The organism is Pigmentiphaga humi, assembly GCF_900606115.1.
In the GTDB taxonomy this organism is placed as follows: domain Bacteria; phylum Pseudomonadota; class Gammaproteobacteria; order Burkholderiales; family Burkholderiaceae_B; genus Pigmentiphaga; species Pigmentiphaga humi.
The window spans coordinates 170,297-223,268 of sequence record NZ_UWPJ01000023.1 but is presented as its reverse complement, the minus strand read 5'-3'; the positions used below and the strand labels follow the sequence as shown (position 1 = coordinate 223,268).

62 protein-coding genes, 2 tRNA genes and 2 pseudogenes are annotated in these 52,972 nt (G+C 64.9%); 32 read left to right on the top strand and 34 right to left on the bottom strand.

Annotated elements, in window-relative coordinates; all coding sequences use genetic code 11:
* Positions 1-82: 82 nt before the first annotated feature.
* From PIGHUM_RS24480 to PIGHUM_RS14900, 7 genes and pseudogenes are all read right to left on the bottom strand, one after another.
* Positions 83-316 (bottom strand): annotated as a pseudogene (locus tag PIGHUM_RS24480) (Rieske 2Fe-2S domain-containing protein); the annotation flags it as partial.
* A gap of 85 nt (positions 317-401) precedes the next feature.
* The gene (locus tag PIGHUM_RS14925; RefSeq protein ID WP_124080354.1) at positions 402-1,388 is read right to left on the bottom strand and encodes a substrate-binding domain-containing protein; all 987 of its coding nucleotides are present in this window, start codon (positions 1,386-1,388) and stop codon (positions 402-404) included.
* 303 nt (positions 1,389-1,691) lie between these two features.
* Positions 1,692-2,600 (bottom strand): LysR family transcriptional regulator, encoded by a 909-nt coding sequence (locus tag PIGHUM_RS14920; RefSeq protein ID WP_124080353.1) that lies wholly within the window; start codon positions 2,598-2,600, stop codon positions 1,692-1,694.
* A gap of 207 nt (positions 2,601-2,807) precedes the next feature.
* Positions 2,808-2,892: transfer RNA gene (locus PIGHUM_RS14915), tRNA-Leu, on the bottom strand.
* A 52-nt stretch (positions 2,893-2,944) separates the two neighbouring features.
* Positions 2,945-3,346 (bottom strand): preprotein translocase subunit SecG, encoded by a 402-nt coding sequence (gene secG / locus PIGHUM_RS14910; RefSeq protein WP_124080352.1) that lies wholly within the window; start codon positions 3,344-3,346, stop codon positions 2,945-2,947.
* A complete protein-coding gene (gene tpiA, locus PIGHUM_RS14905; protein WP_124080351.1) occupies positions 3,347-4,126 on the bottom strand; it encodes a triose-phosphate isomerase in 780 nt (259 codons plus the stop codon). It lies immediately after the preceding gene.
* Between the two features lie 219 nt (positions 4,127-4,345).
* Positions 4,346-5,323: an NAD(P)H-quinone oxidoreductase gene (locus PIGHUM_RS14900; protein ID WP_124080350.1), complete on the bottom strand. Its 978-nt coding sequence runs from the start codon at positions 5,321-5,323 to the stop codon at positions 4,346-4,348.
* Positions 5,324-5,580: 257 nt separating this feature from the next.
* On the opposite strand from PIGHUM_RS14900, the gene PIGHUM_RS14895 reads away from it, so the two are divergent.
* The 5 genes from PIGHUM_RS14895 to PIGHUM_RS14875 all read left to right on the top strand — a co-directional run bounded on the left by PIGHUM_RS14895 (position 5,581) and on the right by PIGHUM_RS14875 (position 9,854).
* Positions 5,581-5,997, top strand: coding sequence for a RidA family protein (locus PIGHUM_RS14895; protein WP_124080349.1), 417 nt, complete (start codon positions 5,581-5,583; stop codon positions 5,995-5,997).
* 23 nt (positions 5,998-6,020) lie between these two features.
* Positions 6,021-7,028: an amidohydrolase family protein gene (locus tag PIGHUM_RS14890; protein WP_187697794.1), complete on the top strand. Its 1,008-nt coding sequence runs from the start codon at positions 6,021-6,023 to the stop codon at positions 7,026-7,028.
* A gap of 32 nt (positions 7,029-7,060) precedes the next feature.
* Complete coding sequence (locus PIGHUM_RS14885) at positions 7,061-8,050, top strand: Bug family tripartite tricarboxylate transporter substrate binding protein (protein WP_124080348.1); 990 nt, start codon at positions 7,061-7,063, stop codon at positions 8,048-8,050.
* A gap of 131 nt (positions 8,051-8,181) precedes the next feature.
* Complete coding sequence (locus PIGHUM_RS14880) at positions 8,182-8,625, top strand: GNAT family N-acetyltransferase (RefSeq protein ID WP_124080347.1); 444 nt, start codon at positions 8,182-8,184, stop codon at positions 8,623-8,625.
* Entirely contained in the window at positions 8,622-9,854 is a 1,233-nt protein-coding gene (locus tag PIGHUM_RS14875) for an MFS transporter (RefSeq protein ID WP_124080346.1), read from the top strand. Before PIGHUM_RS14880 ends, PIGHUM_RS14875 begins: the two co-directional genes overlap by 4 nt.
* A 39-nt stretch (positions 9,855-9,893) precedes the next feature.
* On the opposite strand, the gene PIGHUM_RS14870 is transcribed toward PIGHUM_RS14875, so the two are convergent.
* A complete protein-coding gene (locus PIGHUM_RS14870) occupies positions 9,894-10,418 on the bottom strand; it encodes a response regulator (RefSeq protein WP_160142286.1) in 525 nt (174 codons plus the stop codon).
* Between the two features lie 40 nt (positions 10,419-10,458).
* On the opposite strand from PIGHUM_RS14870, the gene PIGHUM_RS14865 reads away from it, so the two are divergent.
* The 4 genes from PIGHUM_RS14865 (at position 10,459) to PIGHUM_RS14850 (ending at position 13,093) form a co-directional block, all read left to right on the top strand.
* A complete protein-coding gene (locus tag PIGHUM_RS14865) occupies positions 10,459-10,809 on the top strand; it encodes a hypothetical protein (RefSeq protein WP_124080344.1) in 351 nt (116 codons plus the stop codon).
* Between the two features lie 143 nt (positions 10,810-10,952).
* Positions 10,953-11,243: a hypothetical protein gene (locus tag PIGHUM_RS14860; RefSeq protein ID WP_124080343.1), complete on the top strand. Its 291-nt coding sequence runs from the start codon at positions 10,953-10,955 to the stop codon at positions 11,241-11,243.
* Between the two features lie 165 nt (positions 11,244-11,408).
* Entirely contained in the window at positions 11,409-11,660 is a 252-nt protein-coding gene (locus tag PIGHUM_RS14855) for a GlsB/YeaQ/YmgE family stress response membrane protein (RefSeq protein WP_124080342.1), read from the top strand.
* A 2-nt stretch (positions 11,661-11,662) separates the two neighbouring features.
* Positions 11,663-13,093: an MFS transporter gene (locus PIGHUM_RS14850; protein ID WP_246013201.1), complete on the top strand. Its 1,431-nt coding sequence runs from the start codon at positions 11,663-11,665 to the stop codon at positions 13,091-13,093.
* Here PIGHUM_RS14850 and PIGHUM_RS14845 read toward each other — a convergent pair.
* The gene (locus PIGHUM_RS14845) at positions 13,063-13,395 is read right to left on the bottom strand and encodes a non-heme iron oxygenase ferredoxin subunit (RefSeq protein WP_124080341.1); all 333 of its coding nucleotides are present in this window, start codon (positions 13,393-13,395) and stop codon (positions 13,063-13,065) included. The two genes, PIGHUM_RS14850 and PIGHUM_RS14845, sit on opposite strands and share 31 nt — an antisense overlap.
* A complete protein-coding gene (locus PIGHUM_RS14840; RefSeq protein WP_124080340.1) occupies positions 13,392-14,534 on the bottom strand; it encodes an aromatic ring-hydroxylating oxygenase subunit alpha in 1,143 nt (380 codons plus the stop codon). Before PIGHUM_RS14840 ends, PIGHUM_RS14845 begins: the two co-directional genes overlap by 4 nt.
* 117 nt (positions 14,535-14,651) lie before the next feature.
* Between PIGHUM_RS14840 and PIGHUM_RS14835 the strand changes: the two genes are divergently transcribed.
* A complete protein-coding gene (locus PIGHUM_RS14835; RefSeq protein ID WP_160142285.1) occupies positions 14,652-15,968 on the top strand; it encodes a citrate/2-methylcitrate synthase in 1,317 nt (438 codons plus the stop codon).
* On the opposite strand, the gene PIGHUM_RS14830 is transcribed toward PIGHUM_RS14835, so the two are convergent.
* Positions 15,963-16,850, bottom strand: coding sequence for a LysR family transcriptional regulator (locus tag PIGHUM_RS14830; RefSeq protein ID WP_124080338.1), 888 nt, complete (start codon positions 16,848-16,850; stop codon positions 15,963-15,965). The two genes, PIGHUM_RS14835 and PIGHUM_RS14830, sit on opposite strands and share 6 nt — an antisense overlap.
* A 98-nt stretch (positions 16,851-16,948) precedes the next feature.
* On the opposite strand from PIGHUM_RS14830, the gene PIGHUM_RS14825 reads away from it, so the two are divergent.
* Positions 16,949-18,589, top strand: a complete 1,641-nt coding sequence (locus PIGHUM_RS14825; RefSeq protein ID WP_124080337.1) for an FAD-dependent monooxygenase — start codon at positions 16,949-16,951, stop codon at positions 18,587-18,589.
* 38 nt (positions 18,590-18,627) lie between these two features.
* Positions 18,628-19,617, top strand: coding sequence for a Bug family tripartite tricarboxylate transporter substrate binding protein (locus PIGHUM_RS14820; RefSeq protein WP_124080336.1), 990 nt, complete (start codon positions 18,628-18,630; stop codon positions 19,615-19,617).
* A 62-nt stretch (positions 19,618-19,679) separates the two neighbouring features.
* On the opposite strand, the gene PIGHUM_RS14815 is transcribed toward PIGHUM_RS14820, so the two are convergent.
* The 8 genes from PIGHUM_RS14815 to PIGHUM_RS14780 form a co-directional block, all read right to left on the bottom strand.
* Positions 19,680-21,134, bottom strand: coding sequence for an NAD-dependent succinate-semialdehyde dehydrogenase (locus PIGHUM_RS14815; protein ID WP_246013215.1), 1,455 nt, complete (start codon positions 21,132-21,134; stop codon positions 19,680-19,682).
* A 103-nt stretch (positions 21,135-21,237) separates the two neighbouring features.
* The gene (locus tag PIGHUM_RS14810) at positions 21,238-22,971 is read right to left on the bottom strand and encodes a thiamine pyrophosphate-requiring protein (RefSeq protein ID WP_124080334.1); all 1,734 of its coding nucleotides are present in this window, start codon (positions 22,969-22,971) and stop codon (positions 21,238-21,240) included.
* 21 nt (positions 22,972-22,992) lie between these two features.
* Positions 22,993-24,156: a CaiB/BaiF CoA transferase family protein gene (locus PIGHUM_RS14805; RefSeq protein ID WP_246013199.1), complete on the bottom strand. Its 1,164-nt coding sequence runs from the start codon at positions 24,154-24,156 to the stop codon at positions 22,993-22,995.
* Between the two features lie 123 nt (positions 24,157-24,279).
* Positions 24,280-25,248 (bottom strand): Bug family tripartite tricarboxylate transporter substrate binding protein, encoded by a 969-nt coding sequence (locus tag PIGHUM_RS14800; RefSeq protein WP_124080332.1) that lies wholly within the window; start codon positions 25,246-25,248, stop codon positions 24,280-24,282.
* A 98-nt stretch (positions 25,249-25,346) separates the two neighbouring features.
* A complete protein-coding gene (locus PIGHUM_RS14795) occupies positions 25,347-26,504 on the bottom strand; it encodes an FAD-dependent monooxygenase (RefSeq protein ID WP_124080331.1) in 1,158 nt (385 codons plus the stop codon).
* Positions 26,505-26,506: 2 nt separating this feature from the next.
* A complete protein-coding gene (locus PIGHUM_RS14790; RefSeq protein WP_124080330.1) occupies positions 26,507-26,959 on the bottom strand; it encodes a MaoC family dehydratase in 453 nt (150 codons plus the stop codon).
* Positions 26,956-27,441 (bottom strand): RidA family protein, encoded by a 486-nt coding sequence (locus PIGHUM_RS14785; RefSeq protein ID WP_246013197.1) that lies wholly within the window; start codon positions 27,439-27,441, stop codon positions 26,956-26,958. Before PIGHUM_RS14785 ends, PIGHUM_RS14790 begins: the two co-directional genes overlap by 4 nt.
* The gene (locus tag PIGHUM_RS14780) at positions 27,438-27,920 is read right to left on the bottom strand and encodes a MaoC/PaaZ C-terminal domain-containing protein (protein WP_160142284.1); all 483 of its coding nucleotides are present in this window, start codon (positions 27,918-27,920) and stop codon (positions 27,438-27,440) included. Before PIGHUM_RS14780 ends, PIGHUM_RS14785 begins: the two co-directional genes overlap by 4 nt.
* A 119-nt stretch (positions 27,921-28,039) precedes the next feature.
* On the opposite strand from PIGHUM_RS14780, the gene PIGHUM_RS14775 reads away from it, so the two are divergent.
* Complete coding sequence (locus tag PIGHUM_RS14775; RefSeq protein ID WP_160142283.1) at positions 28,040-28,798, top strand: TetR/AcrR family transcriptional regulator; 759 nt, start codon at positions 28,040-28,042, stop codon at positions 28,796-28,798.
* Positions 28,795-30,207, top strand: a complete 1,413-nt coding sequence (locus PIGHUM_RS14770; protein WP_160142282.1) for an FAD-binding oxidoreductase — start codon at positions 28,795-28,797, stop codon at positions 30,205-30,207. Before PIGHUM_RS14775 ends, PIGHUM_RS14770 begins: the two co-directional genes overlap by 4 nt.
* 90 nt (positions 30,208-30,297) lie before the next feature.
* Here the strand turns inward: PIGHUM_RS14770 and PIGHUM_RS14765 are convergent, their stop codons facing one another.
* From PIGHUM_RS14765 to PIGHUM_RS14755, 3 genes are all read right to left on the bottom strand, one after another.
* Positions 30,298-30,633, bottom strand: a complete 336-nt coding sequence (locus PIGHUM_RS14765) for an SMR family transporter (RefSeq protein WP_124080326.1) — start codon at positions 30,631-30,633, stop codon at positions 30,298-30,300.
* 83 nt (positions 30,634-30,716) lie between these two features.
* Positions 30,717-31,685 carry a Bug family tripartite tricarboxylate transporter substrate binding protein gene (locus PIGHUM_RS14760; protein WP_124080325.1) on the bottom strand — a complete coding sequence of 323 codons (969 nt, stop codon included), beginning with the start codon at positions 31,683-31,685 and terminating at the stop codon, positions 30,717-30,719.
* 68 nt (positions 31,686-31,753) lie between these two features.
* Positions 31,754-32,890, bottom strand: coding sequence for a Rieske 2Fe-2S domain-containing protein (locus PIGHUM_RS14755; RefSeq protein WP_124080324.1), 1,137 nt, complete (start codon positions 32,888-32,890; stop codon positions 31,754-31,756).
* A gap of 136 nt (positions 32,891-33,026) precedes the next feature.
* Here PIGHUM_RS14755 and PIGHUM_RS14750 point away from each other — a divergent pair, with 136 nt between their 5' ends.
* Complete coding sequence (locus PIGHUM_RS14750) at positions 33,027-33,551, top strand: MarR family winged helix-turn-helix transcriptional regulator (RefSeq protein ID WP_160142281.1); 525 nt, start codon at positions 33,027-33,029, stop codon at positions 33,549-33,551.
* 38 nt (positions 33,552-33,589) lie between these two features.
* On the opposite strand, the gene PIGHUM_RS14745 is transcribed toward PIGHUM_RS14750, so the two are convergent.
* Positions 33,590-34,078: a MarR family winged helix-turn-helix transcriptional regulator gene (locus PIGHUM_RS14745; protein WP_124080322.1), complete on the bottom strand. Its 489-nt coding sequence runs from the start codon at positions 34,076-34,078 to the stop codon at positions 33,590-33,592.
* 273 nt (positions 34,079-34,351) lie between these two features.
* Between PIGHUM_RS14745 and PIGHUM_RS14740 the strand changes: the two genes are divergently transcribed.
* From PIGHUM_RS14740 to PIGHUM_RS14725, 4 genes are all read left to right on the top strand, one after another.
* On the top strand, positions 34,352-35,479 hold the full coding sequence (locus PIGHUM_RS14740; RefSeq protein WP_124080321.1) for a cupin domain-containing protein: 1,128 nt from the start codon (positions 34,352-34,354) through the stop codon (positions 35,477-35,479).
* 121 nt (positions 35,480-35,600) lie between these two features.
* Complete coding sequence (locus tag PIGHUM_RS14735) at positions 35,601-36,917, top strand: MFS transporter (RefSeq protein ID WP_124080320.1); 1,317 nt, start codon at positions 35,601-35,603, stop codon at positions 36,915-36,917.
* 209 nt (positions 36,918-37,126) lie between these two features.
* Positions 37,127-39,580 (top strand): AMP-binding protein, encoded by a 2,454-nt coding sequence (locus PIGHUM_RS14730; RefSeq protein ID WP_124080319.1) that lies wholly within the window; start codon positions 37,127-37,129, stop codon positions 39,578-39,580.
* A gap of 21 nt (positions 39,581-39,601) precedes the next feature.
* Positions 39,602-40,702: a CaiB/BaiF CoA transferase family protein gene (locus PIGHUM_RS14725; RefSeq protein ID WP_124080318.1), complete on the top strand. Its 1,101-nt coding sequence runs from the start codon at positions 39,602-39,604 to the stop codon at positions 40,700-40,702.
* On the opposite strand, the gene PIGHUM_RS14720 is transcribed toward PIGHUM_RS14725, so the two are convergent.
* Positions 40,699-40,884, bottom strand: a complete 186-nt coding sequence (locus PIGHUM_RS14720; protein ID WP_124080317.1) for a DUF3008 family protein — start codon at positions 40,882-40,884, stop codon at positions 40,699-40,701. The two genes, PIGHUM_RS14725 and PIGHUM_RS14720, sit on opposite strands and share 4 nt — an antisense overlap.
* Before the next feature lie 231 nt (positions 40,885-41,115).
* Between PIGHUM_RS14720 and PIGHUM_RS14715 the strand changes: the two genes are divergently transcribed.
* Entirely contained in the window at positions 41,116-41,436 is a 321-nt protein-coding gene (locus PIGHUM_RS14715; protein WP_124080316.1) for a hypothetical protein, read from the top strand.
* A 43-nt stretch (positions 41,437-41,479) separates the two neighbouring features.
* Here the strand turns inward: PIGHUM_RS14715 and PIGHUM_RS14710 are convergent, their stop codons facing one another.
* The 3 genes from PIGHUM_RS14710 to PIGHUM_RS23925 all read right to left on the bottom strand — a co-directional run bounded on the left by PIGHUM_RS14710 (position 41,480) and on the right by PIGHUM_RS23925 (position 42,595).
* Complete coding sequence (locus PIGHUM_RS14710; RefSeq protein ID WP_124080315.1) at positions 41,480-41,992, bottom strand: DUF1697 domain-containing protein; 513 nt, start codon at positions 41,990-41,992, stop codon at positions 41,480-41,482.
* A 295-nt stretch (positions 41,993-42,287) separates the two neighbouring features.
* A complete protein-coding gene (locus tag PIGHUM_RS14705) occupies positions 42,288-42,437 on the bottom strand; it encodes a helix-turn-helix transcriptional regulator (RefSeq protein WP_124080314.1) in 150 nt (49 codons plus the stop codon).
* The gene (locus PIGHUM_RS23925) at positions 42,434-42,595 is read right to left on the bottom strand and encodes a hypothetical protein (RefSeq protein WP_160142280.1); all 162 of its coding nucleotides are present in this window, start codon (positions 42,593-42,595) and stop codon (positions 42,434-42,436) included. The genes PIGHUM_RS14705 and PIGHUM_RS23925 overlap by 4 nt, the downstream gene beginning before the upstream one ends.
* Positions 42,596-43,025: 430 nt before the next feature.
* Between PIGHUM_RS23925 and PIGHUM_RS24440 the strand changes: the two genes are divergently transcribed.
* Entirely contained in the window at positions 43,026-43,196 is a 171-nt protein-coding gene (locus tag PIGHUM_RS24440; RefSeq protein ID WP_124080439.1) for a YdaS family helix-turn-helix protein, read from the top strand.
* Positions 43,197-43,829: 633 nt separating this feature from the next.
* Here PIGHUM_RS24440 and PIGHUM_RS14695 read toward each other — a convergent pair.
* Positions 43,830-44,105, bottom strand: a complete 276-nt coding sequence (locus PIGHUM_RS14695; protein WP_124080313.1) for a hypothetical protein — start codon at positions 44,103-44,105, stop codon at positions 43,830-43,832.
* A gap of 421 nt (positions 44,106-44,526) precedes the next feature.
* Between PIGHUM_RS14695 and PIGHUM_RS14690 the strand changes: the two genes are divergently transcribed.
* Both PIGHUM_RS14690 and PIGHUM_RS14685 read left to right on the top strand, forming a co-directional pair.
* Positions 44,527-44,832, top strand: a complete 306-nt coding sequence (locus PIGHUM_RS14690; RefSeq protein ID WP_124080312.1) for a CII family transcriptional regulator — start codon at positions 44,527-44,529, stop codon at positions 44,830-44,832.
* 8 nt (positions 44,833-44,840) lie between these two features.
* Positions 44,841-45,050, top strand: a complete 210-nt coding sequence (locus PIGHUM_RS14685) for a hypothetical protein (protein ID WP_124080311.1) — start codon at positions 44,841-44,843, stop codon at positions 45,048-45,050.
* 10 nt (positions 45,051-45,060) lie between these two features.
* On the opposite strand, the gene PIGHUM_RS14680 is transcribed toward PIGHUM_RS14685, so the two are convergent.
* A complete protein-coding gene (locus tag PIGHUM_RS14680; RefSeq protein ID WP_124080310.1) occupies positions 45,061-45,510 on the bottom strand; it encodes a hypothetical protein in 450 nt (149 codons plus the stop codon).
* Positions 45,511-45,585: 75 nt separating this feature from the next.
* Here PIGHUM_RS14680 and PIGHUM_RS14675 point away from each other — a divergent pair, with 75 nt between their 5' ends.
* The 5 genes from PIGHUM_RS14675 to PIGHUM_RS14655 all read left to right on the top strand — a co-directional run bounded on the left by PIGHUM_RS14675 (position 45,586) and on the right by PIGHUM_RS14655 (position 47,623).
* Positions 45,586-46,062, top strand: a complete 477-nt coding sequence (locus tag PIGHUM_RS14675; protein ID WP_124080309.1) for a YdaU family protein — start codon at positions 45,586-45,588, stop codon at positions 46,060-46,062.
* A gap of 139 nt (positions 46,063-46,201) precedes the next feature.
* Entirely contained in the window at positions 46,202-46,555 is a 354-nt protein-coding gene (locus PIGHUM_RS14670) for a BRO-N domain-containing protein (protein ID WP_124080308.1), read from the top strand.
* 36 nt (positions 46,556-46,591) lie between these two features.
* On the top strand, positions 46,592-46,780 hold the full coding sequence (locus PIGHUM_RS14665) for a hypothetical protein (RefSeq protein ID WP_124080307.1): 189 nt from the start codon (positions 46,592-46,594) through the stop codon (positions 46,778-46,780).
* The gene (locus PIGHUM_RS14660) at positions 46,777-47,052 is read left to right on the top strand and encodes an Arc family DNA-binding protein (RefSeq protein WP_124080306.1); all 276 of its coding nucleotides are present in this window, start codon (positions 46,777-46,779) and stop codon (positions 47,050-47,052) included. Before PIGHUM_RS14665 ends, PIGHUM_RS14660 begins: the two co-directional genes overlap by 4 nt.
* A gap of 175 nt (positions 47,053-47,227) precedes the next feature.
* Positions 47,228-47,623: a hypothetical protein gene (locus PIGHUM_RS14655; protein ID WP_124080305.1), complete on the top strand. Its 396-nt coding sequence runs from the start codon at positions 47,228-47,230 to the stop codon at positions 47,621-47,623.
* Between the two features lie 32 nt (positions 47,624-47,655).
* Here the strand turns inward: PIGHUM_RS14655 and PIGHUM_RS14650 are convergent, their stop codons facing one another.
* Positions 47,656-48,495, bottom strand: coding sequence for a hypothetical protein (locus tag PIGHUM_RS14650; protein ID WP_124080304.1), 840 nt, complete (start codon positions 48,493-48,495; stop codon positions 47,656-47,658).
* Positions 48,496-48,596: 101 nt separating this feature from the next.
* Here PIGHUM_RS14650 and PIGHUM_RS14645 point away from each other — a divergent pair, with 101 nt between their 5' ends.
* Together PIGHUM_RS14645 and PIGHUM_RS24225 are read left to right on the top strand one after the other, a co-directional pair.
* Positions 48,597-48,824 carry a hypothetical protein gene (locus PIGHUM_RS14645; RefSeq protein WP_124080303.1) on the top strand — a complete coding sequence of 76 codons (228 nt, stop codon included), beginning with the start codon at positions 48,597-48,599 and terminating at the stop codon, positions 48,822-48,824.
* Positions 48,793-49,308, top strand: coding sequence for a hypothetical protein (locus PIGHUM_RS24225; RefSeq protein WP_246013195.1), 516 nt, complete (start codon positions 48,793-48,795; stop codon positions 49,306-49,308). The genes PIGHUM_RS14645 and PIGHUM_RS24225 overlap by 32 nt, the downstream gene beginning before the upstream one ends.
* A gap of 309 nt (positions 49,309-49,617) precedes the next feature.
* On the opposite strand, the pseudogene PIGHUM_RS24435 reads toward PIGHUM_RS24225, so the two are convergent.
* The 4 genes and pseudogenes from PIGHUM_RS24435 to PIGHUM_RS14630 all read right to left on the bottom strand — a co-directional run.
* Positions 49,618-49,713, bottom strand: a pseudogene (locus PIGHUM_RS24435) (hypothetical protein); the annotation flags it as partial.
* Positions 49,714-49,736: 23 nt separating this feature from the next.
* The gene (locus PIGHUM_RS24220; protein WP_246013193.1) at positions 49,737-50,015 is read right to left on the bottom strand and encodes an integrase arm-type DNA-binding domain-containing protein; all 279 of its coding nucleotides are present in this window, start codon (positions 50,013-50,015) and stop codon (positions 49,737-49,739) included.
* A gap of 281 nt (positions 50,016-50,296) precedes the next feature.
* Positions 50,297-50,384: transfer RNA gene (locus PIGHUM_RS14635), tRNA-Ser, on the bottom strand.
* 111 nt (positions 50,385-50,495) lie between these two features.
* A complete protein-coding gene (locus PIGHUM_RS14630; RefSeq protein WP_160142278.1) occupies positions 50,496-50,999 on the bottom strand; it encodes a MarR family winged helix-turn-helix transcriptional regulator in 504 nt (167 codons plus the stop codon).
* Between the two features lie 141 nt (positions 51,000-51,140).
* Between PIGHUM_RS14630 and PIGHUM_RS14625 the strand changes: the two genes are divergently transcribed.
* Together PIGHUM_RS14625 and PIGHUM_RS14620 are read left to right on the top strand one after the other, a co-directional pair.
* The gene (locus PIGHUM_RS14625; protein ID WP_124080301.1) at positions 51,141-52,376 is read left to right on the top strand and encodes a flavin-dependent oxidoreductase; all 1,236 of its coding nucleotides are present in this window, start codon (positions 51,141-51,143) and stop codon (positions 52,374-52,376) included.
* Positions 52,377-52,532: 156 nt separating this feature from the next.
* Positions 52,533-52,946 carry a RidA family protein gene (locus PIGHUM_RS14620; protein ID WP_124080300.1) on the top strand — a complete coding sequence of 138 codons (414 nt, stop codon included), beginning with the start codon at positions 52,533-52,535 and terminating at the stop codon, positions 52,944-52,946.
* The last annotated feature ends 26 nt before the right edge of the window (positions 52,947-52,972 follow it).

Genomic DNA, 52,972 nt, shown 5'->3' with positions numbered 1-52,972 from the left:
TCTCGATTACCGGATAGGCCTTGACAGAGATTCTTTGCGTACTGCCTTCGGGTTCGTTCGGCCGATCGATGCATTTCCCGTCCGCATCGTATTGCCACCCGTGGTAGGCGCAGCGGATGCCCTCATGCTCGATGATCCCGTACTCCAATGAAGCTCCGCGATGCGCACATTTCTTGTCGACCAGGCCGAGCGTGCCGGCTCTGTCGCGATACAGCACCAGTTCTTCGCCCAGGATCCTTACTTTCTTGACGCATTCGTTCTTGAATTCGGAACTCAGGCCAACCGGATGCCAATATCTCCTCAACAATTCGCCCATGGGTGTGCCTTTGCCAACGCTGGTCAAGGTCCTGTTCTGCTCTGGCGTCATTCGACTCAACTCCTCACTCTTCTCAAAACACGGATCAACACAGCTCTTCATTCAAATCCGAAACAAAGGCTCGCTCCAATGACAGATCGGACTGGATCAAACCCTGCTCACGGCAGTATCGGATCAATGTTTCGATCTCAAGCCTGTTGTTGGAAACGCCATAGATCCAGGGGTCCCTGTCGAATACCTCTTGCGTCTCTTCCACATAGGCATGCAAGAGCGGAAGGGAATATTTCAAATGCCCGTCGAGCGCCATGCTGGACAGGGTGGCCTTCTGCTTGGCGCGGCAAAAGGCGTCATACAGGCTCTGGGCCACCCACGGGTGCTCGTGGTGAATGTCCCGTTTGAGCACGACCGTGTGTATGATCGGAAATATCTTGAACTTCTCGTAGAAACGAAGCTCTTCCCGATGAAAATCATCGAATAAAGGCGCTATCCTGGAATCGCCAGCCTGGAATAATTGCGGCGGCTGCCCTGCATTGATCAGGGCATCGATCTTTCCTTCAACCAGCAATTTCTCCAGGGAGTCTTTGCGCGACAGGTAGTGGATCTCCAGATTCCCGGGAAGGTCGATTTCCATGCCTTTCAAGGAAATTTCGTACAAATGCCACTTCAGCTCGCCGGGGGAGATTCCATATTGATGCTGCAGAAAGCCTCTTACCCATACGGGTGTAGTCGGATCGTAGAAAGACAGGCCGACCCTTTTCCCTTTCAGGTCTTCGGGCCTGCTGATGCCCGAGGCGGGATTGACATAGAGATTGGCATGGCGAAATCCTCTCGAGAGAAAAACGGGAAGAGCGATCAAATCGGCGCTGCCCCGGTCGATCTGGATCAGATAATTCGAGATGGACATCTCCGAAACATCGAAGAGGTTATTGCGCGCCTTCCTCCACGACCAATAGATGTCGTCGTCGCCGAACGGCAGCACATTCAAATCGATCCCGAACGGCTTGACTTCCCCGTAATAAAGAGGATATGTGCGGTCGGATGGCAAACAGGACAGGGATAGATCAAGGTTCATACGCACCTTTTTCCTCCGACATCGAGGGAATCTCTTGGTCAGGTCAGGCAACAGACTTGGAGAATCGGGAAGAAGTCCTCCCGCTCATGCGAGTGCAGCCGTGAAGCCGGATTCTGGATCGGGCGCGAAGGCCGGTCCAATATCGATTGACCAATCTCTTAGTCGAGGCACGTATAACGCATGCGCGCACGGGCTGGCCGCGAACCGGGCCTTTCCCGGGTGCGGATGCGTGGGCTATGGCGAGAAGGGAGTTTCCAGGTTCCGTGTGGCAGCGGAGGGGGAGACAGCGCAGGGCCGGGCGGCTCAGCCCCCGGCAGACCCGCCCGCAGCGACGTCGGCGGCGACTTCGGCGGCAACGTCGACGAACAACTGCGTAACGGAAGAGGCATTCGCACGTCGCCAGACCACTCCCACCATCGACCTCGGCGAGTCCAGCAGGGTCTTGTAGACGACGTTCTTGTGGTCGGCGTAGCGAACCGCTTCGGGCACCAGCGTGATCCCCATGCCGGCGCCGACCAGCGCAACCGCCGAATTCGCGGACGAACTGATGTCCAGGAGCTTGGGCGTAAAGCCCGCGTGCTCACAGATCGCCTCCATCGAATCGAACAGCCCCACGGGGCGGCGGCTCGAACTCAGGAACGTCTCGTCCTTCAGGTCGCGCAGCCTGAGCCTGCTCTTGGCCGCGAACCGGTGCCGCTGCGGCAGCACGACGACCAGCGGCTCCTCGTACAGCTCTTTGAAGACGAGTTCGGAATGCGACACCGGCAACCGGATGATCGCCACGTCGACGAACCCGCGGACCAGCGCCTCCACCTGCCGGTCGAAAGGCGACTCCAGCAGCTTGATCGTGACCGCCGGGAAACGCTCGGCGAAGATGCGCACCACGCCAGGCACGATATGGTGGCTGGTCGTATAACTGCAGCCCACGCTGATACTGCCCCGCTCCCCCTCCGAGATGAGGCGGGCACGCGCGACCATTTCGTTCAGTTCGTCGATCCACGGGGAGAGATGCTCATACAGGTCGCGGCCCGCGTTCGTCAGCGAGACCGACCGCTTGTTGCGCACGAACAGCTGCGCGCCGACCATCTCCTCCAACTGCCGGATCTGCTGGCTGAGAGGCGGCTGGGACATGTTGAGGCGGAGGGCGGCGCGGCTGAAGTGAAGCTCCTCCGCCACGGCGATGAAATACCTGAGATGACGCAACTCGATCATGAGCTTGGAGATCCGCGTGTCGGTGGTGCGATTCCGCCCCAGGCCACCAAGGCTTCCGTTCCAAGCAACGGCATGGTGCCGGGGGAGACACGGTCGACCAAGTCGGCGCAGGGCGCGAAGCGCCGAACTGGAATCATCGTAAAACAAAAAACCCGCGTCCTCCTGGGAGAATCGCGGGTTTTTCCGACTTCTTGGACTGCATGTTCTTGGTGCCGTCGGCGAGACTCGAACTCGCACAGCTTTCGCCACTACCCCCTCAAGATAGCGTGTCTACCAATTTCACCACGACGGCTTGCGTGAGCCCGCTAGTATACAACACTTGCGTGCTCACGTGTGGAACGGACTCAGTTCTTCGGCGCTTCGGCGGGAGCGGCAGGCTCGGGCGCGCTGGGCACCGACGCGTCCGGCTGGCCGGCCGAGGGAGCCGGCGCGGCGGCGCCCGGGACGACCGGGATGGAGGCGTCGTCGCGATGATTTTCCATCACGCCGCCTTGGGACACGGCCGGGGCCGGGCGGCCCAGGTAGGCCAGCGCGGCGGTGGCGACGAAAAAGACCACGGCCGCCCATTTGGTGATGCGCGACAGGAAGTTGGCCGCGCCGGCGGCGCCGAACAGGCTGCCGGCGGAGCCGCCGCCGAAGGCGGAGCCCATGTCGGCGCCCTTGCCTTGCTGGAGCAGGACCAGCACGATGATGGTCAGGGCGGAAATGACCTGCACGATGAGCAGGACGGTCATAAGGACAGACATTCAAACACTCCGGGTTGTGGCGCCCGCCTCGGCGATGCGCAGGAATTCTTCGGCTTGCAGCGCGGCGCCGCCGATCAGGCCGCCATCGATGTCCTGCATGGCGAACAGGGAAGCCGCGTTGGCGGCCTTGACGCTGCCGCCGTACAGGACGCGCACGCCGGGGCTGCCGGCCTGGGCGAGCCGGGCGCGGATGGCGGCGTGGACTTCCTGGGCCTGTTCGGGGCTGGCGGTCTTGCCGGTGCCGATGGCCCAGACCGGCTCATAGGCCAGGACCATGGCGCCGACGGCCTGGCTGCCCAGGGCGAGCACCGGGGCGAGCTGCTCGGCGATGACGTCCAGGGTCCGGCCGGCGTCGCGCTCGGCCAGGGTCTCGCCCACGCAGACGACGGGGGTGATACCCACGGCCAGCGCGGCCTGGGCCTTGGCGGCGACCAGCTCGCTGGTTTCGCCGTGCATGGCCCGGCGCTCCGAGTGGCCGACCAGGACGTAGCGGCAGCCGAATTCGGCCAGCATGGGGCCGGCGACTTCGCCGGTGTAGGCGCCCTGCGCATGGACGCTGATATCTTGCGCGCCCCAGGCGATGTCGGAATCCGTCAGGGCGGATTCGGTCTGGCTCAGGTAGGGAAACGGCACGCAAACGCCGACGTCGCACGCGGCGGCGCCGGAAGACTGGTTCCAGGCGCTGCGGATGGCCGACAGCAACTGGCCGTTGCCGGCCAGGCTGCCGTGCATTTTCCAGTTGCCGAGCACCAGGGGGCGGATGTTCTGTGTAGTTGTCATCGACAAGAAGCGGGTATCGGTCGCGCTGAGCCCAAAAACCAATAAAACGCGCGCGGGCAAAATGTCGATTGTATCGGCTTCCGGGCCTGGTCTGCAGCGGTGTCGTAAAAAATGCCGCTGCGCAGCGGGGCTGCCCCCCCGAGGAGGCGTTTTGCCTTGGGTCGGCCCGGCGGCAAAAAAGCTGCCGCGGATCTTATCCTCACCCGGGGGAACGAACTTTCAAACGGTCAGCACGATCTTGCCGACGTGCTCGCCCGCTTCCATCATCGCGTGCGCCTTGGCGGCATCCTTGAGCGGGAAGGTCGCGTGCACGACGGGTTTGAGGCGCCCCGCCTCGATCAGCGGCCAGACGTGCTGCTTCAGCTGCTGCGCGACTTCGCCCTTGAATTCGGCCGAGCGCGGGCGCAGGGTGGACCCGGTGATGGTCTGGCGGCGGCGCAGGACGCGGTTGAAGTCGATCTGGCCCTTGGCCCCGCCCAGCAGCGCGATGATGACGATGCGGCCGTCGTCGGCCATGCATTGCAGGTCGCGGTTGACGTAGTCGCCGGCCACCATGTCCAGCACGACGTCGACGCCGCGCTTGTCGGTCAGGCGGGCCACTTCTTCGACGAAGTCCTGGCTCTTGTAGTTGATGCCGGCGGTGGCGCCCAGCTGCTCGACGGCGGCGACGCGGTCGTCGCTGCCCACCGTCGCGTAGACGGGGTTGCCCAGGGCCTTGGCGAGCTGGATGGCCGTGGTGCCGATGCCGCTGGCGCCGCCGTGCACGAGCAGGGATTCGCCCTGGGCCAGCCTGCCGCGCATGAAGACATTGCTCCAGACGGTGAAATAGGTTTCCGGAATGCCGGCGGCCTCGACCATGCTCAGGCCCTTGGGAATGGGCAGGGCCTGGGTGGCGGGCACCGCGCAGTATTCGGCGTAGCCGCCGCCGTTGACCAGCGCGCAGACCTCGTCGCCCACGGCAAAGCCCTGCGCGCCCTCGCCCACCGCCGCCACCGTGCCGGCCACTTCCAGGCCGGGCAGGTCGGAGGCCCCCGGGGGAGGCGGATAGGTGCCCTGGCGCTGCGCGACGTCGGGGCGGTTGACGCCGGCCGCGGCGACCTTGATCAGGATCTCGCCCTTGCCGGCCGAGGGCATGGGACGTTCGGCGGGCTTGAGCACTTCGGGGCCGCCCGGCTGGGTGATTTCGATGGCGATCATGGCGTGGCTTCCAAACTTGCTGGTTGCGAAGGCGGTCATCATATACGGCTATGCCTCCCCTATTCCTATCAGGGTTTTACGGCCGTGGCAGGCGCATGGCGCCGAGGCGGAAGCTGCCATAGCCAAACGGAATAACCGCAACGAATAAATTCATTCTTATTTCATGGGCGGATTGCCTAGACTTGCACGGGTCGACATTCCGGCCCCGGCGCGCCTGGGCCGTCCAGCATTCCCGATCACGCAGAGAACAGCAAACCATGAGCACTCAAGCCAAGGTCGTCGAGGGCAAGGCTACGCCCCGCGGCAAATACCCCCACATCAAGCGCGCCGGCGATTTCCTGTTCGTCTCGGGCACCAGTTCGCGCCGCGCCGACAACAGCCTGGCCGGCGTGGAAGTGGACGCCATGGGCACGGCCAAATTCGACATCCGCGCGCAGACCCGTGCCGTGCTGGAGAACATCAGCGACATCCTGGGTACGCAGGGCGCCTCGCTCGAGGACGTGGTCGAGATCGGCACCTTCCTGGTCGATATGAGCGATTTCGGCGGCTACAACGAGGTCTACGGCGAGTTCTTCGACTTCGACGGCCCGGCCCGCACCACGGTCGCCGTGCACCAGCTGCCGCACCCCCACCTGCGCATCGAGATCAAGGCCGTGGCCTACAAGCCGCTCTGAGCCGGGCCGGACGAGGAAACATCATGAAAATCGACATGCACGCCCACCACTTCCCGCGCATCACGCGCGAGGAAGCCGCCGCCCTGAGCGCCGATCGCGGTCCCTGGCTGCGCGTGGACGAAGGCGGCAAGACCGGCCAGATCATGCGCGCCGACCGGCCTTTCCGCCCGGTCTACGATTCGCTCTGGGACCCGCACGCGCGCCTGGCCGAGATGGACGCGCAAGGCGTGGACATCCAGATCACCTGCGCCACCCCCATCATGTTCGGCTACGAGTTCGCGCCCGAGAAGGTCCTGCCCTGGGCTCAGCGCATGAACGACCTGGCGCTCGAGTTCTGTGCCGCCGCGCCCAAGCGCCTGGTGGCGCTGGCCCAGGTGCCGCTGCAGGACATCGACGCCGCCTGCCGCGAGGCCTCGCGCGCCAAGGCCACCGGCCACCACGGCGTGCAGATCGGCAACCACCTGGGCGACCGCGACCTCGACGACGAGGGCCTGGTCACCTTCCTGCAGCACTGCGCCAACGAAAACATCCCGCTGCTGGTCCACCCCTGGGACATGATGGGCGGCAACCGCATGAAGCAGTGGATGCTGCCCTGGCTGGTGGCGATGCCCGCGGAAACGCAGCTGGGCATCCTGTCGCTGATCCTGTCGGGCGCCTTCGAGCGCATTCCCGAATCGCTGAAGATCTGTTTCGCGCACGGCGGCGGCTCGTTCGCCTTCATGCTGGGCCGGGTCGACAACGCCTGGAAGCACCGCGACATCATCCGCAAGGACTGCCCGCGCCTGCCCTCCGAATACTGCAAGCGCTTCTACGTGGACTCGGCGGTGTTCGACCATGGCGCGCTGCGCCTGCTGGCCGAGGTGATGGGCACGGACCGCATCATGCTCGGTTCGGACTATCCCTTCCCGCTGGGCGAGCAGTCCATAGGCAAGCTGGTGGCCGAGCAGCCCGGCTTTACCGACGCGGACAAGCGCGCGATCTACGCGGGCAATGCCGTCGAGTTCTTCGGTCTCCAGTCGCTGGTCGGCTGAGCTTCCGTTTTCCACCCCCACGAGGAATCACCATGAGTTTCTTCACCACGCTGCGCCGCACGTCCGTCGCGATGACCGTTGGCCTGGCCCTGGCCGGCGCGGGAGTACAGAGTGTCCATGCCGCCTACCCCGACCGGCCGATCCGCCTGATCGTTCCCTCGCCTCCGGGAGACGGTTCGGACACGCTGGCCCGCAATATGAGCAAGGCCATGAGCGAGTTCCTGGGCCAGAGCCTGGTGATCGAGAACAAGCCGGGCGCGGGCGGCAGCATCGCGTCGGACCTGGCCGCCAAGGCCGCGCCCGACGGCTACACGGTGCTGCTGGGCAATGCCAGCACGCACGCAGTGACCCCGGGCCTGTACAGCAAGCTGCCCTACGATGCGGACAAGGCCTTCGCCGCCGTGTCGCTGCTGGCCAGCGCGCCCAACGTGCTGGTAGTCACGCCGACGCTGCCGGTCAAGACCGTCGGCGATTTCATCGCCTATGCCAAGGCCAATCCCGGCAAGCTCAACGTGGGTTCGGCGGGTAACGGCAGCCTGTCGCATCTGTCGGGCATCCTGTTCAACTCGATGGCCGGCGTGGACATCGCGCACGTGCCCTACAAGGGCGCGGCGCCGGCCGTCACCGGCGTGATGGGCGGCGAGATCTCGGCGCTGATGATCAACATCCCCACGGTGTCGCAGCAGATCCAGTCCGGCAAGCTGCGCGCGCTGGCGGTGAGCAGCCTGCAGCGCTCGCCGGCGCTGCCCGACGTGCCGACGCTGGACGAGTCCGGCCTGAAGGGCTACAACACCGAGGCCTGGTTCGGCCTGTTCGTGCCCGCCGGCACGCCGGAGGCCGTGATCGCCAAGCTGCAGTCGGCCGCCGACGCCGCGCTCAAGAACGAAGCCGTGCTGACCAACATCCGGAACATGGGCGCCGTGCCCAAGGACCTGAAAGGCAAGGCGTTCGCGGATTTCGTCAAACAGGAAGCCGCCAAATACGACGCGATCATCAAGCAGGCCAACGTGCGAATCGACTAAGCTAGAGGCTTCGCGATCCGTACCGGCCGCGGCGCCCTGCGCCGCGGCCGTTTCACCAGCATGAACCCACACCGTCCCCCCCTGCTCGTTCCATCCGCCGCGATCCGGCCGCGCCACGCCGGAACGCCGGCATGAGCGGAGCCGCGCCGCGCCTGGTTACCGGCAGCTGGGACGAACTGCAAACCGACGCATCCTCGATACGGCAGGCCGTGTTCGTGGATGAGCAATCCGTTCCACTGGAACTGGAATACGACGATGCCGATGCGGTATCGCTGCACGTGGTGGCCTACGACGGCCGCGGCCGACCGGTAGGAACCGGGCGGCTGCTGCCCGACGGACACGTCGGCCGCATGGCGGTCCATCGGCATGCGCGCGGCCTGGGCGTGGGCGGCGCGGTGCTCGATGCGTTGATCGAACAGGCGCGCCAGCGCGGCCATACGCAATTGCTGCTGCACGCCCAGACCCGCGCCCAGGCCTTCTACGAAACGCGCGGTTTCCACGCCGAGGGCGACGAATTCCTGGAGGCCGGCATCGTGCACGTCTTGATGGTGCGCGCCCTGGAAATGCGGGCATGAGCACGTCCGCCCGGACGGCCGGAGGCGGCGCGCCCTCCGCCGCGCTCTCTCCTGCTCTGGCGCTGCTCGGCATCCTGCTGGTCGCCGCCACGCTGCGTTCCCCGCTGACCGGCGTCGGCCCGCTGCTGGGCGACATCCGCGCCGACACCGGCCTGGACGGCGGCACGGCCGGGCTGCTCAACACCCTGCCGTTATTGGCTTTCGGGATTTTTTCCCTGCTGGCGCCCACGCTGGGCCGCCGCCTCGGGCTGGACCGCACGCTGTTCCTCGCCATGGCGCTGCTGTCGCTGGGCATCGTGCTGCGTTCGATGCCCGGCGTGCCGCTGCTGTTCATCGGCACGCTGATAGCCGGCATCACGATAGCCGTCGGCAACGTCATGATGCCGGTGCTGGTCAAGCGCGAGTTCCCTACGCGGGTCGGCCCCATGACGGGCGCCTACTCCGTCTTCATGACCATGACCGCGGGCCTGGCGGCCGGCGTCGCGGTGCCGGTGGCCAACCTCCTGCCGGGCGGCTGGCGCACGTCGCTGGCTTGCGTACTGGTGTTCACCGTACCGGCCGCGCTGGTCTGGCTGCATCGCAGCAGGCGGGCGCCGCCGGCCTCGGCGGCGCCCGGCGGACAGTCCGCGGCCCGCACCAATGTCTGGCGCTCGCCGCTGGCCTGGCAGGTCACCCTCTTCAACGGCATCCAGGCCTTCAATTTCTACATCCTGATGTCCTGGCTGCCGTCGATGCTGCACGACCAGGGGATGACGGCGGTCCAGGCAGGCTGGATGGTCTCGATGATGCAAGTGGCGGCCTTGCTCAGCAACATCATGGTTTCGACGATCTCGACGCGCGTGCGCGACCAGAAGCTGCTGGGGCTGGCCGTATCGCTGCTGTGCCTGGCGGGCTTTGCCGGCATCGCGTTCTACCCGCCCTGGATCATGCTGTGGATCTGCGTGGCCGGCGCCGGGCTGGGAGGCAGCCTGCTGCTGTCGCTGGCCTGCGTGAGCCTGCGCTCGGCTACGGCGCAGCAGGCAATATCGTTGTCGGGCATGGCCCAGAGCGTGGGCTATCTGATCGGCGCAGCCGGCCCGGTGGTATGCGGCCTGCTGCGGGACTGGTCCGGCAGCTGGCTGCCGGCGCTGGTGCTCATCATGGCCATGGCCGCCGTGCAATGCTGGTTCGGCTACCGCGCGGGCCGGCCGCTGACGATAGGCGAGCACGCCCCGGCGCCGCAGCGCTGACCGCGGCTCGGCCCGCTCCCCCGCGTCGGCCGTGCGAAGTCAAGCCTGCAGGGGCGCGTCCGGCGCGCTGGCGGCGATCAGCTGCAGCAGCCGGTCCAGGTCCACCGGCTTGGTGAGGTAGTCGTCGAACCCGTGCGCCAGGGCCTCTTCCTGGTCGAACGCCGCGCTGCGCCCGGTTACGGCGATCAGCGTAATGGGCTGCAAATAGGCGATTTCGCGGATCATGCTGGCCACTTCCAGGCCATTCGGCGAGGGCATGTCGATATCCAGCACCATGACCTGCGGCCGCCATGACAACGCCACTTCCATCGCGGCCGATCCGCCGCCCACGAAGCGCACGTCGTGGAACCTGCTGCACGCCTCGGCCAATGCCTCCGCGGCGCTGACGTAGTTGTCCACGACCAGGACCCGGCAAGACCTGCTCTGCTCCATGATGCCTTCCTCCTGACCATCGTCGCGCATGCTGTGCCGTGCACCGGCGCCGGCGAGCGGTCCTGGCAGTCCCCCGCGCCCTTCCTCCACGACCTGGCCGGCGGACTGGCGCAGCCACGTACGTTCATTCAACGGATAACGAAACATTCCAATACTCTCCCAGCGGTAGTACGTGGCCCAGCAAGCCTCATTCCCGGTACTGCTTACATCTGCCGGGCTGGCCGGCGCAGCGGAAAGCGTCTATAACAGGTCGAAAAAGCCGGACGCATCGCCGATGCCGCGGCACCATAACGTGCGGCAACTGCCTGCCGCAATCCTTGTTGCCATGAAAAACATTCTTCAGTACATGCGCCAATTGCGCCAGCGGCGGCTCGCCGCCTTCGAACTCTCCCTGTTCCAGGAAGCGGAGGAACAAGAGAGCGCCGGGGCCGGCCGGCTGGCCAAGGCCTATGGCCATACCGAGGTCGACGCCCGCGTGCTGCGCCGCCGGCTGGCGGAACTCGAATACGACGACGAAAACTAGTGTGTTTCGTCCATGCGCGGCCAGGCGGCAAAAAGCTTGAATAGCGTGCGCGAGCCGCGTGCGTTTGAATACAATCTGCGTATTCCCCGGCTCTGCCGGGCCGGCCTGCGGGCCTCATGCAAAAACCAGAACCGGAACCCGTCATGAACAAGCTATCCGCCGCGCTGTCGAGCCTGCTGGCGCTGTCCGCATGCGCCATCGGCCCGGGCTCGAGCTCCTGGCACAAGGAAAGCGCTTCCGCCGAGCAGGCCGAGCACGACCGCCTGCAATGCGAGCGCCAGGCCCGCCTGAGCGCGCCGTCCGCCAGCGCTCCCTCGTACCGCGGCATCAATGCCGGCAGCGGCTCGGGCGTCAGCGACGGCCTGGCCAATGCCGAGCGCCAGTCCGGCATCGCAAACGACTGCATGCGCTCGCGGGGCTATAGCATTAGGTAAACCCCCTGCGCGCTTACGCGCGCCCCCAGGGGGCGGTGCAGGCGGACCGGCGGAGCCGGATCCGCTGCACCCTGGATCTCACCTCAACGTGCTTCATCGGGTAGGGATCGAGGCAGGGTAGCGCTGGAATTGGGATGCGACAGTTTTTTCACACGGAGAACCACCATGCTGTCTCTGCTCGGAACTTTGCTCGTCGGCCTGGTCGTCGGCCTTATTGCGCGTGCCATCAAACCCGGTAGCGACAACATGGGCTGGATCATGACCATCGTCCTGGGCGTGGCCGGCTCGCTGCTGGCGGGCTATGCGGGCCGCGGCCTGGGCTGGTACGAGCCCGGCGAGCCCGCGGGCTGGATCGCCTCGGTCGTGGGAGCCATCGTCCTGCTGGTGATCGTCGGGATGCTGCGCAAGAAATCCTGACGGTGCCGCCTCACGCCAGCGGGGAACAGCCGGCTCCCCAAGCTTTCGACCGGCGCACGCTGATGGCCCTGCTGGTCGCCGGCACCTTCTTCATGGAGAACCTCGACGCCACGGTCATCGCGCCCGCGCTGCCCGCCATGGCCCGCAGCTTCTCCGTCCAGCCGGTCGAACTCAACACCGGCATTTCCGCATACATGCTGACGCTCGGCGTGTTCATCCCCGTCAGCGGATGGATCGCCGAGCGTTTCGGCGCGCGGCGGGTGTTCGCCCTCGCCATCGCGCTGTTCACGCTGGCCTCGCTGCTGTGCGGGCTGGCCGCCACCCTGCCCCAGTTCGTCGCCGCCCGCATCCTGCAAGGCATGGGCGGCGCGCTGATGGTGCCGGTGGGCCGGCTCGTCGTCTTGCGCGCCACGCCCAAGGAACGCCTGATCGCCGCCATCGCCACCCTGACCTGGCCGGCGCTGGTCGCGCCGGTATTAGGGCCGCCGCTGGGCGGACTGATCGTCGATCACCTGGACTGGCGCTGGATCTTCTACCTGAACCTGCCGCTGGGCGTGATCGCGTGCTGGCTCGCGCTGCGGCTGGTGCCCGAAACGCCCGGCCAGCGGGACCGCGCCTTCGACTGGCCTGGCTTCCTGCTGACCGGGGCGGCGCTGTTCTGCCTGATGCTTGCGGCCGAATGGCTGGCCCAGCCCGAAGCCGGCTGGAACGGCGCCGCCGCGGCCGGCCTGCTCGGCGCGGCGCTGCTGGCGCTGGGCCTGCGCCACCTCAAGCGCGCGCCGCAGCCCATGCTGCACCTGGCCCCGCTGCGCGTACGCACTTTCGCCGTCACGATCTGGGGCGGCTCGCTGTTCCGCATGGGCGTCAGCGCCATTCCCTTCCTGCTGCCGCTGATGCTGCAGATCGGTTTCGGCTACGACTCCTTCCACGCCGGCCTGATGCTGATGGCGGTGTTCGCCGGCAACCTGGCGATGAAGCCGATGACCACGCGGGTTCTGCGCCGCTGGGGCTTTCGCCGGGTGCTGGTGGTCAACGGCCTGATCAACGCCGCAGCCATCGCCGCCTGCGCCAGCTTCACCGCCGACATGTCCATCGCCTACGCGTGCGCGGTGCTGTTCATCAGCGGCCTGTCGCGCTCCATGCAGTTCACCGCGCTGAACACCATCGCCTTCGCCGACGTCGAGCAGCGCCTGATGCCCAGCGCCAACACGCTGTTTTCGACCGGCTTCCAGCTCGCCATCGGCCTGGGCATCACCGTGGGCGCGATCGCCTGGCGCTTGGGCGAAGCCGTCTCCGGCGCCGCCGACCCGGCCGCGCCCTTCCGCATCGCTTTCGTCATCGTGGCCGGCGTCGCGCTGCTGGGCGTGCTCGACTGCATGAGGCTGGCCCGCGATGCGGGAGATCACGTCGCGCGGGCGGATGTGCGCAGGTAGATGACGGCCCCTTCCACCTTGGCCTCGTAGCTGCGGATATCCCGCGTGCAGGGCGGCGAAACCGCCTTTCCCGTCCGGATGTCGAACATGCCCTCGTGCAGCGGGCATTCGATCAGGCAGCCGTCCTGGATGAGTCCCTCCGACAGCTCTGCATCGCCATGCGTACATTGGTTGTCGGTGGCATAGATCTCCCCCTCGACCTTGTACAGACAGACCGAGACATCCTCCATCCGGGACGCGAGCGTCCCGTCCTCGGGCACCTCCTCGTAGCCCGCAACCGCGATCCAGCCGGCGCCGCTCATGCTTCCCTCGTCATCAGATCGATGTAGTGCTGCTCCATGTGGTGAAGCGCGCCTTCGAGCGGGGACATCGGGCCCGGCTTCAGGAACTTCGATGCGGCGGCATTCTGAAGCGACTCCACCATGACCGCGTCTTCGGCAATGATCTGCTTGACGAACTCTCGATATTTGCCGAGTTCCGCCTCGTAATCGGGGATCGAGAAGGCGTTGTCCGGGAACAGCAGGTAGCAAATGATGCGCGTTTCATTCGGCGATACGGGCCACACATGCCACATGCGCAGGCTGTCTGCGCGCATGGACAGGTTCAGGTTCGGATAAATGCCTGCCTTGCAGGCGATACCCGGCGACTTGTCCTGGGCCCAGGGAAGCGTGGGAAATACCTGCTGCCCTCCCTTCGAATGGGGGCGAGCCTCGTACTGCGTGTGCCAGCCTCCGTCCCGCTCCAGTTGGAAGCCGATTTTTTCTCCCTTGACGAAGCCGCCGAACGTGCTGCGGTGAATGACCCCCACGTGATAGATGTCGATCAGGTTCTCGACCAGGAATTTCCAGTTGCATTTGACGTCGATCACGACTTTGTCGGCAAGCCGGCACTCGCCGGACTGGAACCACCAGAGTTTCTCTTCGTAGGGTTCGATGAACTCCTCGAAAGGCTGCGGGCTCTCCGAGAAATTCGTGAAGATCCAGCCGCGCCAGATCTTCACCGGCAATTGCGTGAGGCTCGCGCCGGTCATATCGACTTCCGACTCCTTCATGCCCGGCGCGGCAATGAGTCGTCCACCCACATCGAACAGCCACGCATGATAGGGACAGCTGAAGTCCTTCGCGTTGCCGCATCCGCTGGCCACGGCGACGCCGCGGTGCAGGCACATGTTCATGCACACCCGGATCTCGTCCGGCGCCGGGCGCGAAATGATGATCGGCTCGTTCATGACAGAGAACGTCATGTAATCGCCCACGTTCGGGATTTCCTCGACGCGCCCGACGGAAAGCCAGTGCGTCATGAAGATGCGCTCTTTCTCCAGCGCATAGATGTCCTCCGAGCTGTAGACCATGCCGGGCAAATGCCTGGCGCGGGGGAGGCTCTCTTTGGTCAATTGGAATTTCGGCGCGAGTTCGCGCATCTGTGCGATGGCAGCGTTCATTCGGTTCTCCTTTCCGGGTCGCCCTATCAACGCCGGAAGTTTATTTCTATAGTCGATCGATTGATAGATCGACTTATAAATCGACCTATAATGAAGCGTGCATCAAAGGAGCTCGCGATGTCCGATACAGCACAGGAAAAAGACCGGCGCGCCCCGGGTCCCGACAAGACGCGCCAGGTCAATGACGTGGAGTACGTCCGGCGGGAAGAGGCGTTGGCCATGCTTGGCGTGAAAAAGGAATCCCTCTACACCTACGTCAGCCGCGGCCTGATCAAGACTCTGCCGGAACCCGGCAGGAAAACCAGCCTCTATCGAAAAGCCGACCTGGAGAAACTGCGCACCCGGTCCAGCGCGAAGAAGGCATCGAAGCCTGTCGCGCACGTCCTGCGGTATGGCGAGCCCATCATCCAGAGCTGGATATGCGACATCGGCGCAGACGGTCCACGCTACCGGGGACACCCGGCCCTGGATCTCGCCAGGGAAGGACGCTCGTTCGAGTACACCGCCGACCTTATCTGGAACGGCATGCCGCCGCCCCGCGACAAACCATGGCCGCCGTCGCGCCACGATGGCCTGCGGGATTTCTGCGACGGCCTGGTCGCGGATTCCGGCGGTTCGGCCGTCATGAGATCGCCGATCCGGCTGCTGAGTTCGATCGGCATGCGGTTCAGCGCGCTGGAAGAACAGGGAGCGGGCTCGCCGTACAACGACATGCATGTGACAGGCATCCGGCTGCTGAGCGCGTTCGCGGGCGTCTCTGGTTATTTCGGCCCCAGGCCGCAGTACCGAACGGCACGCGCCAACGAGTTCATCGCGCACCGCGTGACGTCCGGATTCGGTCTGGGCAGCCGTCCGGATGCCGACGCCATCGCCGGCCTGATCGCGGCGGCGCTGGTATTGAGCGTGGACCACGAGCTGTCCGCGCCCACTTTTTGCGCCCGCATCAGCGCTTCCACCGGCGTCGATGCCTACGCGTGTGTCGCAGCGGCCTTGATGGCCCAGGCTGGTCCCATGCAGGCGGGCGGCATGATGGATGTAGAAGATTTCCTGCAAGAACAACTCCAGGCGCCGCCTTCGGCGATGCCTATGGCGGCAGACGCGCCCTGCTTCGGCCACCCCCTCTACGACAAGGATCCCCGAGCCGAGCTGCTGCTGCGGCTCGTCGGCGAACTCCCAGGCTCCTGCGCCACGGCGGCCCGGCTGTTTGCCTTCATCGAGCAATACCATCGCGCCAGCGGCAAGTTCCCCAACCTGTTTGCCGCGCTGACCGTCCTGACGATGGTACTGGGCCTGCCCAAAGGAACGGCGATCTACCTGCACACGCTCGGGCGCACCGCGGGGTGGCTCGCCCACATCGCAGAGCAGCGGCTGTCCGGAGGCATGCTGCGCCCGCGCGCCCGCTATATGGGCACGTCGCCTGACAGGTTCCTATAAGTCCAGGCCGGCGATCACACTCCTCATCCATTTGTGGGAAGCCTCGGTGTGCGAACGCCGATGCCAGAACTGCCGGACCCTGGCGGCGGGCATGCGCACCGGCAGTTCCATCATCGTCAGCCCAGGCATGCCGAGGACGGCGTTCGCCGGCACGGAGGCGATCAAGTCGGATTGCGAGGCAATGACCGCGCAGCGATGGTAGTGCGTCACCGTGAGCTTGACGCGCCGGTGCTTGCGGTGAGCGGACAGCGCCTCCTCGATCAGCACATCGGTGCTGCCCGAGGTCGCCACAACGTGGTCCCACGCCAGATAGTTGGCAAGCGTCATCCGCTTCTCCAGGCAGGGATGTTCCGCGCGGGCGATGCACACATAGCGGTCGTCGAACAGATGCTGCTGGTAGAAACCGGTGCGCAGGACACCGATATTGCCGATTGCCAGATCGGCCTCGCCGCTGCGCAAGGCATGGGGATAGTCGGCCAGCGGCATGCGCATGGATTCGATCCGCACGCCGGGCGCCATGCGGGCCAGCGCACCCAGCAGCTTTGGCAGCACCACCATCTCGCCCACGTCCGACATCAATAGCTTGAACACCCGGTCGCTGGCCTCCGGCTCGAACCCTCCCACCCGGGCAAAACACGCTTCTATGCCTCCGAGCGCAGCTTCCACCGGCTCGAACAGACGATGCGCCAGCATCGTCGGCTCCATGGCGCGTCCGGCCCGGGTGAACAAAGGATCGGCGCACTGTTCCCTGAGGCGCTTGAGCGCGTTGCTCATCGCCGGCTGCGTCAGGCCGATGGCGAGCGCGGCGCGCGATACGTTGCGCAGCCGATAGATGGCGACGAATACCCTGAGCAGATTGAGATCGAAATTCTTGATATTCATATGATGAATTCAATAAAAATCAATTATTGATTAGACACCTATTGTCCCGGACTTCACCATGAGCGCTTCGTACACCATGGAAAGTAAGGATTGTCAGCATGTCCGAGGACGTAAGAGAAATACCCGTGCTGATCGTGGGAGGAGGTCCGGTCGGCCTGGCCATGTCCCTCGACCTGAGCCGGCGCGGGATACGCTCCGTACTGCTCGAGCAGAGCGATGGAACCATCGAACATCCGCGAACCGGCCTGATCGCCGTGCGTACGATGGAGGCATTCCGCCAATGGGGCATCGCCCAGGAGGTGCGCGCCTGCGGCTTTCCCGAGGACTACGAGCTTTCCATGGTGTTCTGCACCGCCCTCAACGGGCTATTGCTGGATCGCGAGTTCTACCCGGGCATGCGGGACACGCCCACGCCGCCGGAAACCCCGGAGAAAAAACAGCGATGCCCGCAGCTCTGGCTGCAGCCGATCCTGGCGCGCGCCGCGCTCGGCCATGCCGAAACGCAGATCTTGTTCAAGCACCGCTACGAGGCACTGGCCCAGGCCGACGATCACGTCGCCGTGCAGGCGCTGGATCTGGCGACGGGCGCCCGCAAGGACTTCAAGGCACAGTACGTCCTGGCCTGCGACGGCGCCGCGAGCCAGGTGAGAACAGACGTCGGCATCGCCATGCAGGGCCGGCCGCTTGGCTACTCCGTGAACATCCTGATCCGTTCGCCCGGACTGGCCCGCAGGCACCTGATGGGCGAGGCCGAGCGCTACATGTTCGTCGGTCCCGAAGGCATGTGGGGCAACCTGACGGTCGTCGACGGCTCGGACATCTGGCGCCTGACGGTCATGGGATCGCAGGAAAAAATGGACTTGGAATCATTCGACGCATCGTCGTGGGTCCGCCGGGCGATCGGGGAACAGGACGGAGAAGCCCGGACGGATTTCGAAGTGCTCTCGGTCACTCCCTGGCGGCGCAGCGAGACCCTGGCGGACCATTATGCAAGGGGGCGCGTGGTACTGGTGGGCGATTCCGCCCACACCATGTCGCCCACCGGCGGCATGGGCATGAATACGGGCATCCAGGAAGTCCTCGATCTCGGCTGGAAGCTCCAGGGGCTGCTCGAAGGCTGGGGAGGCGACGGCCTGCTGGCCAGCTACGAAATGGAGCGCAGGCCGATCGCCCGGCGGAACATCGGATTCTCGACGCAGAACTTCAAGGCGTGGCAGGATACGCCGGACCCCGCGCGCGTCTGCGACGCCACGCCCGAAGGCGAGCAAATCCGAAAGAGCCTGGGCAAGCGCCTGCGAGAGGCCACCCGCGTGGAATGGGAGTCCATGGGGCTGCAGATCGGCCACCGCTACGAAGATTCGCCGATCTGCGTGCCCGACGGTACGCCGCCCACGCCCGACGACTTCAGGGTGTACCTGCCCACCGCCCGGCCGGGCTCTCGCGCCCCTCACGTCTGGCTGGATGACGGCCGCTCCACGCTGGACCTCTTCGGCCGCTCTTTCGTATTGATGGTGCTGGACAGCGGCGTGGATAGCCAGGCCGAGGCGCTCGCCGCCGCATGCTCCGAACGGCGGGTGCCGCTGGAAATCGTCCGGCTGACCGAGCAGCGCGTACGCGAATCGTATGGCGCCGCGCTCGTTCTGGTGCGGCCGGATGGACACGTGGCATGGCGCGGCCAAGCCATCGCGAACCCGCTGCACCTCACGGACCTTGTCCGCGGAGCCCTGCATCCCCAATGACCCGGCCTCAAAACTACGATCCTTTCCCAGGAGACACCATGATCCGCATCCATCGACGCACGGCATTGCGCAGCGCCCTCGCCTTCGGCCTGGCATGTGCTGCGGCCGGCCATGCCCAGGCAGCCGAAACCGGCTATCCCAATCGCCCTATCAAGCTCGTCGTTCCCTATACCGCCGGCGGCAGCAACGACGTCGTCGCCCGGGTTCTCGGCCAGAAGCTGTCCAGTTACTGGAGCCAGCCCGTCGTCGTGGAGAACCGGCCCGGCGCAGGAGGCAACCTCGGCGCCGCCCACGTAGCGCGCGCCGAGCCCGACGGCTATACCTTGCTCATTACTCCCAACAACCTGCTCACCATGAACCCGGCGCTTTATCGCAAGACGGGAGCCGGCTACGACCCGGTCAAGGATTTCACGCCTATATCCCTGGTTGCCAGCGGCCCCATCATGCTTGCGACGAACGCCGGGTTGCCGGTGAAATCGGTGCGGGAACTGATCGCCTACGCCAAAGCGAATCCGGACAAGCTGAGCTATGCCTCGGCAGGCAGCGGCACGCCGCACCACCTCACGGCCGAGCTCTTCAAGTCGATGACCGGGATACAAATGGTGCACGTGCCGTATCGCGGCGCGGCGCCGGCCGTCACGGACCTTTCCGCAGGACGCGTGCAAGTCATGTTCGGCATTCCGAACTCCCTGATGCCTTTCGTGAAGACCGGGCAATTGCGGGCTCTGGCCGTGAGCGGAAAACGCGAGATGATCGGGCTGCCTACCGTTGCCGATTCAGGCGTTCCGGGCTTCGACTCGGAACTCTGGATAGGATTGACCGCGCCGGCAGGCACGCCGGCGCCGGTCATTCAGAAATTGAACGAGGCGATAGAAAAGGCGATGCGGGATCCCGAAGTGGCCAGCGCGCTCGACGCGCAGGGATTGGCCCCGGCCTGGTCATCCACCGGCGAGTTTGCAGCCCTGGTCAGGAAGGACTCTCAGCGCTGGACGCAGTTGATCGACGAATTGGGCCTCTCGGCCGATTGATCGGGATTGGCGGCAGGCACCATGCCTGCCGCCAATCCCGGCAAAGCGGAAAGGCGGCGAACTCAAACCGGCTTGAAAGGCGTGGCCTGGGAGACCGTCTTGACGTGCATGTATCCCTCCAGCCCCTCGATCCCGCCCTCCCTGCCGTAGCCGCTGTCGCCCACGCCGCCCCACGGCGTTTCCGGCCCGCTCAGGGTGAAGGTGTTGATGCCCACCAGCCCGGCATGCAGTGCATGCGAAACGCGCGTGGCCCGGTCCAGGTCCGACGTGAACACGTAGGATGCCAGTCCGTAGGCGAGCGAATTCGACCTGGCCAGCACTTCGGATTCCCCGCCGAACGGGATCAGCGACGCGACCGGACCGAAGGGCTCTTCATGCAGCAGGCGGGCATCCGGCGGAATGTCGGCCAGCACGGTGGGCTCCCAGAAATAACCCTTCCCTGCCCGCCGGCTTCCTCCCGCCAGCACCCGGGCGCCGCACGCCGCCGCGTCGTCCAGATAGGTTTCCATGGCTTGCAGGCGCCGCGGATTCGCCAGCGGGCCCATGGCGTTGCCTTCGTCCAGCCCGCTGCCGACCCGCAGATCTGCGGCCAGGCTGGCGAATCGCTCCGCGAAGCGCGACATGATCCGTTCATGCACGAAGATCCGGCTGGGCGACACGCAGACCTGCCCGGCGTTGCGGAATTTCGAGCCCACTGCCAGCCGGACCACGCGCTCGACGTCGACGTCGTCGAATACGATGACCGGCGCATGGCCGCCCAGCTCCATGGTCAGCGACTTGAGTCCCTGCGCGGACAGCGCGGCCAGGTGTTTGCCTACCGCGGTCGAGCCGGTGAAAGTGACCTTGCGCACGATAGGCGATGCGATGAGGTACTGCGAAACTTCAGCCGGCACGCCGAACACCAGGTTGAAGACGCCCGCGGGCAGCCCCGCGTCGTGCAAGGCGCGCGTCAGTTCGATGGCGGTGCCGGGGGTTTCTTCCGACGCCTTGAGTATGCAGCAGCACCCCGCCGCCAACGGGCCGGCCATCTTGCGCGAAGGCGTGGTGCCGGGGAAATTCCAGGGCGAGAATGCCGCGACCACGCCCACCGGCTCCTTGAACACGCTCCAGTGCAAGTCCGGATCGCGCGAGGGGATGATTCGTCCGTAGGCCCGGCGGCCTTCTTCCGCCATCCATTCGAAAATGTCGGCGGTCAGCGCGACCTCGATCCGCGACTCCCGTATCGACTTGCCCTGTTCGCGGGTCAGGACGGCGGCGATGGACTCCAGCCTTTCGCGAATCAGGTCGGCCGCCTTCTTCAGGATGCGGCCGCGCTGATAGGCGGGCAGCGCGGACCAGGCCGGCAGGGCGCGCTCGGCGGCGGCCAGCGCGTGGTCCAGGTCGGCCGTGCCGGCCAGCGGCAGCATGCCCAGCACTTCTTCCGTAGCGGGGTCGAGGACGGGCTCGCATGCCCGGCCGCCGCCGCTGATCCATTGTCCGTCGATGTACAACTCGAGTTTCGTGTAGCTCACCGCGATTCTCCAGCAAAATATGGCAATGACAGGCCGCGCCCGGGGATTGTCCGCATGCCCGGCCCCGGCGGCAATTAACTTTGGTTGATGGGGGATATCACGCCAGGCCTCATATCCTGGTGATGGCGACATGCAGCAGCGCGGACCTGCCGTTGCGGACGGCGGCGACGCAGCGCTGGATGGCCTCGGGCAAGGCGGCGGGGTCGGCCACCGTCTCGCCCAGCGCGCCGAAAGCCTCGGCGATCTTGGCATACTCAACCCCTTCCGGCAGCTCGGCCTCGAACCAATCCTGCCCCTGGGCATCGCCGTCCGGATAAACCCGCAGCGTCGATTGCTTGACCGCCGACCAGCCGCCATTGTCCAGGACGACGGTGAGAATGGGCAGCTTCTGCTGGCGCGACACCGCGAATACCGAGTTCGGATTGTTGAAATAGAAACTGCCGTCGCCCACGACCTGGACCACCATGGCGTCCGGCGCCGCCAGCTTGGCGCCCAGCGCCATGCCGCCCGAGGCGCCCAGCCCGCCGCCGCCCACCCGCACCATGGTTCCCGGAATGGGACGCGGGATGTGCATGGCCATGATGCCGGCGTTGCGGACCGCCTCGTTCATGATGATGTCCCGGTCGTCCAGATGCCTGGCCAGTTGCGCGAACAGGTAATGGGTGTTGATCTGGCCGATCTCCCCAGGCATCTCCGCCTTGCTGCGGGCGGCGCGGATGCGCGCTTCCCGCTCCTGGGCGATGGCGGCATTGCGCGCCTGCGCCCGGCGCGCCAGTCCGCCGTCCGCGCGCCGCTGCAGTTCCCGCAGCACCTGCTCGAGCACCCTGGCGCTGCGCGCCTGCACCCGCTCGTTCGCGGGAAACGACCACATGGGCGAATCCTGCTTGAGCACATCGACGTCGATCTGCACCCAGTGCGTATCCGGATTGAAGGCCACGTCCCGCGGGAACCAGGGCACGTCCACGTCGACCATGAAGGCGACGTCGGCGCGGGCGAGGTGCCGGTCCGGCGCGGCGCCGCAGAAATTCGGCCCTTCATGGGAAATGTTGTTGACCATGTTGGGCTCGAAGACCCGAATGCCCGCATAGGCCGCCAGCGCTTCGATCGCCTCCGAGGCGCCGCTGCAGCGGCCGGCATACGCGGTCACCAGGATGGGATGCTCGGCCTGCTCCAGGCGGTCCGCGATGCGGGCGACGACCTCGGGGTCGGCGCCGCTCTCCCGGGCTGGCCCGAACTGGTTCACGCCGTACGCGCGCACCTGCGCCGGCTCCCAGCGCTCGGTCAGGGTCTCGCGCGGCAGCATGAGGTAGGCCGGCCCTTGCGGAGCGGAATGCATGACGGCATGCGCCCGCCTGAGCGTTTCCTTGACGACGGCGCCCGAAGGCAGCGTCCACTCCCATTTCACATAGGGCCTGACCAGGCTGCCCTGGTCGAACGGCTCCTGGACGAAGTGCACGTAGGTGTCGCGCGAGCCGAGCAGCTCGCCCGCGCTGGTGAACGGCGCCTTGCCGGCCATCAGCAGCACGGGTATGCGGCTGCGCAGCAGGTTGTGCATCGCCATCGAGGCGTTCGCCGTGCCCACGTCCACGTGCACCAGCACGCCCTGGCCGCGCCCCGTCACCAGGGCATAGCCGCCCGCCATGTGCGCGGCCGTGCTCTCGTGCGGGCAACGGATGACGGTCGGCGATTTCACGCCCAGCCTGCGCCGCGCCGCCAGCTCCTCGATGATGGGGGCATGGTCGGTCCCCATGTTGCAGAACAGGTAGTCGATGCCGACTTCCAGCAACCCATCCAGGAAATGGCTCGCCGTGGTCTGGGGTCCGGATCCTTGGTCGTGTTTCATGTGTCTTTCCGTAGAGGGATGTCAGTTCATGGCCATGGCGACCGCCTCGGCGCTCAGGCCGAACTCGGCCAGGACCTCCTCGGTATGCTGGCCCAGCGAAGGCGGCGCCAGGCGTATCGAGGCGGGCGTGCGCGAGAACGAGGTGGATACGGCGGTCGTCAGCATGGCGCCGGCGGCCTGCTGTTCGTAGCGGTGGAAGAAACCGGTTTGGGAGAGATACTCGTCCTCCAGCAGGTCTTCCAGTGTGTTGACGGCGCCTGCCGGCACGTCGCCCGCGTCCAGCCGCCTGCGCAGTTCCGCCGTGTCGAACAGCCTGATGCGATCGGCGATGTAGCCGTAGATGGCATCGAAATTCCTGGCCCGGGCTTCCAGCGTGGAGAAACGCGGATCGTCGAAAGCCTCCGGACTGTCGAGCGCGGCCAGCAGCGCCCGCCAATGCGCGTCGGTGTTCGCCATGATGCTGATGTAGCCGTCCCGCGTGGCGTAGGGCCGGCGATGCCGCGACATCAGCCTGGGATAGCCGATCTCGCCGCCCTCCCTGCCGTCGAAGGCCTTGGACCACAAGTGCTCGACCATCAGGAAAGACAGCATGGTTTCGAACATGGGCACGTGCACTTCCTGCCCCAGCCCCGTGCGCTCGCGGTCGAACAGCGCCATGCCGATGGCCGAGGCCAGCATCTGCCCGGTGTATTTGTCGGCGATGACCGTGGGGATGTATCCCGGCGCGGATGTGGTCCTTCCCACCAGGCCCGCCAGGCCGCACTCGCCCTGGATGATGTCGTCGTAGGCAGGCAGGTGCGCGCGCGGGCCGTCGGCCCGATAGCCGGACGACCAGCCGTAGACGATGCGCGGGTTCAAGGCCGAGATCGAGGCGTAGTCGATGCCCAGGCGGGCCGCGGCCTGCGGGCGCATGCCGTGCATGAACACGTCGGCGCGCTTGACCATGTGCATCAGCGCCTCGAGCGCGGCCGGCTTCTTCAGGTCGAGCACCACGCTGCGCTTGTTGCGGTTCACGTTGGCGAAGAAGGCCGCCATGCCGGGCGCCGGAGCCGGGCCGATCTGGCGGTTCAAGTCTCCTATCGGCGGCTCGATCTTGATGACGTCCGCGCCGAGGTCGCCGAGCGTCTGGGAAGCCAGCGGCCCGAGAATGGTGGTGGTGAGGTCGAGCACGCGGATGCCGTGCAAGGGGCCGGATCCCCCCCGCGGTGACACAGATCCGGACGAACGGTCGGACATGGACAATCCTCTGCAATCATGCGCTGCGCCGAGGCAGCCGCGCGAACCGCGCCGGGGCGGTCCGCGTTCGGTTCATTGAATGGAAATCTGGTTGTCGCGGATGATCTTGCCCCACTTCTGGATATCCGCTTCGATCTGGGCGGCGAATTCGGCCGGGGTGTTGCCGACCGGAATGCCGGAGTACTCGCCCAGGCGCGCCTTGACCTCGGGCATGCGCGCGACCTTGATGACGGCCTTGGCCAGTTTGTCGACGATCTCCGGCGGCGTCCCGGCCGGCGCCACCAGGCCGTTCCACACGCTTCCTTCGAAACCGGGCAGTCCCTGCTCGGCGACCGTCGGCAGGTCCGGCATTTCCTCGGAGCGCTTGGCGCCCGTATAGCCCAGCGCGCGCACCCGTCCGGCCTTGATGCCCGGCAGCGCGCCGCTCTCGAAGGCGAACTGCACGCGTCCGGCGGCCATGTCCACCTGGGCATTGCTGCTTCCCTTGTAGGGCACGTGCACCACGTCGATCCCGGCCAGATTGGCGAACATGGCGCCGATCAACTGCGGCGAGGTTCCCGTGCCGGGGGAGGAATAGTTGACCTTGCCGGGATGGGCCTTGGCATAGCGGATCAGCTCCTGCACGTTCCTGGCCGGCAGGTCGGGCGCGGACACCAGGTAGTACGGCAGATTGCTCATGACCGAGACCGGAGCGAAATCCTTGACCGGGTCATAGGGCATCTTGGCGAACAGGCCGGGGTTGATGGCGAGCGTCGTCACCGAGGCGGTGAGCAGCGTATAGCCGTCGGGGGGCGACTTGGCCACGAAATCGGCGCCTATCATCGTGCTGGCGCCGACCTTGTTCTCGACCACCACCGGCTGGCCCAGTTCGACGGCGAGCTTCTCCGCGAACAGGCGGGAAACCATGTCCGCCGCGCCTCCCGCCGCCTGCGGGCAGACCAGCCGGATCGGACGGGTGGGATAAGCGATGTCCGCGGCATGCGCCGCCGTCGTGCCCAAACCCAAGGAGGCAACGACTACACGAACGAGTATCGGGTTCATCTTTGATCACCTTGCTCCAGGTTGACAATCGTCAGGAAAAACATGCGTCGGGGAAAACATGCTCTTGCCGCCGTCTCCGCGCGCCGGCGGCAGCGCGTCTAGCCGGCCGCGGCGAGCGGCACGCTCCAGGCGTCGTAGCCGTATACCCAGCCCGGATCGGTGTCGTGGCGCATCCAGTTGTTCGCCTTGGCGGCGGTCTGCAACTGCGAGGTCCGCGGTCTTCTCGTGGCCTCGTAGCACAGCAGCGCAGCCGGGATCCCTTCTGCCGGGACGCCTTCCAGGCAGCGCGCCAGCACGGCGGCGTCCTCGAGCGCCGCGCTGGCGCCCTGGGCCATGTAAGGCGGCATGGGATGGCAGGCGTCGCCGAGCAGCGTCACGCGCCCCCGGGTCCATGCCGGCATGGGATCGCGCGCCAGCAGGGCCCACTTGAAGACGTCGGGACACGCATCCAGGACGGCCCGCACCTGCGGGTGGAAGCTCGCGAACGCCGCGCGCAGTTCGCCCAGGTCGCCCTTGGTGGACCACGACTCGGTGGTCGCCCATTTGCCGTCGTCGGGCACGCTGGTGGTGAAATAGATCTCGTCGGCCGCGGACGTCGTGTAGTACATGACGATGTGGCGGTCCGGCCCCCACCATTTGATGCGCGAGCGCTCCAGCGGCTGCCCCTGCAGCAGATGCGCGGGAAAGGTCGCCCGGTAGGCGATGCGGCCGGTGAACGTGGGCTGCTCTTCGCCGAACAGGCACTCGCGGACCTGCGAATGCACCCCGTCCGCGCCGATGACCGCATCGGCCCGCGCGGTCGATCCGTCCGCGAACTTCAGCGCGACGCCTTGTCCATCCTGCTCGACATCCACCAGGTGGCGCTCCAGCTCGACGATGTCATGCGGCACCAGCGATTCCAGCGCCGCGTGCAGGTCGCCGCGATGCAGGCACAGGAACGAGGCGCCGTAGCGCTCCTCGACTGCGCCGGCAATCGGATATTCGTTGCTGATGGCCCCCGTATCGAAATCCCGGTTCAGGCTGGACTCCGGAACCAGGGCAACGGCCTTGAGCCGGTCTTCCACGCCCAGGCGCCGCAGCACTTTGCAGGCGTTGGGCGCCATCTGGATGCCCGCCCCCACCCGGGCGAACCGGGATGCCTGTTCATAGATGCGCACGTCGCAGCCGACTTGCCGCAGCGTGGCCGCGGCGGCCAGCCCGCCGATGCCTGCGCCGATGATCGCGATGCGCGGTTTGCTCCGCTGTTGAGCTTCCATGGTCATGACCTCGCCGCGGCCGGTTGCCGCCTGATAAGGACGATCTTGTCGATCTCGAACACCGATTCGCCATGCTGGTTGAGCACGCGGTCGCGGAACGTCACGACGCCGCGGTCCGCCTTGGCGCTGGGCCGCATCGCGATGACCTCGACTTCGGTGTGGATGGTGTCGCCGATCCGCACCGGCAGCAGGAACTTGCCGTTCTCGATGCCCAGAGACGCGAGGATGGAGTCGCGGAACAGGCTTTCCGTCATCGCCGTCGAGATCGACATCACCAGCGCGCTGGGGCAGATCCGCCCGCCGAATTGCGTCTTCCTGGCGTATTCCTCGTCGATGAACAGCGGTACGTGATAGCCCACCAGCGCGCAGAACAGCGAGTGGTCGCTCTCGGTGATCGTGCGGGCGTAGGTCTCGTGCCGGTAGCCCACGTGGTAGTCGTCGTAGAAATGGCTCATGGCCGGCCCCCGAGCACGGCGATCGCGGAGATCTCGATCAATGCGTGGCGGCGGATGAGCCCCTGCACCTGCACGCCGGTGGCGGCCGGACGATGGGTGCCGAAGAATTCCCTGCGGACTTCCGCGGTGTGCCTGTAGTCCGTGGGGTCCACGTAGTAGTCGGTGGTCATCACGATGTCGGCGAAGGATCCGCCCAGCGATCCCAGCAGCCGTTCGAACTTGCGGAATATCTGCCGGGCCTGCTCGGCGATGTCGCCGGGAGCCAGGATCCTGCCCTGATCGTCGGTGCCGGTCGTGCCGGAGATGTATACGGTGTTCCCAGTGCGGATGGCCGGCACGTAGGTGTAGGCCTCCGGCCACGGCTTCGCTCCGGGCATCAATACGGGTTCGTGGCGGTGCACTGGCGTGCCCTCCTGTCGCTGCGCGACATCCTCCCCAAGGAAGGGAGCGCCGCCTTCGGGCGGCCGTGCGGCGTCGCTCATGCCTGGTCCTCCTGGCTCGGTGGAATGATCCGGTAGCAGTGGAATCCCTCCAGGACGGTCTCGCCGCGGTGGTTCACCAGGCGGGTCCCGATCCGGCAGAACTTTCTGTGCGCCTCTTCCCATATCCGTTCGACGACGAATTCCGAGTGGATGGTGTCTCCCACCGAAACGGGATTGAGGAAGCGGCACCCCTGCTCCACGAGCACGAACCCCTCCAGGTGATCGCGTACTTCGGACGCGCCCGCGGCGGTCAGGGATGCCAGCAGCAGGCCGTGGACCAGCGGTTTGCCGAAGCGGGTGGTCTTGGCGTACTCCACGTCATAGTGACTGCGGTGCGTGTCGCCGGTCAGGCCCGAGAAAAGCAGGGAATGCGCGTCGGTCAGCGTTTTCGAAGGCCCGGCGAAACGCAGGCCTTCCGGAACGACGCCGCCGGGCCAACTGCTGGCTGCCAGTCCCGGCTGTGGAATGGAAGATGACATCGAACAATCTCCAGTCATTGCCGTTGACGCCCACGCGTCCAGGCAATATAGTTTTTGAACCGATGGTCAAAACACAGACCGGACTCTACATCCAATTTGAACGAACGGTCAAATTATTTATGACGACAAGAAAGAGCGAGACAGGCGAAGCCAGGTGGGACGGGCGCAAAGTGGGGCGCGACAGCCGCAGGGACGCCATCCTGAGCAGCGTCGGAAGCGTGCTGAGCAACGGCCGCCTGTCTTCGCTGACGATGCAGGACATCGCGGCCGAACTGGGCATCACCAAAGGCAATCTCTACTACTACTTCACCGATAAACAGGACATCATCTACCAGTGCCACATGCGCGCCATGGAGGCCAGCATGCTCGCGCTGGCGCGGGCGCAGCAGTCGGCCGAGCGGCCCGGCCCCAGGCTTCGGCAGCTGTTGTCGGAACATGTGAGCGGCATACTGAAAGACGGGCTGGGCAGCGTGCTGCTGACCGACCTGGAAAGCCTCCATCCCGACCAGCGCAAGTCGTATGTCGCGCTGCGCGACACCTTCGAACGCGGCGTCAGGGCCATCATCGAAGAAGGCGTCGCTGCGGGCGACTTCCACTGCTCGGACACCCGGCTCGCCGGCTTCGTCCTGCTGGGCGCCATCAACTGGATACCGAAATGGTTCCGTCCCGAGGGCGCGCTGTCGGCCGACAGCATCGCCCAGGGCGTATCCGAACTCCTGATGGGCACGCTGTGCTGCCCTCCCGGCGCACGTCCGGCGGCACAGCCCGCCCCTGGCGCCGATGCCGCTGCCCCGCAGAAGTCCGTGCCGAAACGAGCGGCCAGGAAGGTCGCTGCAAGAAAGACGCCGGCCCGCCGGACCACTGCGGCGAAAACATGATGCCCCTGCTTCCGCATGCCCTACTGGACACGCTGCGCGCCATCGTCGGCCCGCAACACGTATCGACCACCGCGGATGATCTCGCGAATGCGTCCATCGATCTCATAGACTGGCCGGGCCAGATGCCCGCGGCGTGCATCGTTCGCCCTGCGGACCGCGCGCAAGTGGCCGGGGTCGTGCGCGCCCTGCCGCAAGACGTCCCCGTCATTCCCCGGGGAGCGGGATTGTCCTATTCCGGCGGCGCGGTCCCGCACGGCCCCGCCGTCCTGCTGGACCTGCGCCGCCTGGATGAGATCGAGATCCACCCGCAGGACCTCGTTGCGCGCGTGGGCGCCGGAACGACCTGGGAGCAGTTGGCCCGGCAACTCGCCGAACATGGCCTGCGCACCGTGCAGCATCCGCCGATCTCGGGCGTCCATACGACAGTGGGCGGCGCAGCCGCCCAGGGCATGCCGGGCGGACTGGACGGCGTCGCCGGCCTGGTAGTCGTGCTGGCCAACGGCGCTATCCTGCCCGCCGGCGCGGCCGCGCAGCCGGGCTCGCCGCCGTTCCAGCGCTATTGGGGACCGGACCTGACGGGCCTGTTCCTGGGCGACTGCGGCGCCCTCGGCATCAAGACCGACATCGTGCTGCGCCTGGCGCCGCTACGCCCGGTCCGGTTCGCCTCGTTCGCCTGCGACGGCGACGCGGCCTGCGTCGCGCTCATGACGGAATTGCTGCGCCAAGGCATGGTTTACCGCGCATTCGCCAACAGCTCTTCCCGCCAGCCGGGCCAGGAGCCCGCCTGGCAACTGCACGCGGTGGTCGAAGGCGTCAACGATGCCGCGGCCGAGGCCGCTCTCGACGCCGTGCGCGCGCTGTGCCGCAACCGGGCCCGGGAAATCGACGCCACCATCCCCGGGAAACTCCATGCCAAGCCGTTCTCGGTGCGGGGATTCCTCGGCATCGAGGGGCAACGCTGGCTGCCCGTGCACGGCGTGCTGCCCTTTTCAGCCACCCTGGCATGCGTGCGGCAATTGCGCACGCTGCTCGACGCCAGGCAGCGCAGCCTGGCGGACAATGGCATCTTCCATACCCTGGCGCTGTCTTCGGTCGGGCCCTACGTGACCGTGGAACCGATGCTCTATTGGCATGACGCCCTGACTTCCCTGCACGAGGAATACCTGAACGAGACAAACCGCGCGCGCTTCGCCGGCCGCATGGACAACCAAGCCGCGCGCACCCTGGTCAAGACCGTGCGGGAAGAACTGCGCGACGCCATGGATGCCCATGGCGCCGTCCATGCCCAGATCGGCAGATATTTTTCTTATCTCGACCGGCTGGCGCCGGAGTCGGCCGACATGATGCGGCAGGTCAAGCTGCTGCTGGATCCGGAGCGCCGGCTCAACCCTGGCGTCCTGGGCCTCTAGGCCATCCGCGCACCGCAGCACGACGACGTTCCGTGCCTGCGTGCCGGATTCCGGCGCTTGACGAAAACGCGAGGAAAGACCCGCTCGGGATCAGTGCCCGGCCGTGCGCGAGAATAGATTGATCACCAGCACGCCAGCCAGAATCAGGCCGATGCCGATCAGGGCGGCGGCATCCAGCCGCTGCCCCAGCGCCAGCCAGCCGATGGCGGACACCAGCACGATGCCCGCGCCGGACCAGATGGCATAGGCCACGCCGGTCGGGATGGTGCGCAAGGTGAGCGATAGGAAAAAGAAGGCCAGCCCGTAGCCGACCACCACGACCAGGCTGGGCCACAGGCGCGTGAATCCCTCGGCCTGCTTGAGCAGGGAAGTGGCGGCCACTTCGGCGACGATGGCCAGGCCCAGATAGAGGTAATTGGAAGTCATGGTTCGCAGCAGGAAATCCGCATCGCGCCGGCGCGGCCCCGGGGGACCGGCCGGCGCGACGCAGCGGAACAGGGCCGCAAATGCTACTCCAGCTTGGCGCCCGACGTCTTCACCATCCGTTCGACCACGGGCGCCAGCAGTTCGTACTCCTTGCGGGCGTCCTCAGCCGAGTTGCCGATCGCATCCATGCCGTAGGCCTGGATGCGCGCCTGCATCTCCGGGGTCGCGATCGCCGCGCGCGCCTCCTTCTCCAGCCGCTTGGACACGGCCTCGGGCATGCCCGCCGGCGCCAGGACCGCGAACCATCCCATCGGCTTGAACTCGGGATCCTTCATGCCGGCTTCCGCCATGGTGGGCACGTCGGGAAGCTCTTTGGGCCGCTGGTCGGCAATCACGGCAAGCGCGCGCAGGCGCCCGGTCTGCAAGTGCGGCACGACCGGGCCGAGCGTCGTGAATCCCCACGATATCCTGCCCCCGACCAGTTCCTGGATCAGCGGCACCTCGCCCTTGAAAGGCACGTGCGTCATGTCGAGATTGCGCGAATGGCTCAGGTAGGAGGCGACCAGGTGGCCCGAGGTGCCCACGCCGAACGAGCCGTAGTTGACCTTGCCGCGGTTGCGCGCGGCCCACTCCATGAACTCCTTCATGTTGTGCGCCGGGATTTCGTGGTTGACCACGAGCACCAGTTGGCCGCTGGAAATCTGCGTGACGAAGCGCAAGTCCCGGTTCACGTCGTAGGGAACCTTGTCGAACATATAGGGCAGCGTCAGGACGGGTGTCGAGTTCGTGACCAGCAGGGTATGGCCGTCGGGCCTGGCGCGCGCCACCACGTTGGTGCCGAGCATGCCGGATGCGCCCGGCTTGTTCTCGACGATGAAGGTCGTGCCCAGCCGACGTCCCATTTCTTCGCCCAGCGAGCGCGCCAGCGCATCGGCGGCGCCGCCCGCCGGCTGCGGCACGACGAGGGTGATCGGCCGGCCGGGAAAGGGTTCGGCGGCTTGCAATGGTCCGCACGCCAGCGCTGCCGCCAGCAAGAGAAGGGGTTTGATCATGCGAATGTCTCCTGGTTCTGGACGGGGCCGGCGCCGGCACCGCCGGACCGCCCCGCCGGTTCGTTCATTCAGTGGGTGACGGCCGGCAGTTCGGCTCCGGCGATCTCCTTGCCGAATTCGAAATCGCCGGGCCGATGCCATGTCTTCAGCGGTTTGCCGTCGCGCAGCGCGCGCATTTCGCGTGCCCACATGCGGCGCAGTACCGCGATGGCCTTGTCCGACTGCCCGAGGTGCTCGGCGTCGCGGTCCGCGATCGCGCCCTGCCCGCCCAGCGCGACCGTATCCTGGATGATGGGCAGCAAAGGATGGTTCTGGTCCACCTCGTCCAGCGTCATTTCGCAGCGCATGACGCGCGCGGCGATCTCGGCCGGATCCTCCACGTCGCCCAGGTCGGGCAGGGCTTCGTTGAAGGTGCCGACGCGGTTGACCATGGCACTGAAGGTCGTCGTGTCGTCCATCGGCACGCGCCAGGCGAGCAGGATGGACATCTTCGTGCGGTCCTGGGGAATGGGGACTTCGCGCAGCAGGATATTCGGCATGAAGCCGTAGCCGACGCGCTGCCTGCCGTCCTGGCGCGTAGAGACCACCACCAGCCCATGCTCGGTTTCTTCCGCCGCGACCTTGGGAATCTGGTCCAGCCCGTACTTCGCCATGAGGTGCTTGTGGGTGAAGAACACGTGCGCTTCGTCGTGGTCGTTCTCCACGCGCTGGAAAAAGTTGTAGTCGAGCACGACCGCCTGGGTGAGCAGCGTGCCGCGGCTGTCGTCTTCCAGTTCGGGGAAGCGGGGAAACTCCGGCGGCTCGCCTTCTCCGACATAACAGAAAATCAGGCCCAGATACTCGCGGACCGGATAGGTGCGCAGCGACAGGCTGCGCGCATAGGCCGCGCTCTCGGCGGGAAACTCCTCTCCCCTGCCGTCCGCGTCGAACTTCCAGCCATGGTAGCGGCAGCGCACGCCGTTGTTCTCGACCCAGCCATAGGCCAGGCTCGTTCCCCGGTGGGGGCAGCGATCCTGCGTCATGCGCGGCTGGCCGTCCTGGCCGCGGTAAAGCGTGTAGTGCGCGCCCAGCAGCTTGACGCGCATCGCACGGCCGGCCACGCACTTCTCTGCCAGCGCGACCGGCTGCCAGAAGCGCGCGACCAGGCGGCCGGCGAGCGCGCCGTTCTCGACCCGGGCGAAGTCGACATCGGAATAAAGACTCATGATGGAGTTCCTCGGAAAAGGCGGATTCTTTATCGGAAAATACTATGCTTCCATAGCAATGGTAAATTTGGCGCAAAGAATCCACAATGCCTGTTTCATCCGACACACACTGGTATTTCCCCCAACCCGCCCAGCCATGACCAAATCGACGAGCAACAAGCCCTCCCCCGGGAAAATCGCCACCCAGTCTTCGGAAGACAGTGTCGGCTACCAGCTCAGCGCCACCTACCGGGTGCTCAACCGCGCGCTGCAGGCGCAGGTAGCCCGGCTCGACGTGCCTGCGGGAACCTGGATATTCCTGCGCACGATCTGGGAAGAAGACGGGCTGACGCAGCGGGAGATCGGCCGGCGGGTGGGCATCATGGAAGCGGCGGCGGGCTCGGCCCTGAACAAGCTGGAAAGCCGCGGCCTGATCCGGCGCGTCCGCAACGCCGGCGACCGGCGCAAGATCAACGTCTACCTGACCGATCGCGGCCGTGCCCTGGGACACGAGCTGATGCCCAGGGCGGACGAGTTGACCGCCCGCATGGTCGAGGGATTCGAACACTTCGAGGTGGCGCAGCTGTGCAGCTACCTGATGCGCGTCCGGCAGAACCTCCGCGCAGCCGAATCGTCGGCCGGCCTCAAGACTGAAGACGCGGAAAATACTATTGATTCGTAGTATTTAGGCATGATCCGGCACGCCGAGCCGACGGGAACCTAGATCGCCTTGTCGGGACAAGCCAGGCCTGCCGAACTGGCGGCGCGGGCAAGCCTGTCGTTCTCTCTGGTGAGGAATACCAGCAGTTCCATGAATTGGGCCCGCTTGTCCGCGGGCAGCGGATCGAGCATCCGTTCCTGCGCGCGCAGCACGGCCGGCTCGGCATCCTCTAGCAACTGCCTCCCCTCGGGCGTGGCATGCAGCAGGCGCACGCGCCGGTCCTTGGGGCTGCTGCTGCGGGTCATCAGGCCGCGGGCCTGCAGCCGATCGATGACGCTGCCTATCGTCGAGGCGTCGAAACCGATGAGCCGGGCGAGCGTGCGCTGGTCGATGCCGGGCCGGCGCAACACGGCGGAAAGCGCGGCGTATTGCACAGGCGTGACGTTCCAGGGCTGCGTGTCCTCGATGAACACCGCCACGGCGATCTGCTGGAGCCGGCGGATGTGATAGCCGGCGTACTGTTCGAGCTCTGCGGGGCTGAAATCCATGAGGCGTGGGATGGGCCGGCTGAAGACAGGTGGATGATCATAGCGTGCGCATGGGCGCTTGCCGGCCCCGTGCGGACGGACGAACACAGTAGAAACCCTAGGTTTGGAATTCCGTTGCGCCACCAACTAATAAGTGTACTTATAATAAGTGTACTTTCATGATTGCCGAAGTCCCGCAAGCCGGGTACTGCCGCCGCATAATGGGCGCGTGATAACACTGGCCAAGCGAGCCGCGGACCGATCCTCGCCCGATCATCAACCAAGGAGCCTGCCATGAACGTCGTCGATGCCACCCCCAGCGCCGTGAAACAGACGGCGCACGGCCAGCCGGACGCAAGCCCGGAGCTCGACCGCCTGTACCAGAATTTCGAGAAAGAACTGCTCGTTCCGCTGTGGACCCAGATCGGCGACCTGATGCCGATGCACCCGCGCAGCAAGGCGACTCCGCACCTGTGGCGCTGGGACCGGCTCAATGAACTGGCCGCCGAAGCAGGACACCTGGTGCCGGTGGGCCGCGGCGGCGAACGCCGCGCCATCGCGCTGGCCAATCCCTCGCTGGGCGGACGGCCCTTCGCCACGCCGACGCTCTGGGCCGCCATCCAGTACCTGATGCCCGGCGAGAACGCGCCCGAGCACCGCCATACCCAGCATGCCTTCCGCTTCATCGTCGAAGGCGAAGGGGTGTGGACGGTCGTCAACGGCGATTCGGTGCGCATGTCGCGCGGAGACTTCCTGCCTCAAGGCGGCTGGAACTGGCACGCCCACTACAACGCCGCGCGCGCCCCCATGGCCTGGATCGACGGGCTGGACATCCCCTTCGCGTACTACACCGAATCCCAGTTCTTCGAAGTCGGCCGCGACGCCTTGAGTCCCGCAGAACACACCTGCCCCGAGTTCTCCGACTCCGAACGCCTGTGGGCCCATCCCGGCCTGCTGCCGGTTTCCCAGCTCGGACAGCAGCATCCGACCACGCCGCTGCTGGCCTACCGCTGGGTCGACACCGACCGCGCCCTGAACCAGCAGCTCGCGCTCGAAGACGAGGGCCATGCGGTCACCGTCAGTCCCGGCCACGCCGCCGTGCGCTATACCAACCCGGCCAACGGCCGCGACGTGCTGCCGACCATCCGCACCGAAATGCACCGCATCCGCCGCGGCGCCGCCACGCTGGCGCGGCGCGAAGTCGGCTCGTCGGTGTTCCAGGTCTTCGAAGGGCAAGGCACGGTCACGGTGGACGACAAGCAATGGCAGGTCCGCCGCGGCGACATGTTCGTCGTGCCCTCCTGGGCGCAATTCACCGCGCGCTGCGACGCCGGCCAGGCGACGCTCGACCTGTTCCGCTTCAGCGACACCCCCATCTTCGAAGCCGTGAACGCCTATCGCACCCAAACCCTCCCCGCCTGACCGCTACCGGCCCCGCCGCATTCCCTTCTCTCCCTGACGCCCGGGCAGACGCTGCCCGGGCCTGCTCCGCAAAGCCTTCCGACCTATCCGGTCGGACCAGGCCGGCGCTCGAGAATCATCCATGACCGACACACGCTCCCTCAACGTCCAGCAGTTCATCAACACCCATCGTTTTTCTTCCACGCAGATCGTCACGCTGCTGCTGTGCTTTCTGATCGTCGCCGTAGACGGTTTCGACACCGCCTCGATCGGCTTCATCGCTCCCGCCATCCGCGATCAATGGAACCTGGACCCCGCCCATCTGGCGCCGGTCTTCGGCGCCGGGCTGTTCGGCCTGATGATAGGCGCGCTGGCCTTCGGGCCCATGGCCGACCGTGTCGGCCGCAAGACGACGCTGCTCGTCTGCACCGGCGTCTTCGGCCTGGCCTCGCTGGTCTCCGCGTGGTCCCCCTCGCTCGAATTCCTTACCGTCCTGCGCTTCCTGACCGGCCTGGGCCTGGGCGGCGCCATGCCGAATGCCATCACCCTCAGTTCGGAATATGCGCCGGACAAGCACCGCAGCGTGCTGGTCACGACCATGTTCTGCGGCTTCACCATGGGTTCGGCGCTGGGCGGCATCCTGGCGGCCTACCTCGTCGACCACCTCGGCTGGCACGCCGTGCTGCTGGTGGGCGGCATCGTCCCGTTGGCGCTGCTGCCGCTGCTGGCATGGCGCCTGCCCGAATCGGTTCGCTACATGGTGGTGCGCGGCCACGATCCGCAACGCATCAGCCGCATCCTGCAACGCATCGCGCCCGATGCGGACCTGCGCGACGTGCGCTACGACGCCGAAGCCGCTCCCGCCGGCTCGCCGGTGCGGCAGCTGTTCGACCCGCAACTGCGCCGCGGCACGCTGCTGCTGTGGGTGATGTTCTTCATGTGCATGCTGATCATCTATTTGCTCTCGAGCTGGCTGCCGACCCTGATCAAGAACACCGGCCGCTCGCTGCAGGACGCCTCCCTCGTCACCGCCATGTTCCAGGTGGGCGGCACCGTCGGCGCCATCACGCTGGGCCGGCTGATGGACAGCTTCAACCCGCAGCGCGTGCTGGCCATCGCCTATGTCGTAGGCGCGGCCTTCATCGCCATGATCGGCCATGGCGCAGCCTCGACCGTCCTGCTGGTCCTGGCCGTCACCGTCGCGGGCTTCTGCGCCTCGGGCGGACAAGTCGGCGCCAACGCGCTGGCGGCAGGCTTCTACCCCACGCCCAATCGCGCCACCGGCGTCGCCTGGGCATTGGGAATCGGCCGGATCGGCTCCATCGTGGGGTCGATGTCGGGCGGGTGGATGCTGACGGCAGGCTGGGGGATGGAAGCGGTATTCGAGGCCGTGGCCGTGCCGGCGGTGGTCGCTGCGGTCGCCGTCGTGCTGATGGGCCGCGGCAGGCAGGCCGCGTAGCCGGCGGACCGTCCGGGCGCGGCAGACGGATGGCGTCCGCCGCGCCCGGACGGATCGAACCGCACCGCAAGCCGCACCGAAACAGGATTGATCGGCTTCCGTTATCAAGACTAAAAAAATTTTTGCTTATCGTTATATACCACCGTATATAACAATCTCGCTGTCACGACGCGGAGTGAAATCCGCCTGAAAGCAAGGAGACAGCAAGAATGAAAAACCTGCGTATCAGCGATCTGGTCGCTCGCAATGCGCTGCACCGGCCGGACTCGCCCGCACTCATAGAAAGCGGCGGGCAAGTAACCTGGCGCGAACTGGACCGGAACTCCACACGCTACGCCAGCGGCCTCGGGGCGCTCGGCTTCGAACCGGGGGACCGGGTTGCGACGATTCTGCGCAACGGCCCGGCGGCGGTGGAATCGTTCTTCGTGCTGGCCAAGCTGGGACTGGTCGGCATCCCCATCAACTACAACCTGACGCCAGCCGAAATCCACACGCTGCTCGCCGATTCCCGGCCCCGGGGAATCATCGTCGATGCCGAGTTCCTCGATCAGCTGGCCCCCGTGCTCGCGGAAACCACGGCGACGGTCGCCGTTCGCAAGCCCGTCTCGCCGCTGGCCGCGGGATGGCTCGACTACGACGATGTCGCGGCGCGAGGTTCCGACTACATCGACACCCGTTCGATCGATCCGGACAGCATACGGACCATACGCTACACGAGCGGCACGACCGCCGCCCCCAAGGGCTGCCTGGGCACACACGGGCAAATCCTCTCCAGCATAGAAAACTTCCTCGCGCAGATACACATACCGCCTCGCCCCTACCTGCAAATGCTTCCGCTTTTCTCCGGGGCGGGAATCTGGATGGCGCTGGCGGCCGCCTACCAGGGCGTGGCCAACGTATTGCTGCCGGGATTCAGTTCGACCAAGGCGCTGGAAGCGATCGCCACCCACGGGGTGGGCCATGCCTGCGGCGTTCCGACCATGCTGAGCCGCATCTGCGACGAGTACGACCCGTGCAGGCACGATTTATCCAGCTTCGAGGTTTTCGGCTACACCGGCGCGAAAATGCCTCCGGCCTTGCTGCAGCGCGCCCTCGACAAATTGCCCTGCGCGTTCTACCAGGGGTTCGGCGGCGGCGAGCTGGGCGGTCTGGTTTCGTTCCTGACGCCGGAAGACCACGACTGCGCCCTCCGGTTTCCCGCGCTGAGGCACCGCCTTTCCTCGGTGGGACGCCCCGCGCAATATGCCGAAATATGTCTGCGCCAACTGGCGGAAGACGGCTCCGCGGGCAGCGACGACGCAGGAGAGATCATCGTCCGGTCGCCCAGCAATTTCAGCGGCTATTGGCAGCGCCCCGACGAGACCTCCCACGCCTTGCAGGGCGAGTGGGTTCACACAGGGGACGTCGGCCGCTTCGATGCCGACGGCTATCTCTACGTCATCGACCGGGTCAAGGACATGGTGGTGAGCGGCGGCATGAACGTCTCGTCCGCCGAAGTCGAGGCCGTCCTGTCGGAACATCCGCGCGTCCACAGCGTGGCGGTGATCGGGCTTCCGGACGATGAATGGGGCGAAGTGGTCACTGCCGTCGTCAAGCTGCTGCCGGGCGATCCGGTCCCGGAGGCGGAGCTGCTGGCCTACGCCAGGTCCAGGCTGGCCGGATACAAGGCTCCCAAGCAGATCAGGTTCGTCGACGACTTCCCGCTCAACAGCGCCGGGAAGGTACTCAAGCGCGAATTGCGCCGCCGCTATTGCGCGCCGGCTTCATCCCGGCAGGCCGATGCGCCCGCCGCCCCCCTTTCTCAAGGAGACACTTCCATGCAGTGGCAACCCGACCCATCCGCCGGCCCGCAAGGCTATATCGTCCAACCGGAAACGTTCCAGTTCCTGGACATCAGCCTTCCCCAGGAAGGCATCGCACAGATCACGCTGAACCGGCCGGACAAGCTCAATGCCTTCAACTCGGCGATGATCGGAGAAATCCGGGCGGCCCTGTGGAAGATGAATTTCGACGACCGGGTGCGCGTGATCGTGGTGACCGGCGCCGGACGCGGCTTCAGCGCGGGCCGCGACGTCAAGGAGCTCCAGGGCGAACGCGCCATGCCCCTGCCCCAGTACCGCGCTTACGTGCGGGCGAACCACGACATGCTCAACGATCTCGAACAGATCGAGAAGCCGATCATCGCGGCCATCAATGGCGTGTGCGCCGGCGGGGGCGTGGAATTGGCGGCATCCTGCGACTTCCGCTTCGCCTCGGAAACCGCCACCTTCCTCCTGCCCGAGATCTTCATCGGCGTCATTCCCGCTTCGGGAGCATGCTCGCGCATGATCCAGATGATCGGCATCGAAAACGTCAAGGATCTCGTCATGACGGGCCGGACCGTCGATGCACGGGAAATTCGCGAGATGGGCTTCGTACGCCGCGTCGTCTCCCCGGACAGCCTGCTCGAGGACGTCTACGCGTTTGCCCGCCAGCTCATGCGGGGCGCTCCCCTGGCGGTGGGCATAGGCAAGCAGGTCACCAACACGTGCCAGAATGTGGATACGGAAACGGGCCGCATCCTGGAGCGCCTTGCCCAGTCTTCGCTGGTCGGCTCGCTCGATTCGACCGAAGGCATCAAAGCCTTCCTCGACAAGCGCGCTCCGGGCTTCAACGGCCAATAATCGACAAAGATAGGAGTACCCGTGAAACTGAATGGGATACGCGTCCTGGACTTCTCCAGGCACATGGCCGGACCGCTGGTGTCGTGCATCATGGCCGACCACGGCGCGGACGTCATCAAGATCGAGCCGCCTGCCGGCGACCCGACGCGGCAAGGCTCCCCGCGCCATCCCGACCAGCCCTTCGGGTGCTCCTACACGGCGCTGAACCGCGGCAAGCGCAGCATTGCCCTGGACTTGAAAAACACCGAAGATCTGGACAAGGCCTTGTCGCTGATCAGGCAGGCCGACGTGCTCATCGAGGCATTCTCCCCCGGTGTTGCCGACCGGCTGGGCATAGGCCATGCGGCGGCCGCGGGGCTCAACCCGAACCTGGTGTACTGCTCGATCACGGCATTCGGCCAGTCCGGGCCGCTCAAATCGGTCGCCGGCCACGATCCCGTCATCCAGGCAGCCGCCGGCACCCTCCCGCGCGACGAAAGCGGCGCCCCGGTTTTCCCGGCGGTATCGCTGGCGGCCTTTGCCGGCGCGTACGCCGCCTTGTCGGGCATTCTGATGGCGCTATACGCGGCGCGGGCAGGCCACGGCGGCGACTATCTCGATCTCTCGCTGCACGACGTGGCGTTGACGGCGCGTCCCACGACTGCGCTGCAGATGCTCACATCGCCGGGCGACCCGGTCCATGACTTCGGCGCAGGCATCGCCATGCTGCAGCCCTATCGAACGGCCGACGAGGCTTGGCTGCTGCTGGGAGGAAACGAATTGCCGCAAGCCCGGCGCCTGTTCACCGCGCTGGGCCGCGAGGATCTCATCGGCGCGGCCGCCGGGCCTGCGGGCGCCAGACAGCCGGCCGTGCGCGCGTTTCTGTCGGCCGAGTTCCGAACCAGAACGCTCAAACAATGGATGGCGTGGTGCAACGAGCACGCCATCCATGCCAGCCCGGTCCTGGAATTGGACCAGGCATTGACGCATGAGCATGCCGCGGCGCGCGAAATGGTCGTCCACGACGCGCTCGGGCTGCCGCATCTCGCATCGCCCCTACGCTTCGGCACCCAGCCGGCCAGGCCGTCGCTGGCTGCGGCGGCGCTGAACGAGCACGCCAGCGCCTGGGACGAGTGGCGCTAGCCGTGCTTGTGGGCGGGCTTGCCCTTCTGCTTGGTCGACGCCATGGTGTGCAATTCCTTCTCGCTCATGGACTTGTACATGGACTTCGACGCGCCTTGCAGCTCGCCGACCTTGCGTTCGCCGCGCTTGGCCGACAGGGCCGCGCCGGCGGCCATTTGCTGCGCCTTCGATTTGGCTGGCATGTTGACCTCCTGGAATGATTGCGGGTGTTGCTCCGCACTTTCCATGCCCGGCGGCGCCGATTCGATCGGCGTGAGTTGCATGAAGTCCATCCACCGATGCTACTGATCCGTTGCCAGCATTGCTCGAGCGCAACGCTACGGCGTCCGCGATGACAAAGGCAGGCATGCGGCCTGCGACACAAGTCCGTGGACGACTGCATAACGTGCTCAAGCCTCGAACCGGAGAAACGCATGGAAACGCTCACCAAGGTATTCCCCTATCTGGCCCGAACTGGCATCCAATACCAAGTCGAGATCCACCTGGGACGGGATCCGGACACCGGGCTCTACAGCGGACGGGCCCAGGCCTATGAAGGCGCTCCGAACGACAGCGCCTACGTGGGCAATGCCGTGACGGTATGGCCGTTCGCGGCGGCGTCCGGCGATGAAGCGCTGGACAGCGCGCTGGCGCAAATCGGGAACGATCTGGATGAAGGCTTGCTACAGACGCCGGGGGTGCTGGGCGAGCATGTCGCGGAGAACTCGCGCAGAGAGGCGGACGCAGTGGATTGACGCCACGCGCGGAGAGGCGTCCTCCAACGCATGGCATCCGTAGTCAAATCGAAGCCGCGAGTTCGACGAGCTTGGAGATGGTGTTGATGTTCCGGGCAGTGCCATGAGCCGCGCACGGAATTCTGAGCTTCGAGCGGCCCATGCCGGAACCATAGGCTACGTAAATTTCCCGCCGGCCCAAGCGGACCTGCTCATCCTGCCTGCCCCGCACCGAATCGAGCGTGTCGGCGGGCAGAGGATGGTCTAGGAAAATGGCAACCGTCCAGTTGGGAGGAGCATCGCGAAATGGGTTGGCCTCGAGCACTTCGGCCATTTCTTTCGCCGTCCGCACGATGACCCCGACCGATTTGCCGGCATAGTCTTTCAGGCGTTTCTCAAGCGCAGCCTTGATCTCGGAACCGGATCGGTCGGCCGAGAAAACCACGTTGCCGCTTGCGATATAGGTCTGGACCCCATCGAAGCCCTCGGCGACGCACATCGCCTTCAACTCGGCCATTGGCAGCTTGCCGGTTCCGCCGACGTTCACGGCGCGAAGCAGCACAACATACGAAGCCATCCAGTCTCCTTCCTGGTTCTGGAAGCCGCTATCGAGCAACTTCCCGATCGGGGGTCAGAGGGCGTGACGCTGTTGTCCATGGGCGCTGCGCCATTCATCGGGAAACTGGCGGAGGCGATGGACTCCCAACGGTTACCGAAAAGCCGCGCCAGGTTTGAATCCCACTCTTGTGAATTGCGCTCACCCCCATTATCACCCCTGTGCAAAGGGAAAGGCCGCGCCCTCCCCTTTCTCACCCCGCACTGGGTTCGGCCAGGGCGTCTACCGACACCCGAACGCTCGCGCGATCCCTCAGTCACGCATCAATTTCCTCTTCTGACCAGGCCACCCGGTTGTCCGAGATGCGGAACGGCTTGGGAAATTTGTCCTCCGCAATCATTTTGTACACGGTGGACTGACCGAGCGACACCTTTTTCAGGACATCCTTGATTTTCAGGGCATTCATTTGCACGGCTCCATTTCAACAGCCGTCGCCTTGACCGCGGCGCGCCATTGGGCAGCCAGCCAGCGCTCGGCCAGCTGCGATATCTCTGGATCCTGCGCGGCCAGTACCTTTCGGGCGTCGGATAGGCAGGCGATGGGGATGTAGGCGTCGTCGGTCATGGTAAAAATCATCATCCGAGGAGGAGAGTCCATGAGCAAGCGGGAATACCGGCACAGCGGTTGCCTTTTTGAATTGCATACAAAGCAGCGCCAGGATGGATGGTCGAAGTGGTGCGAACAGCCGAAGACGTCGACTCTGGGCGCCTTGTGAAGGCGTCCCTACCGGATATTGGCCCTTTCGCGACCGAGGACGATGCGTTCGAAGCCGGTGAGAAAGAGGCGGCGAAGCACTCATAGCGCGATCCTCCGAAACTCCACCACCCACACCCAAGGATTGGCCGCCCAACTGCCGAGCCCGTTAATGCGCTCCCATAGCCCGGCATAGCCATTGCGGTGCGGAGTCGCGTTGCGCTGCGCTTGCGACATTGCTGGCGGACAGGCCGCACTCGCGAAGGCCATCGGCACGGTTGGTCAGCGCATCGACAACTAGCTGAAGCGCGATAAGGTCATCAGCTCTGATTTCTGCCCAGCGATTGAGTTGGCGACGAATGGTGCCGTGCGCTGGGAAGACCTTCGCCCCGATGTCCGCTGGGACGTCCTGCGCCCATCCGGCGCGATCACCCCCACCCACCCCGAGCCGCAAGAGGCGAGCCATGCGTGATGCCCCGTCTCGGCCCATGGTTCGCTGAGGGCGCCAGATCTTGATCCGACAGCGAACACGGGACATCCCGAACCCCGCCGCCAAGCTGGAGCGGCGGCACCTCGTGGCCGTCAGCCATGATCGCCTGAAGGAAATTTTCAGCGTTCCGGCGGAATATCTGCAGCCTGATGAAAGCGCTCCAGCGTCTGGCGCATGCCGCGCAGAAAATCCTCTGATACGCGACTAGTACGGCCATCGCTTCGCACGCTTCTTCCGCGTCTGCGAGCGCTCGCCGCAGCGGTTCTTTGCCGGGGGCTGCGTTGAGAAAAACCATGATCACTGCCGACATTGCGTACAGGTTGCCGGTGACGAACACCAGTCGATCCTCGTATCCTGCACCTTCTTTTCCATGGCCATGAAAGGCTCCTTTTCCGTGGTTGGCTGGGGTCGGATCCGCCAGTGTACGGAAAGGGAGCCGGGCACCCCCGAGCCCGCGCACAGCGGGGAGACGGACCATGCGTAATGCCAAACTCACACAATACCGCTCCTAGCGCTTGTGGCCCGTCCACCTCGTGGCCAAGGCCTTTGGTGTTCTGGTGAAGGTGGACGGGTTTCCGTTCAGGTCGAACCGGCTTTGCGACCTGACGCCGGGTGTCAGCGGTTCCAATGTTGCTGGATCGCGGTTGTCACCTGATCGGGAAGGTTGAACCAGTAGGCGTCCTTGGCGTCGATGACCACTAGTTTGTCGTTCCGATCCATGGACTTCCAGACGTGCTCTGCTGCTTGTTGCGCTGAGAGATTGGTATGGACGTAGTAGAGCGAGTAGTGAACCTTCAGCCAGCCGCCAAGCGACTCGATTGCAGCAGTCACCTTCGGGTAGTTCTGGCCAGGTGCCATGAGGTCGTACGAAATGAACAGATTGTTTGCCATGAGGGTTCCTTTGGGTGGTGGTTACGGGTTGGTCGCCCAAACCGGTTGTACCGCCCAGATGGAGCCCTCGCCAATCCCAAGGGTGTGCTAATGCCCGCCCCCTTCTCGCCCATCTGCCGCAGCAGCGCAGCAAGCTGGGACGTTGTGTCCTCCCGGCGCTGCTCGCGCTCGAGCTGGCCGAACACGTCCAGTACGGCGCGCTTGGACGGCGATTTGATCTCCTGCCGCGCAATGATCCGAGCCACGTGCAGCAGCGGCTGCACGGTGATGGCCGCGGCGATCTCTGCCCGCGGCACGCCCACGCTCTCGGCCTGTTCGATCCAGTCCCCGAAACGCATAACCGTTCCCTCCAAAAGGGGCAGTGTCCTGCCGGACGTCGGACGCGTCGATTGTGGGATGTGCATATGAAAGAAAGCGTGTGATGTCCATGCAGCCAGTGTCCCCCGCCGACGTTGAAAGCACCCGCAAGATCGGTGCACGGCTTTACGCCGAGGTCTTGCAGCGGCTTGCCGAAGTCACGCAAGAGCGTGCAGCCGATTTCATGGACGTTTCGCCCAGCACCATCAGTCGCGCCAAGGAAGACGTGGAGCGCGCCTGCCAGCTCATGGCGGCGCTCGGCTTTCAGTTGGCCCCCACCGATGCCGGCGTGGTCGATCAGGCCGAACAGATGACTGTGGAAAGCCTGGCGTTCAAGTATCTGCAGGCCAGGCAAGAGGCCTGGGAATAGGGCCATCGATGACCCAGCGAACATCCACCACCGCGGCCCTGATGGGCCGGAACCCGGCGTTCCAGCGCTACCTCGGCGCCGACAACGAACAGGCCGCCCGCGATGCGCTGTGCCGACGCTGCGAGATCGAGAGCCGGCGCGAGCTGGATACCGATCCCCGGGCGGCAGAGCGGTTTCCTGCACTGCGGCAAGGGTTTGCGTGTGAGACAACGAAATGACGCATGCCGATCAGCGCTTTTCCTCAGCATTGCGCAATGCCTTAGCTGCGGCGCCAGCCATTCTATCGGCCGATTCGCTCATCCTCAGCATGAGATCGCTACCAGCCTCCTCGCGACGTTCCTGGCGTGTCCGCGGCGGGTCTACCCCGAGACCGGAGGCAAGAGCCAAAAGGCGAACCAAGTGCTCTTTGGACGATGCCAAAGCGCTCCCGATTTCCGCGGCTGCGGAGAATGGTCCCGACTCGGACAGCGATCTCAGTATGGCGGCGATGTCCACCATGCTTAGAACCACCTCGTGCCGATATTCGCCCTGCAACGCAGGATCTAGGGTCGGCGACAGCGCAAGATGGATTTCCGGGGAATCCGCGGAGCCAAGATCAAACGACACGCGCGCCTCATGCTCGCAAGAAATCTCTGATACCCCGTGGAATTTGTTGTGCCCGTTTCGAAGAATCTTCATACCCGCCTCTCCTCACAATTTCTTTGAGATGGTAATGCCAGATGCGCCACCTGCGTTTTATAGACAGGCAGCCACATGATCAGCTACAACCACCACCTGGGCGACTACGCCAAGAACACGGCCCACCTGTCCATGCTCGAGGACGGCGCCTATCGCCGGCTGCTCGACCTCTACTACCTGCACGAGCAGCGCCTCCCCGCCGAGAAGCGCGCCCTGTATCGCCTGGTCCGGGCCGCCGCGCCGTCCGAACGCAAGGCCGTGGACATCATCCTGGAGGAGCTCTTCCAGCGAACCGATGAGGGCTGGCTGCATTCCCGGTGCGAAGAAGAGATCGCCAAATACCGGGAGAAATCGGATAAAGCGCGCACGTCTGCCGCACGCCGTTGGCAGGGCAATTCGCAAAGCCAACGCAAAGCGAACGCACATGCCAACGCATCCGAAGATGGCATGCGAATGCATAGCGAAGGCAATGCTAACCACAAACCAGTATCGCGGCCGGCGGTGCGCGGCAGGACGTCGCGCTGGCCAGGATCGCCACCGGCTCGATGCTGATGGTACGATCCGCGCCTTCAACGTCTTGGGATAAGAGCGGCGCTGTCTTATCGGTGCTAATTCTGTCTTCGGCATGGTGTCCACCTAAATACGTGGACGCTAGTTTCTCGCCTCGTTAAGGAGAAGATGGGTTTGCCGGGTGCTTACGGAAGCCCGCATCATCTCGGAACCCGATCTGTTCCGCCTCGTGGTGAACAGCCAGCTTCCCGCCGCCGAGAAGTTCGAGCGCTGGGTGTTCGAAGAAGTCCTGCCCGAAATTCGCAAGACTGGCAGCTACCAGGCCCCTTCGCCGGCCAAGATATGGATCGAGGCCGCAAGGGCGTTTCAGCCGCTGTTCCGCGCCGCCCGGACACTCGGGTGCGACAAGAACGCCGCGGCCATCGCCGCCAACCAAGCCGTGCAGTCGGTGACGCAAATCAACCTGCTGGAAAAGCTGGGGCAGACGCACCTGGAAGCCGCCAACCAGGAGGCCCACTACTTCACGCCCACCTAGTTGGTTCAGATGATGGGCGGCGTATCGGGTCGGAAGATGAACCTGCTGCTGGCCGAAGCCGGCCTGCAGGCCAAGCGCGGCGACGACTGGGAAGCACTGGAAGCCGGCCAGGCGTTTGCCCGCATCTATGACACTGGCAAGAAACACGGTTCTGGAGTGCTTATCCAACAGGTCAAGTGGGCATCCAGCGTGTTGCCGCTGCTCACGCGCGAGGAAGTGGCATGAGTCGCAGCGACGACAAGTTCATGCTTCGCTTCCCCGGTGGCATGCGCGCCCGCCTCAAAGCCCAGGCCGCCCGCAACCGCCGCAGCATGAACGCCGAGCTGATCATCTTGATCGAAGCCGGCTTGCAATCCGCCACCGTAAACCGTTCGAATCCCGGCCGGTTGCCCATGTCAAGCGAATCAATTCACATGACTTCGGCCAGCGATGACCCTACGATTTCTAGCGAAGACGGCACTCAACCCACCGACCCGACGGAGGCCCCCACATCATGACGCGCCAAAACAATGAACCGTTCCAGGCGCAGCACTCGACGATGCCATACTGCCCACACAATTTCTGGCCCCTCGGAAATCTGCACATGAAACGTTTCACAAAGACACCGGCTTCGGCCCGCATCAGAATCGGCAACACGGTCCTTCCCTGACCCGGAACCTATGGATTTGTCTCATGAAACCGACAAAAAACAGCCCGGAATTTCACTTCAGAAAAGTGAATTTCTCCCTCGGAAATGAAGCCTTGTCTTGCTCAGCCGTTTTGGCAAGCTTGGTCCAGACGGTCGATAAGGCCGAAAAAGAAAACGCCCCGCTGGCGGCAACCTGCGAGGCATTGTATGTAGTCAGAACCCAAGTCAATAGGAACTTTCCACGCATGGACGCTAACACACAGCCTCTCAGGAGGCAAGGCAACGTCGTATTCCTGCCCTCCTTCGGGCAGCCCAAGCTGAAGCAGCAGATCTGGCGCCAATTGAGGTTGGCGCAGCGCCGGGCGGTGGTACCCCTGATGTACCACTGGCCAGTTGACCGGTCGCCCACTTTTTCGGGCGCCATGCCGAGGCAAGCGTAAGCCACGTAACTCGGCTGCATACTCACGAACAGCTAGCCGCCGTCGCGTCTAGTCATCTGAATAATTTTCTCCACCTGCCTAAGGTCGCCGGAATCAAAGGCTACCCTTAGAAGCTCAACTAAATCGAATATCTCTCTTTTCATCGCCGCTTTTATTCTAGTCGAAACGATGTTCGACTCCAAATCGTCGATGATCTTCTCCATGTGTCGTCGATACTCATCGAGAGAGGAAAAGCTCTCCTGCGGCGGCGATATGAATCTGGACCCGAAGAAAGTTACGCTTAAATTTGGCTCACCTTCTGGAGATAGGAATACGTGCTCTCCGTTGCATGTAGGTAGTCCGTTCTCAGATTGCTTGCAAGCATCTTTCAGGGCCCCACTGAGAGAGTCAACGACCCTATCCATCGCTATGGCCGCGTACGCGCGATAGACAAACTGATTGAAGAAGCTTGGGAATAGCACTGCCATGGGATCGGCTTCACCTTCAACAGCGAGCAGTGAATGCAATGACTCGTAAGTGTCGACTGCTGAGTCCCAGCTCCCGTAGATGCCGGCGGAATGATTCACCAAGTCAGCGTCTAGAACCCTAGAGAGCGAACGCGTCAGGGCACGAACCCTATCAATTTCTTTGTTTAGCTTTTCACGGTATTCCGCGCTGACCCCGAACACACCAATCTTGGCCAGGCTGTCCTGTCGGCTGAACAAAAAGATGCTCGAAGCTATTGCGAAAAGCAATGTCGCCGCAGCCGGAGAGGCCACTAGAGCAGTGATCGCGGATATTGAGGCACCGACAAGAAAAATGCACCAGCCGAGCCAGCTTCGATGAAAATGAACCCACTCAGTTTGCTTTCGTAGAAACTCAGGCGACTTCATGTTCCCCCGCTCCGATCTTGTTGCAAAACGAGAGGAAGTCTAATCGCAAAACTCTGCCCCCAACTCGCTTGACCATACAGCGCATCCCCCGAAGGTGCGCCATGACCGTTTCCTCTACCGAATCCCGCATTTCGCACGCCGGCGACGGCACCTCCCTCACCTTCCCTGGTCCGTTCTACTTCATCGAACCCGGCCACTTGGTAGTAAGCCTGGTCGAGGCGGACGGCACGATCCTGCCCTGGACCCTGGGTCACCGATTACCCAGTGACCGGCGCGGGCGATCCCAACGGCGGCAGCGTGACGGCATTCGACGCGCCGCCCAGTGGTGACACGCTCATCCTCGAGCGCATCGTTCCTCCCACGCAGGAGACCACCTACCAGGAGAACGACCCGTTCCCGGCCAAAAGCCACGAGCGCGCACTCGACAAGCTGACGATGATCGATCAGCAGGTCGAAGAGGTGCTTGGGCTTCGTCCTGGCGCCTGTGTGCGCGCGCTCCGAATTCCAGCGTCAGACCCTGGCATTTCGCTGCTTCCCGACGCCGCCGCTCGCGCCCGCAAGGCGCTGATCTTCGACGGCTCCGGCAACCCCGTCGTCTCCGATGACGATTACAACGATCAAGCCACCAATGCCGCCGCGAGCGCTGCTGAGGCGCTGGCCGCGAAGAATGCCGCCGAAGAGGCCCGCGATCTGTCTCAGGAAATCGCCAACCAGTTCGGCGACGTGCAGGGCGCGATCAATGCGGCCATCGCGCTGCTGGGCCATCGCAACGGTCACCAGATTGATCATGCGGTCCGTCAGTGGCACGCGTAGCGGCAGCTCCATCTTCATACGGTCACCCGGCACAATCCACACCCTGCTTTTGAGGTTGAACTCCTCGGGTTGGCTGTGCATTACCTCCTGCATACGCGCCCCCGTCAGGATCAAATGCTCCAGCATCCTGGCGGCGCGTCCGGGCTGCCTCACGAGCTTGGACACAAACTCCGGTAGTTCCTGCCACCGGCAGCGTGGGGTAATGGCGGATATTCTTTTTCGGTTCTGTCTGGGAAGGATGAGATCCAAATGCCCGCACCACCGAGCCGGGTTCTCTCCCGACCGATTCCCTTGCGCCTTTTCAGCATCCAGAATGCGCTTGAGTCGGCCGCGCAGCCTTGCGGCGGTTTCTCGCTTCTTTATCCAGATCGACTCAAGAATCCTTTTGATGTGCTCGGTGCTCACCTCGCGCACATCCACCGCGCCGATCACCGGATAGCCATAAGTAGCCAGCGTGTTCTCTCATTGCTGGGCAGCTTGGCATTCTTCCATCCTGGCCTCTGGGTGTCGATGTAGCTGATCGCGGCTATCTTGAATGACCTGGCGGCCGCCGTCTCTACTGCCTTACACTCGGCGTTCCTGGCCTCGATGGGGTCGATCTTGTCTTTGAGCAGCACGCGGCATTTCACGGCCTCGGCACGTGCCTGCGCGAGCGGTACAATCGACAGCGCGCCCAGGCCCATTTCCCGCGTGCGGCCGGCCAGCATGAACTTGAAGATCCAGGACCGCGAGCCGGATTGACTGATCTAAAAATAGAGCCCACCGCCATCCGGATACTGGCCTGGTTCGAGCAACTTGTTGATCTTGACGGCCGTAAGCCGGTGCAACTACCTTGCCATGCCCTACCCCCTTCTTCACCCCCATTCGATGCGTGGATTGTGGCGAGGCGGGATAGAACGGGCAAGAAAAGAAAAACCCCCAAAACCGTGAGATTTCGGGGGTTTTCTAGCATAGGACGGAATCGCGTGGAACCGCTGAGAATCCATCCTGGCGGAGGCGGTGAGATTCGAACTCACGAACGGTTGCCCGTTGCCGGTTTTCAAGACCGGTGCAATCGACCACTCTGCCACGCCTCCGGTGGTGCACGCGGTCCGCCTCCCTACGCGGGGGCGGCGCCGGCTGAGCGGCGCGGCGTGCCACAGGCCCGCAATGATAATCGATTTCTCCGCTGCCGGTCCGGCCTCGCGCTAACCCGCCTGCCCCCCGCTCTCGCCCCGCCAGACGATCTCCAGCGGAATGCGCGCATCCGGCGCCAGCGCGCCGTGCCATTTCGCCAGCAGCCGCATGAGCTGTTGCTGCTCATCGTCTTCGAGCACCTTCAGGATGCGCGTGGTCGCGCGCCTGGCCTGCGAGCCCGCGGCGACGAACTGCCTTCTTCCTTCCGCGGTCAGCCGCACCATCATCTGGCGCTTATTCGCTTCGTTGCGCGCCCGGTCGAGCAGGCCGCGCGAGGCCAGCAGCTTGATGACGTGCATGACGGTCACCTTGTCCTGCCCGAGGTGGCGGGCGACCGAGGTCTGGTCCAGGCTGCCGAATACATCGAGTACGAACAGCACGCCGTATTGGGTCGGGGTCAGGCCGGCGGCGGCGCATTCCGCCTCGAAAATGGCTTCCGACACCTGGTGCAGCCGCCGCAGCAGGAAGCCGGGACGGCAGTAGAGGGCGGACAGCTTTTCCGATGCGGCGGTCATGTGGCTACCTTGCTGAAAGGCCTGGTCAGGATGTTGACGAAGCATAGTTGATGATTTACTGTTAGTACACTAACGATAAAATTGGTAGCATCGAAGGTGTCTGAACTGTCGTTTCCCACAACGTCCCAAGAAGGGGTGGTCATGAAAGTTGCCATTATCGGCGGCGGAATCGGGGGCCTGACGCTGGCCCTGCAATTGCATAGCCGCGGCATCGGCTGCGAAGTGTTCGAGGCGGTGCCCGTGGTCAAGGAGATCGGCGTGGGCATCACGCTGCTGCCGCATGCCACGAAGGAGCTGGCGGCGCTCGGCCTGCTGGAAGAGCTGGAAGCGCTGGGCATCGAGAACGAGGAAAGCGTCTTCTACAACCGCTACGGGCAATTCGTCTATAGCGAACCGCGCGGCCGCCATGCGGGCTACGACGTGCCGGAACTGGGCATGCATCGCGGCAAGCTGCACGGCGTGCTGTACCGGGCAGCAGTGGCGCGCCTGGGAGAAAACGCGGTGCACACGGGCTTTCGGGCCGTGCGCATCGAGCAGGAAGGCGGCCAGGCCGTCGTGCATTTCGCCCCGGGGCCGGACGGCCAGGCGCCGGCCCCGGTCGGCGCCGACGTGGTGGTGGCCTGCGACGGCGTGAACTCCGCGATCCGCCGCCAGTTCTACCCCGACGAGCAGGTAGCCTTCGGCGGCATCAACACCTGGCGCGGCGTCACCAAGTGCAAGCCTTTCCTGACCGGCAAGAGCTACGTGCGGGCCGGCACCATCGATACCGGCAAGATGGTCATCTACCCCATCGTGGACAACGTCGACGGCCAGGGCAACCAGTTGATCAACTGGGTGGCCGAACTGCGCCAGGCCGACATGCAGATGAACGACTGGAACAAGCCCGGCAACGCCGCCGACATCATGGAGACCTTCAAGGACTGGAAGTTCGACTGGCTCGACGTCGCCAAGCTGATCGAGGATGCCGAAGAAGTCCTGGAGTACCCGATGGTGGACAAGGATCCGGTCGGACAATGGACCTTCGGGCGCGTCACGCTGCTGGGCGACGCGGCGCATCCCATGTACCCGCGCGGCTCCAACGGTTCGGCCCAGGCCATCCTGGATGCCCGGACCCTGGCCGAATGCTTGGCGGCAAGCCCGGACGATGCCGACGCCGCGCTGGCCAAGTACGAGTCCGCCCGCCGGCCGGCCACGGCCCGGGTGGTGGAAACCAACCGCACCGTACCGCCCGACTACATCATCATGAAGGTCGACGAACTGAGCGGCGGCAAGCCCTTCGACAAGCTCGACGACCTCATCAGCCAGCAGGAACTGCAGGCGATCTCCGACAACTACAAGCAGATCGCCGGCTTCCAGCAAGGCTCGCGCGCCGGCTGAGCCCCGCCATACGGCTGCCCTGCCCGGCGCAGCCGCTGCCTTCCGACACCGCCCTCGAGGCGGTGTCGTCGTTTTCCCTCATCGTTTTTCTCTGGCACCTTGGCGCTCCTATTGATATATTTGTGAAATATCACAAATATATCAACCAGGAACGACATGACAGCCAAGATCCGCATCACTTCTCCGCACGTAGCCGAAGCCGCTCCCGGCCTGTGGTCGAATTGCCTGCAGGTGGGCGATTCCCTCTACCTGTCCGGCCTGACGTCGCGCGCCAATGACGGCAATACCATCGACGGCGCCGACGAGTACGAGCAGTCGCGGGTGATCTTCACCAAGATCAAGCACCTCGTGGAAGCCGCGGGCGGGCATATCGACGACGTCGTCACGCTGACGGTGTTCGTTACCCGCATGTCCGGCAATCAGGGAGTGTGGCGCGCGCGCCGCGAGTTCTTCTCCGGCGATTTTCCCGCTTGCGCGCTAGTCGAGGTCACCTCGCTGGCCAAGCCCGAGATCCTGGTGGAAATCCAGGGACAGGCGCGTCTCGGCGCCAGTAGCGCAAAGCCGCGGTAGTCCCCGCCGTCCGCAGCGGGCCCGGC

Bases quoted from the DNA above. Each gene is read 5' to 3' on its own strand.
- PIGHUM_RS14760 (WP_124080325.1), bottom strand. From the start codon at position 31,685: ATGATCAAACCCCTTCTCTTGCTGGCGGCAGCGCTGGCGTGCGGACCA.
- PIGHUM_RS14720 (WP_124080317.1), bottom strand. From the start codon at position 40,884: ATGCCAGCCAAATCGAAGGCGCAGCAAATGGCCGCCGGCGCGGCCCTG.
- PIGHUM_RS14695 (WP_124080313.1), bottom strand. From the start codon at position 44,105: ATGGCAAACAATCTGTTCATTTCGTACGACCTCATGGCACCTGGCCAG.
- PIGHUM_RS14835 (WP_160142285.1), top strand. From the start codon at position 14,652: ATGTCCGATACAGCACAGGAAAAAGACCGGCGCGCCCCGGGTCCCGAC.
- PIGHUM_RS14755 (WP_124080324.1), bottom strand. From the start codon at position 32,890: ATGAGTCTTTATTCCGATGTCGACTTCGCCCGGGTCGAGAACGGCGCG.
- PIGHUM_RS23925 (WP_160142280.1), bottom strand. From the start codon at position 42,595: ATGACCGACGACGCCTACATCCCCATCGCCTGCCTATCCGACGCCCGA.
- PIGHUM_RS14655 (WP_124080305.1), top strand. From the start codon at position 47,228: ATGAAACCGACAAAAAACAGCCCGGAATTTCACTTCAGAAAAGTGAAT.
- PIGHUM_RS14900 (WP_124080350.1), bottom strand. From the start codon at position 5,323: ATGATCGCCATCGAAATCACCCAGCCGGGCGGCCCCGAAGTGCTCAAG.
- PIGHUM_RS14880 (WP_124080347.1), top strand. From the start codon at position 8,182: ATGAGCGGAGCCGCGCCGCGCCTGGTTACCGGCAGCTGGGACGAACTG.
- PIGHUM_RS14890 (WP_187697794.1), top strand. From the start codon at position 6,021: ATGAAAATCGACATGCACGCCCACCACTTCCCGCGCATCACGCGCGAG.
- PIGHUM_RS14740 (WP_124080321.1), top strand. From the start codon at position 34,352: ATGAACGTCGTCGATGCCACCCCCAGCGCCGTGAAACAGACGGCGCAC.
- PIGHUM_RS14795 (WP_124080331.1), bottom strand. From the start codon at position 26,504: ATGGAAGCTCAACAGCGGAGCAAACCGCGCATCGCGATCATCGGCGCA.
- PIGHUM_RS14710 (WP_124080315.1), bottom strand. From the start codon at position 41,992: ATGGCTTCGTATGTTGTGCTGCTTCGCGCCGTGAACGTCGGCGGAACC.
- PIGHUM_RS14650 (WP_124080304.1), bottom strand. From the start codon at position 48,495: ATGAAGTCGCCTGAGTTTCTACGAAAGCAAACTGAGTGGGTTCATTTT.
- PIGHUM_RS14800 (WP_124080332.1), bottom strand. From the start codon at position 25,248: ATGAACCCGATACTCGTTCGTGTAGTCGTTGCCTCCTTGGGTTTGGGC.
- PIGHUM_RS14685 (WP_124080311.1), top strand. From the start codon at position 44,841: ATGACCCAGCGAACATCCACCACCGCGGCCCTGATGGGCCGGAACCCG.
- PIGHUM_RS14840 (WP_124080340.1), bottom strand. From the start codon at position 14,534: ATGAACGCTGCCATCGCACAGATGCGCGAACTCGCGCCGAAATTCCAA.
- PIGHUM_RS14715 (WP_124080316.1), top strand. From the start codon at position 41,116: ATGGAAACGCTCACCAAGGTATTCCCCTATCTGGCCCGAACTGGCATC.
- PIGHUM_RS14875 (WP_124080346.1), top strand. From the start codon at position 8,622: ATGAGCACGTCCGCCCGGACGGCCGGAGGCGGCGCGCCCTCCGCCGCG.
- PIGHUM_RS14745 (WP_124080322.1), bottom strand. From the start codon at position 34,078: ATGGATTTCAGCCCCGCAGAGCTCGAACAGTACGCCGGCTATCACATC.
- PIGHUM_RS14860 (WP_124080343.1), top strand. From the start codon at position 10,953: ATGAACAAGCTATCCGCCGCGCTGTCGAGCCTGCTGGCGCTGTCCGCA.
- PIGHUM_RS14855 (WP_124080342.1), top strand. From the start codon at position 11,409: ATGCTGTCTCTGCTCGGAACTTTGCTCGTCGGCCTGGTCGTCGGCCTT.
- PIGHUM_RS14645 (WP_124080303.1), top strand. From the start codon at position 48,597: ATGACCGTTTCCTCTACCGAATCCCGCATTTCGCACGCCGGCGACGGC.
- PIGHUM_RS14845 (WP_124080341.1), bottom strand. From the start codon at position 13,395: ATGAGCGGCGCCGGCTGGATCGCGGTTGCGGGCTACGAGGAGGTGCCC.
- PIGHUM_RS14705 (WP_124080314.1), bottom strand. From the start codon at position 42,437: ATGAATGCCCTGAAAATCAAGGATGTCCTGAAAAAGGTGTCGCTCGGT.
- PIGHUM_RS14820 (WP_124080336.1), top strand. From the start codon at position 18,628: ATGATCCGCATCCATCGACGCACGGCATTGCGCAGCGCCCTCGCCTTC.
- PIGHUM_RS14830 (WP_124080338.1), bottom strand. From the start codon at position 16,850: ATGAATATCAAGAATTTCGATCTCAATCTGCTCAGGGTATTCGTCGCC.
- PIGHUM_RS14765 (WP_124080326.1), bottom strand. From the start codon at position 30,633: ATGACTTCCAATTACCTCTATCTGGGCCTGGCCATCGTCGCCGAAGTG.
- PIGHUM_RS14790 (WP_124080330.1), bottom strand. From the start codon at position 26,959: ATGAGCCATTTCTACGACGACTACCACGTGGGCTACCGGCACGAGACC.
- PIGHUM_RS14885 (WP_124080348.1), top strand. From the start codon at position 7,061: ATGAGTTTCTTCACCACGCTGCGCCGCACGTCCGTCGCGATGACCGTT.
- PIGHUM_RS14680 (WP_124080310.1), bottom strand. From the start codon at position 45,510: ATGAAGATTCTTCGAAACGGGCACAACAAATTCCACGGGGTATCAGAG.
- PIGHUM_RS14920 (WP_124080353.1), bottom strand. From the start codon at position 2,600: ATGATCGAGTTGCGTCATCTCAGGTATTTCATCGCCGTGGCGGAGGAG.
- PIGHUM_RS14690 (WP_124080312.1), top strand. From the start codon at position 44,527: ATGTCCATGCAGCCAGTGTCCCCCGCCGACGTTGAAAGCACCCGCAAG.
- secG (WP_124080352.1), bottom strand. From the start codon at position 3,346: ATGTCTGTCCTTATGACCGTCCTGCTCATCGTGCAGGTCATTTCCGCC.
- PIGHUM_RS14775 (WP_160142283.1), top strand. From the start codon at position 28,040: ATGACGACAAGAAAGAGCGAGACAGGCGAAGCCAGGTGGGACGGGCGC.
- PIGHUM_RS14730 (WP_124080319.1), top strand. From the start codon at position 37,127: ATGAAAAACCTGCGTATCAGCGATCTGGTCGCTCGCAATGCGCTGCAC.
- PIGHUM_RS14780 (WP_160142284.1), bottom strand. From the start codon at position 27,920: ATGTCATCTTCCATTCCACAGCCGGGACTGGCAGCCAGCAGTTGGCCC.
- PIGHUM_RS14735 (WP_124080320.1), top strand. From the start codon at position 35,601: ATGACCGACACACGCTCCCTCAACGTCCAGCAGTTCATCAACACCCAT.
- PIGHUM_RS14620 (WP_124080300.1), top strand. From the start codon at position 52,533: ATGACAGCCAAGATCCGCATCACTTCTCCGCACGTAGCCGAAGCCGCT.
- PIGHUM_RS14675 (WP_124080309.1), top strand. From the start codon at position 45,586: ATGATCAGCTACAACCACCACCTGGGCGACTACGCCAAGAACACGGCC.
- PIGHUM_RS14925 (WP_124080354.1), bottom strand. From the start codon at position 1,388: ATGAACCTTGATCTATCCCTGTCCTGTTTGCCATCCGACCGCACATAT.
- PIGHUM_RS14630 (WP_160142278.1), bottom strand. From the start codon at position 50,999: ATGACCGCCGCATCGGAAAAGCTGTCCGCCCTCTACTGCCGTCCCGGC.
- PIGHUM_RS14750 (WP_160142281.1), top strand. From the start codon at position 33,027: ATGACCAAATCGACGAGCAACAAGCCCTCCCCCGGGAAAATCGCCACC.
- PIGHUM_RS14810 (WP_124080334.1), bottom strand. From the start codon at position 22,971: ATGAAACACGACCAAGGATCCGGACCCCAGACCACGGCGAGCCATTTC.
- PIGHUM_RS14660 (WP_124080306.1), top strand. From the start codon at position 46,777: ATGAGTCGCAGCGACGACAAGTTCATGCTTCGCTTCCCCGGTGGCATG.
- PIGHUM_RS14625 (WP_124080301.1), top strand. From the start codon at position 51,141: ATGAAAGTTGCCATTATCGGCGGCGGAATCGGGGGCCTGACGCTGGCC.
- PIGHUM_RS14825 (WP_124080337.1), top strand. From the start codon at position 16,949: ATGTCCGAGGACGTAAGAGAAATACCCGTGCTGATCGTGGGAGGAGGT.
- tpiA (WP_124080351.1), bottom strand. From the start codon at position 4,126: ATGACAACTACACAGAACATCCGCCCCCTGGTGCTCGGCAACTGGAAA.
- PIGHUM_RS14895 (WP_124080349.1), top strand. From the start codon at position 5,581: ATGAGCACTCAAGCCAAGGTCGTCGAGGGCAAGGCTACGCCCCGCGGC.
- PIGHUM_RS14770 (WP_160142282.1), top strand. From the start codon at position 28,795: ATGATGCCCCTGCTTCCGCATGCCCTACTGGACACGCTGCGCGCCATC.
- PIGHUM_RS24220 (WP_246013193.1), bottom strand. From the start codon at position 50,015: ATGCTGGCCGGCCGCACGCGGGAAATGGGCCTGGGCGCGCTGTCGATT.
- PIGHUM_RS14665 (WP_124080307.1), top strand. From the start codon at position 46,592: ATGAACCTGCTGCTGGCCGAAGCCGGCCTGCAGGCCAAGCGCGGCGAC.
- PIGHUM_RS14785 (WP_246013197.1), bottom strand. From the start codon at position 27,441: ATGAGCGACGCCGCACGGCCGCCCGAAGGCGGCGCTCCCTTCCTTGGG.